This is a genomic window from Gracilibacillus lacisalsi DSM 19029 (assembly GCF_000377765.1).
Taxonomy (GTDB): domain Bacteria; phylum Bacillota; class Bacilli; order Bacillales; family Amphibacillaceae; genus Gracilibacillus; species Gracilibacillus lacisalsi.
This window is the reverse complement of record NZ_KB898681.1, coordinates 1-57,671: the sequence shown is the minus strand read 5'-3', so window position 1 is coordinate 57,671 and position 57,671 is coordinate 1. Positions and strand designations below refer to the sequence as shown.

The following is a 57,671-nucleotide window of genomic DNA, read 5'->3' as shown; positions in this document are numbered from 1 at the left end:
TTGCATCGCTTCTTCTTGCGTGTAATTTCGCCGTTTATTTATGATCGTGTTCATCATACCTTTCCAAATTAATAAGGTCATATCCGAAATCATTTCAATGTCATCTTCTTCGATAAACTTCTCTTCTACTGCTGGTTGAATAAATAAGGCACTACGTTTTGCAAAACTATGTTCCATAATAATATCTTTCACTTCATCTGGGAGTCCAATTAAGTCATTTTGATAAATTTTATAATAATGCTCTAATAACTCCTCAGGAATAGAACCTAAATTATCCATGAAAATGACAGAATAAATTTTGGGTTGGGCAAATGAATGTTTACAGAAACATTCCCAGCTATATAGCCATTTTTCAACCGTATTATTTCCTTTTTCCAAATAGGCTGGAAGCTCCTCTAAATAGTCGGACATAAACCTCATCGCAGCGAAAAATTTCAAATGCGATAAGTCTTTAAAATAATTGTAAGCTGTGGAGCTTGTAAAACCTGCTTTATCTGCAATTTTTCGAATTGTAAAATGATCAATGCCATCTTCTTCGATTACTTCTGTTGCCGCATCAAGGAAATAGCGCCACATTCGGGCACGCTGAATTTCTTTTCTACTTTCCCCCATCGCTTCACTTCCTTTGATTAGAATTCATTTAATGAACAAGTTCTTTTCGTGAACATGTTCATGTTATCATAACAATACTTTATTGTAAAACCCCGCTAATTTATTTATTAGCAGGGTTTTGTTCTGAAAGTGGTAATAAAAGTCGAAAAGTCGTACCAGAATGATTACTTCCCACAAGCGTCAGATCACCGTTTAATACGTTTGCGATCATTTTGCTAAAAGGTAAGCCAAGTCCCAATCCTCCTATTTTATATTTTTTATTTTCCCCTCGGTAAAATCGTTCAAATATATATGGTTGATCGTGATCAGGAATTCCAACTCCAGTGTCATTGACATCGATCATCACTTTATCAGGACCAGTATGGAGTTTCACCGTAATCGTCCCTTCGCCATCCATTGCCTGTGATGCGTTATTTAAGAGATTCGTGATAATTTGTTGAACACGAACTGCATCGACTTCAACAGTAAAATCCTTTTGCAATAGGGTATATTCTACTTTAATGTTATCTGTTCGTTGTGTCTTTTTCCAAAGATCTATGGCATCCTTGATTAATTCATTGATCAAAAACACATCGAGCGTTACAGGTACAGCATTTGCTGCAAATTTATTGAAAGCTAACAAATCTTCTACCATTTTTTTCATTTTTTCAGTTTCTTTGATAGAAAGCTCTAAAAATTCTTTTGCTTCTTGCTCATCTACTACGCCATCAGCAATCGCCCGTAATAAGCCACTAATGGAGGTAACAGGAGTTTTTAATTCATGTGATACACCTGCTAAAAGCTCTGTTCTTAACGCTTCCAGATGTTCTAGTTTTTGTGACATTTCCTGAAAAGATTGAATTAAATCATGTACTTCTTCCTCTTTTGCCTTCGTCGAAAATTGAACATGATAATTACCTTCTTCAATTTGCTTAGCAGCAGTTGCTACTTCTTTTATCGGCTTTGATAATCGGCCAGAAATAAAATAAATCGCTACCCAGCCAAGAAGAAGCAGACTTGTTATCATAATCATAAGTTGGCCATATTCCTGATCCACTCTTGATAGATTAGCTTTAGTTTCTAAATACAAAACCCATCCAATTATTACTTCGTCTGTTTCAATTGGTTTTTTTACAAGATAAAACTCTGTTGACTCATCATCAGCAGTGATGGATTGTACTGTTTCTGTACTTTCCAGAATGGAAGACATAATGTTCTGCCCATGAGTGTTATCAGGTGGCAAATTACTATTAACAATCAGACCTTCATCATTGGTTACATAAATGGTTGGATTACTTTCGATATTCATAAATCGGCCTCTGTCAGATAATAGACGATGCATTTCAAATTCTGACGGTAATGAATCATCACTCATATTACTAATCCGGCCGGCTGTTTCTTCTGCCATAAATTCCATCATATTGAGACGGTTATCCAATGTCGTATGGCGAATCCATAACGCTGATACAATAGTAATAACCGCAAGACCGATGATTAGAGTCATAAGGTAGCGGGTAGTCCAATAGCGTTGCAATGATACTTTTTTATTTTTGGTAAACACGGAACTGATACCCCACCCCTCTTAAAGTTTTTATTTCCCCTTCTTCAACTGGCCAGTCTTTTAATGATTTCCTTAAGCGCTTGATCGATAAATCTACTGCTCGATCGCTCCCATCATAATCCCACCCCCATACTTGGTCAATTAGCTGGTCTCTTGTAAATGTTTTATTCGGGTGTGCTGATAAAAACAACAGTAATGCTAAATCACGAGGGGTTAATTCAATCTCTTGATGATGCAGTAAGACCCGATATGCATCATGATCAATATGTAAATGACCAAACTTACTCCATTTTTCTTGCTCATTTGTCACTCTGCGCAAAACCGCATTGATACGTGCTATCACTTCTTCACCTACAAACGGTTTAGTTATATAATCATCTGCTCCACCATTTAACCCGTCCAAACGATAGTTTACATCTCCTAAAGCGGTCAGCATAATAACAGGACATTTACTCACTTCTCTAATTTCTCGTAATATTTGCCAACCATCTTTACCAGGAAGCATCACATCTAATAAAACTAACTCTGGATCCCATTCCTGGAAAGTTGAGGTTGCGGATAAACCGTCCATGATAACTTTTGTTTCAAAACCCTCTTTTTGTAAATAAGCTTTTAATACTTTATTTATTGCTAGCTCGTCTTCTACAATTAACACTCTACTCATTTACTTCAACTCCTTTAGCTATTGTAGCATATCAAAATGAACACCGTGCAAAGCCTCCGTTTAGAAACCTGAGTCAAAGAATTAATGAGAAAGATGTAATCAACCCGATGGTATAAGAATAATATACGAATTCACCTAGCTTCGGTCACTCTGAATTATAATAAAGAAAACAAAGAGGCTGGGACAAAAGAGTATTTAGATTAGATAGGAAAAATCCGAACAATAAAGTCTGAGTACACATACCGCGCTTCAGCAAAACACTTCGCTTTCCGTGGGCTATCTTTAGCTAACTGTGTGAAGAAAAACACTTCACACAGTGGATCTTCGGCTCGTGCTCGTCATGAGGAGTCTGCGTATTTTGCCTACACTTAGTTCAGATTGTTCGGATTCTCGTTCCACCTATTTAGTTATGTCCCTGCCTCTTTGTTACTATTGTGGTCTTTGTCTTTGCATGCCTCTACCACCTTGTCCTTGTTCTTGTCCACGTTCTCCTCCAAACAAGCCGTTTGTTTGCTCTGTTTCACCTGACTCATTTAAATACATCATTGCACTTGTCAGCGAAAATTCTAGCACTGCTGTTCCGCCATCAACTGTGACATCTTGATAGAATCCATCCGTTCCATCACCAGACAACTCTCCTTCTTTATAAATGGTATAGGATTCATCCTGTTGTAAATCTGGTGAGCTGATTACAATCGATTGAAATGTCTTTTCTGGCGCAACCGCAACTACTGTGTCTCCATTACTATCATTGACAGAAACAGTAGTACCAGCTTCAAGCATTTCAGAAAAAGTCATCATAAATGTAGATTGTGCAGATTCCTCAGAAACACCTTCAGCCATACCACTACTACTTGCTGCAATCAATGTGCCACCTGTTATCTCAAATGATTGATCATAATCTAATGCCCCGTTTCCATTATTCGTTGGACCATATACAAGCACAGTTCCCTCTGTCATTTTGACTGAAGTATTGGAATCTAAACCATCTCCGTTTGCATCAATATAGATGTATCCTCCTTCTATTAGAAGATTTCCACCATCAGTTTCATTATCTGCATCCTCTTCAGCGTCTTCTTGATTACTATTAGGAACCGACATTCCCATTTGATCTGTTCCCCCATTCACATTTAAACCATCATCTTCTGCAGTAACATAAATATTTCCGTCTGAGATAGTTATTGCTTTCGCTTCAATTCCTTCATAACTTTTGTCAACTTGTATGGAACCATCACTTATGGTAATTTCCTCATCTGCGTGTACAGCATCATCGCCAGTAGCCAAGTTTATTTCTCCACCAGCAATATTCATCTCGTTATTACTGTGAAATGCATCGTCATTCGCATCAACTGTAATAGTTCCACCAAAGATTTCTAAATTATTTTCTGTTTTAATCCCTTTTGTACTTGTTACATCTTCTGCTTCCGTTTCCTCAACTTCTTCTGTTTCTGTACTATTTTCCTCCATTTGTTCAGGAGGCTGACTGTTTTCGAATTCGCCCATATCATCTTGTGCAGGGAATTCTCCTCCGTCAGCAAAGTCTGGCCTTTCCGGCATGTCTTCACCTGAAAATTCCTGACCATCTGGCATTGTTCCTTGAGGTTGCCCACCAAATCCACCATCAAATTCAGTTGTAGCCTCTACCGTTTCCGGACTGCCTCCCCCGGCAATAATGTCATACTCTCCATCCATTATTTTAACAGTATTTTCAGATTGGATACCATCACTACCAGCTTTTATGGTTAAAAAACCACTTTCCAATACGATGTTTGCTTTGTCCTCATCTGTATCATTGGAAGCTTTTATTCCATCACCACCGGCATCAACCTTAATTTGAGCATCATTCATCGCAAACAAGTCACGCCCTACAATACCGTCATCTTCTGCTGTGATATCGATTGTTGTTTCAATGATTTTCAAGTCATCTTTACTTGTAATTCCATCATTATAATTTCCATTTATTGATAAATTTCCTGTTCCATTAATTGTTAAATCATCCTTGCTGTAGATGACTGCTTTCGGTTCATCTGTATCGTCCTCATATACATACTCTGAAGGATCTGTTATGGTGTTATTTGTTCCTTCTTCTACTGAAATAACGGTTTTATCAGCCTGTTGGACAAAAATTGGAGCTGTTGACGAAGATTCTAATGAAACTCCATTCAAAATCAAACGAACGGTTCCTTCATCTTCAGCATCAACGATAATCTGACTGTCTGTTGAACTTCCTTCTAAAACATAAGTACCAGAGGTATGAATCCTCACCGTATTGTCATTTACACTTACACCATTATTGTCATCTTCTATGTCAATCGATTGGTTATCGAATGTTATAATCGTAGCATTTTGCTCATCCCAATCGGTATACGTATCCTCTGGATCATAGCTAACTACTGCTTGCTCAGACTCAATTAAGGTAGTATTTTCAGTTGATTTGTTACAACCGACAATTAGTACAGCAACAATAATTAGAAAAGGAAGGATAAACCTTCCTATTGATTTATTCATAAGATCCCTCCTCGATTACGCAGTGAAATTACCGTCATAGCTCAGCATCACTGCTGAACGTACACCATCAATTTGCGGAACGTGTGATGTTATTTGAGCATCATTTTCCTTTACTCGTACTTCATATGTTACTTCTACTTCATCACCCTGCATGATTGATTTTGATTTCAACACATATTTCTTTACTCTGTTACCGATAACTTGCTCTATTTTCTCACCAACGCTATCCTTATCAAACTTGATAACTAATAGGTATGGATTTTCAATTTTTACTTTATTGGAAAATAAGGCAATCACTATGCCTATTAAAATCGAACCGACTAATGCTAATAAAACAAAACCAGCTCCACTTAAAATACCCGCAATAACTGACCAAAATAAGAATACTAAATCGATTGGGTCTTTAATCGGTGTACGGAAACGAACTATCGATAAGGCACCAACCATTCCAAGGGATAATAGAACATTTTGACTGATTCCCATAATCACCAGTGCTGTTGCCATTGTCATAATCACTAACGATATGTTGAAAGAGTGTGAATAGATCACCCCTTTAAAAGTTTTCTTATACACCCCATAAATAAATAAACCGACGATAAACGCTACACCTAATCCTAATAACGAATCAATAATGGAAAATGATGCGGTATTCTCGACAAAGCTAGACTTAAAAATATCAGAAAAATTGGTTGTAGTTGTTGTAAATATCATGTTTTTCTCTCCTCTTCTTTAGCCATACATTCTGCTTAATTGGTATTTGGAATATGCTTCTTGTCTTGTATCTGATAACTGAAGTAAATATTTAATTACATCCGGTAAATATTCATCATACTTAACTTCCAGAATCACAATATCCGGGTCTAATACATCTATCATTGGTAAATCTCTAGCAAACATGTTCGTGTTATGCATGCTTGTCTGTACCTTTAAGTCAAACGTGATCCGAACATTCCCAAACGGATAAACATAAGGTTCACGGATATAATCAACGACTGTCCTTGGTTTTAGTTGATAATATTGCATTTCGAAAAACAAATCTCTTATTAAGGAACGGCCATCTTCTTCCATCCAATCAATCTCTGCTTTTCTGATTTTTTCAAACTCTTGTCTTGTAATTTGACATTTCGATTTAAAAGTAAGATTATTCCTCTTACTTTTCCTTTCTAAATTGATAATGTGATCAGATTTTCCGTATATCCTTACTCGATATTTATCTCGGTTTAAATAGCCTTCCTTTTTTTCTTGCAATACCTTGTTATCAAAATTATCGAAATACGTGGAACGAATCATATATTTGTCATCTATTCCTGCATGAGGATCAATCCTCATAAAATGAGATAATTTCTTTCTTAGCACTTGGTACTCTGCTTTCGAGATGGCGTGTTTTAATTCTTGTCTTCCTAATGACACCTTGCTTCCTCCTTCCTGATACATTTGCTATGTTAAAGCAGAAATATGTCAGCAAGATGTCAAGTAAATTTTTTATTAAGTTTTTGGATATAGTAAGATGTTCCGCTTTCGTGTAAAATGAGAGTAAGTGGAGGTGTTTCAAATGGCAATGTCTCAATTATTGCCTGGATTACAGCTAGCCCATGCAAAGCCTGACAAATAAGGCGATACTTTGTATGGGTGATTCACGTATCGCCTTACTTGCGCAAGCTTTGCCCTTATAGAACGACTAAAATAAGGAGCTGGCAATCATGAAAACAAAAGCGCAAGATATACTCCCGGAAGAATTGCTACTTGCACTGCAGGAATATGTACAAGGAGAAAGCATTTATATTCCAAAGCGAGACGGACGAAGAAAATGGGGAGTTAAATCTGGTAATCGTGCCTATTATGATCACCGAAATCAACGAATTAAACACTTATTCCAAGAAGCTATGACGATAGAAGAATTAGCAGATACCTTTTGTTTATCAATCGAAACTATTAAAAAAATCGTATATACAAGAAACTAAGTAGAAAGATATGGCGAGAATAATGAAGAAACATTCTTGCCATATCTTTTTATCATGGATTTGGTAAACTATTAGTGTAAGGAGTGTGAACAATGGAAGCATTTATTCATCCACATCAGTTTCATCATATCAAACAACAAGCCAAAAGAGTTGTCAGTGCACAATCTCATTCCAATGATCAGCAAGTTATCGCTGCCGTGAAAGAAATTGCTATGGAAGCGTTAGCAAAACAATTGCCAGATCAGCAGGAGACACTATCAGCTATTCGAACAATGAAAGCAAAAGAAGATATGGAACCATTCCTTGAACAGGTAAAACAATATGTTATCCCTTTTCCAATGGTTAGTGATAAACAGATTCAAAAGGCTTTTCCAAAAGCAAAAAAACTGCAAATTCCTGACCTTGAGCAAATAGACAGGAAAGAAACGGTCTATTTAAGGTGGTATGATAAAGGTTCAGGCAAAACATATATGCTCATCCCAAAAGAAAATAAACTGATCGGTATTCAAGGTTATCTCGAGCCCACTCAACATAAAGGAATCTGTACGATTTGCAATGGCCTTGAAGACGTATCACTATTTACAACAGCGAAAAAAGGGCAAATCCGTGGAACCTATTCGAAAAAGGGAAACTATATTTGTAAGGATCCTGTCACCTGTAATCGAAATATTACTAATATAAATCCGCTTCATCAATTTATGAAGCATCTTAAAGCATGAACCTCGAAATGGATTCATGCTTTTTTTTATAAGTAAAGAAAGTATATAATCCGCGGTATCAACGCATTTGTAAGCATAGTAGCCATTTTGAAATAGCTTGTACAGGAAACCATCGCTACTGCTGTCCACTTCCCTTTCCATCATCCCGTAGGAGTGGAAGTGGACGGCCTCCGCTATGAAACTGTTCTACAACGTTTGTGACTGTTAACTTCTCGAGCTTTCTTAACCTGTGTAATAAAATTGGAATGTCAGCGAGTACATTCATTGTAGAGTATTAATTAGCGTAGGCGTCCACTTCGACTCCTGTGGGATCAGCGTGATCTGAAGATCCACTTTTGTAAAGCGATCTTCTTTATAAAAGTTAGCTGAAGACACGCCCCACGGAAAGCGAAGTGGGCAAGCCGCAGCGGTTGTTACGACTATTATTCATGTCAAAATAACTACTTTGGACAGGACCAGGTGGGCTTTCCCGGCTTTTCTTATTTTTCCTCCATCAACCTTACAAAAATGTAAGACAGTTGAAAGGAAAATCGATAGGTAGTTTTCGCACCTTCTTTTATACTATAGATAGCAAAACAAAATTGGAGGTATTAAAACAATGACTAAATCTGTCGTAAACGTAGAAAACGTTCAAAAAATATTTGGTAAAAAATCTGAGAATCAATATAAAGCACTAGATAATGTTTCCTTCACTATTAAAGAAGGCGAATTTGTAGGGATTATGGGGCCATCAGGTGCAGGTAAGACGACATTACTAAACGTAGTATCCACCTTAGATAAAGCAACATCCGGAAAAATTGAGATTGCCGGTCAGGATATTACGGATATGAAACAGAATCAGTTAGCTGATTTTCGTTCCGATCAATTAGGATTTATCTTTCAAGATTTCAACCTGTTAGAGAACTTAACAGTTTACGAAAATATCGCATTGCCCCTTTCTTTACAAGGAGTAAGCTCTAAAAAAATCAAACCTCTAGTAACACAAGTTGCTGAAAAGCTAGGAATTAAATCTATTCTTGCCAAATATCCGGTGACGATTTCTGGAGGACAAAAGCAACGTGCAGCAGCTGCCAGAGCACTAGTTCACGAGCCAGCAATTGTCTTGGCAGATGAGCCAACAGGTGCACTTGATTCAAAAAATGCACACAGTTTAATGAAAACAATGGAGCATTTAAATCAATATCATGATGTTTCTATTATGCTCGTAACACATGATCCATTAAGTGCCAGTTATTGTGAACGCATTTTATTTATTCAAGACGGTACGCTTTACAAAGAAATCACAAAATCCGGTGACCAACAACAATTCCACCAACAAATTCTGAATGTGCTTGCGGAATTGACAAGCATTCAATCGTCATAAGGAAAGGAGTGACTGACATGTTAGTGAAACTACTATCTGGTAGTATGAAAAAGATGTGGAAAGATTATCTTGTATTATTATTTGGTTTAACGATATCGATTGCGATTTTCTATATGTTTGAAACATTGGCACAGAATAAAGCATTCCTGGAAGCGAACGCTCTTATAAGTTCCATTGTGTTTGTCTTCCATGTTGGAACCTTTATTTTAGGTCTTGTTACCATCTTTTACATTTTCTATGCGACATCCTTTGTTTTGTCCTTGCGTCAAAAAGAATTAGGTATGTATATGACCTTGGGAGCGAAAAAGGGAAAAGTTACACAAATGATGTTTCTAGAAACTTTGGTAATTGGGATTATCTCACTTATTATCGGACTTATCGTTGGCGTAGGACTTTCAGAAGGAATTGCCCGACTGTTAATGTCTAGACTTGATTTTTCTGGTGAAGGATTCCAGCCGCTTTATGCATCATCTCTATGGACAACTGTTATTTTCTATATGATATTGTTCCTTTTAACCGCGATTGTGAATGCTATCAGAGTTGCACGCAAATCAGTTCTAGAACTGTTACATGCTGATCAAAAAGCTGATAACAAAGTAATTAAAGGTTGGAAAACTTTCGTAGGAACATTATTTGCCATTGTGCTCATTACATTCGGTTACTTTGCTATGATCAACATGGGTGAACTTGCACATGTAGGTGTTCTGATTGCTGCGGCAACCGTCACACCTGGAACCTACTTTTTCTTTATGGCGATGTTACCGTTTATCATCAAAAGAATCAAAGGAATTCGATCGATTAATGAAAAAGGGCTCAATGCGTTCACCTATGCACAGTTAGATTTCCGTGTCAGCCAGTTATCCAAAGTACTCGGGACAGTTGCAATGCTCATTGCATTAGGTTTAGGAGCAATGACAGCAGGTTTATCTTTTTACCATAATACAGAAATTCAATCCTCGCTGACACACAGCTATGATATCAAGGTACACCAACCGACAGAGGAAGAATTAACTGAAATGGAGAATTGGGAATTCGAAGAGCGGAATCTTTATTCCTACCGTGTTACTGATGATGGAGTTTATTTTTCCAAACATGATTTACAAGCAAATCCACCAATGATCAAGGAATTTACCGGTAACTTGGACGAATTGACTGAAGAAGTACGTGTAGAAAATAATCTATCAGCTTCTATCTACACAAACGACGAGGAAACAGATAATGGTGAAACAATGCCTGAACAATGGCAAACAGCATTAAGAACTGAATTATTGGCAAATTTCTATATGTTTGGTGATCGCTCTTTATACATTCTCGATCAGGAAAAATGGGAAGAAATCAATGCAGAAACTCAGACTGTCTTAATTGGGAAAGTTGATAATTTTACTGATTATACTGATACACTAGAAGAAATAGAAAATCGACATCTCCAATTAGCGCTTGAGTTTACAGGTGAAGAACCCCTAACAACTGGTAGTAAATATGCAAATTACACCTCCTTAAAAAGTCTGGCGAATGGTACCATTTTTATGGGATTGTTTCTAGGTGTTGCTTTCTTAATGATGATGGCTAGCGTATTAATGTTCAAGCTACTCTCCAGCGCAACAGCAGACATTGGTCGCTACCAGATGCTAAGAAAAATTGGGGTACGTCAAGCAAAACTGAAGAAATCAATCTATAAAGAACTATTTCTTGTCTTCCTTTTCCCTGGGTTAATAGGCCTTGTCCATGTGCTTATCGGAATGGAGATGTTCTCGTTTCTTTTAATTGAACCATATACTAAAATATGGATTCCTATTAGTCTATTTCTCGTTATTTATGGACTATACTATTGGTTAACCGTAAAAATGTATCAACGGATTGTATTACCAAAAGGTTAAAGTGAGGCCTGCTTGTAAAGCTGCTTCAATTCATGTAACATGATAACCATAATATTCCTATCAAAGGAAGTGGTTATCATGTTTTTTTCCTTTTTAAGTATTGAAATCTATTTCTTAATCATTGTATTAATTTTAATTGTTGCTTTTAAAGTGCTGATTAAAAAAGAACGTCCGAGTAATTATTACACCCCGTTTGACAATATTACTGGACAAGAGAATAAAGCTTTTCATGAGGAAAAACAAGAACAAATACAACATGAAGAAGAAACTGATGATGTACGAGATTAGTTACCTGAAAAGACAGTCATAATAGTCGAGACTACAAAAATAACTACTAAGACAGTAATAATTCCGTAAAACCCCTTCTTCGTCAGTTCATTCCTGTCATTACGTGCTCTTTTGGATATCAAATAGGTGACAACAGCTCCTATAAGTATCAGAATCATCCAATACCAGTTGTTCATATCTCATCTTCCTCCCTATTAATATCGTTTAGATAACACAACCATGGAGATAAAGACGGTCATAATCGTTAAAGCAGCTAATATAGCTACGGTTTGATATGCTGTTATAGCTAATAAGTTAAATTGTAATAATGTAAGAAAAATAGCCATATAACCAAGATTAATAAAATAACTGTAAAACATACTCCGTTCTTTAATTCTTTTCGTACGTTCATCATTCTGAATAAATTGTGGTGCTAAGTAAGCATTACAAAAACACATGACAGTCATAGCAATCAACATTAGATCATGCCCAGCTGGAAACACGCCAGTACTGATGGTTGCCCAATTAAATAACGCACTCATTAATAGAAACATTACTCCGAAAATAACAAATAACTTTCGATCATATTGTTTTTTCACGCTGTTCACCCTTTCTATTCCATATCTTCATCATCCAAAATAAACACTTCCTCTACGGTACGATTAAATAATCTTGCAATTTGCATAGCTAATGGAAGAGAAGGATTATATCTTCCCTTTTCAATTGAAATGATGGTCTGACGAGAAACGTTCAATTGTCTTGCCATTTTTTCTTGTGAAATGCTTTGTTCTTCTCTTAATTCTTTGATTCTGTTTTTCACAGATAAACCACCCTTCCATATGGACAGTCTAATGTAAAGCACACTTTACTGTCAAGCAAACTTTACATTTGAAATATAAGGTTGATGTAGCAATCGAATATCCAACGACACTTGGTTCACTCTGGATGGATTTGTTATTTATACTCTTTTTTATGATAGATCTTTACTCTTCCCTAGATGGTTAGTGGTTCTTTCCATTTTTACGAGTTTCAAATAAAAAACACCGGACTGAATACAAATCCGGTGTTGCTTTTACTTATGAAAACCATCCCTTTAGGATATCGATAATCTTTTGGAAAAAATTACGCTCGTCATGTTGTTCTTGTTGAGTTGTTACCACTTTATCTTCTAATTGTTGGCTTTCCATTTCAGCATCCATTGTTGTCATTTCTAATGTGGTTGCCTGCTCACCTTCCACGACATCAATTAATTCTTCTCCGTATTTATCCTGAAGAAACTGAATGTTTTCCTCATTTAATGGATCAATTCCAACTTCTACCTTACCGTCAATAATGTCTACGCCCGTATAATAGATCGAAAAATCATCATATTCAAATCCGTCTTGATCAATCTCTCTTTGCTTCTCTATTAATTGTTCTTCGGTATAATCAACTTCCCTTATCTCGATATCTTCCGGTTGCTTAGCAAACCCTTCCAGTGCTTGGCGGTGCTCATCTGCAATAGACTCAGTAAACATTAAGACTACCACACCTGTCTGTCTCTCTTCTCGATCAACATACAACCCTGCGAAAATGTCACTCAAATGCTCCTCAATATATTGCTGTGCATCTTCAATGATTTCGTTATGATTCATCCCTTCTTTCAATTCAATCATCGTTCCTTCTAATTCTTCTGCATTTGCTTCAGCAAAAACAGTTGTCGGTAAAACAAAAGCACTTCCTGCGATTAGGCCAAATAACATTACTTTTTTTAGACAACTCTTCACAGTCATCCCTCCATTTTCTAGCTTTAATTTATTAGTCGTCCATCATGATTAAAAGTTACAATTTCTCCAATTCAATATGGCTATTAATTTCTACATTTTCGAGAGCCTTCGTGGCTAACTGATGTGCTTCACGATTTTCCTTTCGAGTGATATCTTGATATAACGGATCAATTCCAATTGTCTCAAGCTTCTCCTCGATTCGGTCTGCCCACTGATTTAATGTTTCATCCTTACACGGCCATTCACCTAATAGTTGATTGATTACCACTTTAGAATCTCCTTTGAATGTCACAGACTGATGGTGAACACCCAATTCTTCTATTTGTTTAATCCCCTCAAATAATGCGGCATACTCTGCTTCATTATTCGATGTCAACTCTGACACTACGATATTTTTCCGAATGCGGTAGGACTTATGATTTTGTCTATAGTATATTGCACAACCTAGGCCTGCTTGATTTGTTTTTAAATCAAATCCCGCGTCAAAAAATACAGTAACATGATGTGGTTCTGTTACGATTTCCTCGGTATATGCGATCAGTTCTTTCTTGTTCCAGCGATTACCTCGATGATCGAAAAACTCTATTGATTCTGCACGATTCCATTTTTCAAAATCATTAGCAATTTCCAATGCCTTTTCCGCATCCATTTCCTCTGAAAAAAAAGTAGCGCGAATTCCTTTTGTTGATAAATAAGCTATTTCGATTGTGACATACATCAATTACATCTCCTTTTGCTCATATCTCTATTTTCTGTAAATAGAATAGTAATGGTACAAGCATTTTGTTATCGAATGATGGGGGAGTGAAAGCAGTTGACAATTTTTCTTAGTTATATGTTTCTCGGCTTATCTTTAGCCGCACCACTTGGTCCGATTAATGCGGCACAAATTAATCAAGGAATTAAAAATGGCTTCCTGCACTCATGGATGATCGGTCTAGGATCGATTATAGCAGAGTTATTTTTTATTCTTGCTGTTTATTTTGGGGTTGTCCATTTTTTAGAAACTCCTTTTATGAAGACTTTCTTATGGTCGTTTGGTGCATTTGTTCTCTTGTATACAGGTATTGAAAGTATGGTTTCCACACAATCAGTCCAATTAAGAGAGGAACGTGATTCATTACGAAAGACCTTTACTTCTGGATTTCTGATTTCCATCAGTAATCCGCTCTCGATTTTGTTTTGGTTAGGTATTTACGGATCGGTATTAGCTAATACAATCGATAAATATGATACAATCCATTTGATTTGGTACAGTTCGGCAATTATTCTCGGCGTCATGATCTGGGATGTATCAATGGCGCTAATCTCCAGTGGATCACGTCGTTTATTATCAGAGAAAACACTGAAGATGATCTCTGTTGTTACAGGACTTTCCTTAATTGGTTTTGCCATTTATTTTGGTTATCAAGCCATTCTACTCATATTTTAGATCACCTTATCCCATACTAAACATGGTTTAGTTTAAATGGATAAGGAGAATGTTGTGTGAGTGAATCATCAGCTTCATCAGAAAAGAAAATAGCTTGGTGGCAATTGGCACTGACCGGAGTCGGATGTACGATTGGGACAGGCTATTTTCTTGGTTCAAGTATTGGAATCAAACTAACCGGTCCTTCAATCGTTTTTTCTTTTTTGATTGCGGCTATCGGCACCTATATTGTCTTTAATTTATTAGCAAAAATGTCGGCTGCTGATCCTCAAGAAGGCTCTTTTTGCTATTATGCGGAAAAAGCATTTGGCAAATGGGCAGGCTTTAGCTGTGGTTGGAATTATTGGTGTTCGAGCATTTTAATTATGGGCAGTCAATTAATTGCCTTGGCGATCTTGACAAAAGCATGGTTTCCTAATATTCCGCTTTGGGTGTTTGCGGCTATTTATGCGGTACTTTCTATTTTGGTCATCCTACTTGGCACAAGAGGATTTGACCGTATTGAAGATTTTTTAGCAGTCATTAAAACCGCTGCGATTTTTATGTTTATTATTATTGCCGTCATTGCACTAGCTGGCGGAATCCCAGGTGGTTCAGCCTCCCAGCCAGGCATTCCAACTAATATGGATGATATGTTTACCGGTGGATACAAAGGATTTTGGGCATCATTAATATATGCTTTCTATGCTTTTGGCGGTATTGAAGTCATCGGGTTAATGGCAATCCGGTTGAAGAAAAAAGAAGATGCGCCGAAAACCGGAAAAGTGATGTTAGGATTACTCGCTATTATCTACATTATCTCCCTTTGTCTGGCAGTAATCATGGCTCCAGTTGACAAATTCGACCCAAGTGAGTCACCCTTTGTAACAGCTTTAGCCGATTATTCACTACCATTTTTTCCACATGTCTTTAACGCTGCCATCATTGTTGCAGGCTTTTCTACAATGACTGCTGCTTTATTTGGAGTTGTCACTTTATTAGTAACATTGGCAAAAGACGGTGACGCACCAAAAGTTTTTTCGAAAAAAATGAAAAAGTTTAAAGAATTACCTTTCCCTTCATTATTACTTGCCACAATTGGCTTAGCAGCTTCCGTTATTACAGCATTATTATTACCGGAAAAGATCTACGAGTATATAACAACAGCTGCCGGGATCTTATTGCTATTCAATTGGGCATTTATTATCCTTTCATCATGGAGTGTATTAGAAGGAATAAAGCTGTTAAACAAGGTGATCGCATCTATCGGATTACTATTTATTGCAGCAGCGGTATCGGGGACTTTAATGGATCAGAGTATTCGGCCTGGATTTTGGATCAGTTTGTTGCTCGTATTAATCATTACGGTTATTACGCTGTTTATGCGAAGACATTGGAACAACCAGTAATTGTTCCAATGTCACATAAAAATTATCATTAACTTTTTTTAAAAAAACTCTGCTTATCATTTCATCGAATTAACCAAACACCTGACCTCCGTTCACATGAAGTGTTTGTCCCGTTACAAAGCGGGAATCATCTGAGGCAAGATAGACAAACGTTGGGGCGATTTCAAACGGTTGACCTTGGCGATCCATCGGGTTACCTGCAAGTGCAACTTCATCAGCAGAAAAACTGGAAGGTATTAATGGTGTCCAAAAACGCCCTGGGGCAATGGCATTGACTCTTATCCCTTTTTTGACTAGATTTCTGGCAAGTGCACGAGTAAAGCCGATATTAGCTCCTTTAGTTGCAGTATAATCAATTAATTGATCGTATCCGTAAAATGTCACAACTGAGGAAGTATTAATGATTGAACTCCCTGCTTTTAAGTATTTTAGTGCCGCTCTTGTTGTATAAAAATGAGAGTATATATTCACTTTAAACGTGTCATCAAACTGTTCATCTGTAATATCTTCTAAACTTAACTGCTGAAATTGAATGCCGACATGGTTGCATAAAACATCTAGCTTACCAAATTTTTCTACGGTCTTTTCTACAATCGCAATGCATTGCTGCTTTTCTCTTAAATCTCCTGGTAATAGCAAACAACTCTGACCTAAATCTTCAATTCGGTTTTTAGTTCGGTTGGCATCATCATGTTCATCTAAATAAGCAATCGCTACGTTCGCTCCCTCTTTTGCAAAAGCAATCGCAGCTGCTGCACCCATTCCACTATCTCCACCTGTAATAAGTGCTACCTTATCTTTTAACTTCCCACTTCCCTGATATTGAGGATTTTCAACGATCGGTTTAGGCACCATTAAATCTTCTACACCAGGTTGGCGATATTGACGTTGTTCAGGCACTGTCAAGGCTACCTCTTCATATTGGGTTATCTTTCCGTAATTCGGATACATGGGATACTCTTCATGGCTCGGCCTGTTATCAGACATGTAAAAACCTCCTTTTAAAACTCGCTAAAAGTACTCTATGTCATATAGGCGCATGTCGTGTTTGTCTTACAGATGAAAACTTTTGATTCAAAGAATTTAAAATAAACTAGCTCGCTAAGATAAAAGAAAGCATAACCTGCTATCAGGAGGTGAAACAATGCGCTATTATTACAACCCAGAAGTAAAGTACTTATTGATTTCAGAATCTCATAAAACGGAAAATGTTTTATACGACAACAATCCAACACCTTGGCGACTGCCTGCGATTGGATCTAGACCACCTTATTATGCGAATCCTAGCTATCAACCATATTATCCAACCATATAACACAGAGTGAAAAAATCAGGAAAAATTAAAACTTTAAATAAGACGACCAATTCAAGCAGGAAGCATAGCATTTTTTCATAGTAGATATATAGAAGTATATAATCGTTTATCCATGGAAGAGAGCACTTTTTCCTCGGAACAGGACGGCGCTTCCGGGGATATCTCCTTCCCTTCCCTGGATATAGTCGTTTATCCTCGGAAGAGAACTCTTTTTCCTCGGAGCAGAGACAGCGCTTCCGGAGATATCTCCTTCAGTGGGGTTGCAAGACGGCATAGAAAATACTTTTGTCCCTCCTTACATATCACGCAACAAAAAATGAAAATAATCCCAAATACTTCTTCATATCATGTAACAAGAAGGAGGTATGAAAATGGCCGATGAACGTAAAGGACATACAAACAAAAAAGACCATCAGTTAGATCAGTTTCGTGTCGATGATAAAGGGAAAAAGCTGACTACCAATCAAGGGCTAAAAGTATCAGAAGATGAATTTTCACTCAAAGCGGGCGTACGTGGTCCCACTTTAATGGAAGATTTCCATTTCCGTGAAAAAATGACTCATTTTGATCATGAACGAATTCCTGAACGGGTTGTCCATGCACGTGGATTTGCAGCTCATGGTGAATTCCAACTCTATAAAAGTATGAGAAATGTTACGAAAGCAAAATTTTTACAGGACGTAACCATTATAACTCCTGTGTTCGTTCGTTTTTCAACAGTAGTAGGCTCACGAGGATCTGCTGATACTGTTCGGGATGTGCGCGGGTTCGCAACAAAATTCTATACAGATGAGGGTAATTTTGATTTAGTCGGGAATAATATACCAATTTTTTTCATCCAAGACGGTATTAAATTCCCTGATATGGTACATGCAATTAAACCGGAGCCACACAATGAAATACCACAAGCATCATCAGCACATGACACATTTTGGGACTTTGTCGCTAACAATCAAGAAACAGCTCATATGATCATGTGGCTTATGTCTGATCGAGCAATCCCTAGAAGCTTTCGAATGATGGAAGGCTTCGGCGTGCATACATTCCGTTTTGTCAATGAACAAGGTAAAGCCTATTTTGTGAAATTTCACTGGAAACCTACGCTTGGTACCCATTCACTTATCTGGGATGAGGCACATGAACTAGCCGGAAGAGATCCTGACTTTCATCGCCGCGATCTATGGGAAGCGATTGAGAATGGATATTATCCTGAATTTGAATTAGGTGTTCAAATCATTAACGAAGAAGATGAGTTTGCCTTTGATTTTGATATTTTAGATGCCACGAAGATTTGGCCAGAGGAAGACGTACCTGTTCGAATTATCGGCAAAATGACATTAAACCAAAATGTCGATAATGTATTTGCAGAAACAGAACAAGTTGCCTTTCATCCTGGGCATGTAGTACCTGGAATCGATTTTACCAATGACCCTCTTTTGCAAGCACGATTATTCTCTTATACAGATACACAACTTATTCGACTCGGTGGTCCAAACTTTCATGAAATTCCAATTAATAGACCGGTTTGTCCATTCCATAACAATCAACGTGACGGCTATCACCGACAAACGATTAACGTTGGCAAAGTAAGCTACCACAAGAACTCATTAGCTGGGAATACCCCATCAGAAGCAAGTGTTGCAGAAGGAGGTTATCAACACTACCAAGAAAAAGTAGAAGGGCGTAAAGTCCAAGGTAGAAGTAAAAGTTTTGCAGATCACTTCTCTCAGGCGACATTATTTTGGAACAGTATGAGTGAAACGGAAAAAATGCATATTGTTGATGCATTTAGATTTGAATTAGGGAAAGTGAAAAGCAAATCTGTTAGGCAACAAGTTGTCGATATGTTTGCTAACGTGAACTTAGACTTAGCGACAGCAATTGCTGTAGATATCGGTGTAGTTCCGCCTAAATCAGGTGGTTCGAATATAACAAAAGCATCTCCTGCACTTAGTCAGCTGAATACAACATATAGTGCTTTTTCTCGTTCGGTTGCGGTTATTGCCACAGATGGCTTTCATGATGCTGATGTAAAATATGTATTGTCCTCCCTAAAAGCATCCGGTCTCCAGCCCGAAATTGTTAGTGAAAAACTCGGCATCATAACAGGAATGAATGGCACACAGCTTGAAGTTGATCATACGAACTTAACAGCTGATTCAGTGTTATTTGATGCAGTATATATGATTAGAGGAAGTGATAGAAATAAGAAATTTAATAAGGATATAGCGTACTTTATTGACGAAGCATTCTCTCATTATAAGACAATAGGTGCTACACATGAAGGAATACAATGGTTGGAAATCAATGATTTTGACGGTAAACCCGGCGTGGTGGTTGCAAATAACATGAACAACTTTGCCCATGAATTTATAAAGGAGGTTGCCGTTCATCGACATTGGAATCGGCAAGTAATTTAAAGATTGCATACTAAAGGATGTGAGCCAGTGATAATGATCTCTGGCTCATTTTTTGTTCATCTTAACCAACGTGCATTTGAATAGAAACAATTAAAATTGGGAAACCCAAATAAGAAGCTCGAAAAGGTTGAGGTGGTTAAAATACGCATAAACTCTTTTTTTAATCGGAATAGAAAAAAGGAGCCAAAGGATAAGAATATTAGTCAATTAGTGAAAAACATAGATGAAAATTTGCAAAATATTAAGACATTATTAGACGAACCGGCTGATTTAGCAATTCGAAAATTTACCGTTCGTGGTTCAAATCATCAGTGTGCCATTGTTTATATAGATGGATTAGTGGATGGTCTATATGTACGAAATAACATTATAGAAAATATACAATTAGAAACAGAAAAAAAGCAATTACCAGATAATAAACAAAAACTCTTTGATGAATTAAACCAAGAAATTCTTTCTACTACCTCACTTCAAATAGGATATACCTTAGATGATGTGTCCAATGGAATTTTAAACGGGAGTACAGTACTTTATTTAGATGGTATAGATAAAGTGTTTATTATCAAGACACAAGGCTGGGACAAACGTGATATTCAAGAACCAGTAACAGAATCTTTAATACGTGGTCCGAGAGATGGTTTCGTTGAAGATTTACGTACGAATATGGTTTTGATGCGTCGATATATCCACGATCCAAATTTACGATTCAAGACGTATCAAATTGGTAGACGTTCAAAGAAAAGTTTAGTAGTAGCATATATAGATGATGTCATTCATCCAGATATTTTAAAGGAAGTAAAGAGACGGATCGAATCGATTGACACAGATGATGCACCTGAATCAGGTTTTATCGAACAATGGATTGAGGATAACTACCTTTCTCCTTTTCCACAAATTATGAATACCGAGAGACCAGATAAAGCCTCCGCTGCTCTTATGCAAGGGAAGGTTGTCATTATGCTTGATGGCAGTCCGTTTGTTCTAATTGCTCCCTCAACATTAGGAAGTGCCATGCAATCCCCTGAGGATTATTATGAGCGATGGACAATTGGAACCTTACTGAGAGTATTACGTTATTTAGGAGCTTTTATCGCTATATTCTTACCATCATTATATATCGCATTAGTGTCTTTTCATCCAGGAATGATTCCAACCAATTTAGCATTTTCCATTGCAGCTTCCAGGGAAGGAGTTCCTTTCACTCCTTTGATAGAAGCATTTCTTATGGCTGTCACCATGGAGTTATTGCGAGAAGCAGGGGCAAGATTGCCAAAGACGATTGGACAAACCATTGGCATTGTAGGTGGACTAGTCATAGGAGATGCTGCCGTACAAGCTGGAATTGTTAGTCCTATCATGGTCATTGTTGTTGCCCTTAATGCCATTGCCTCGTTCGCCTTACCGGCATACAGTCTTGCAATTGCTTTTAGAATTATTCTGTTTGGTTTTATATTTTTAGCTGGAACATTTGGGCTCTATGGAATTATTATCGGGTACATCATAGTAAACATTCATATTGTTAACCTTAAAAGTATTGGTGTTCCCTATACAACGCCATTTGCACCTACCTTCTTTAAGGATTGGGAAGACCTTATCTTTCGTAAACCCGTTCCACAATTAACGAAACGCCCAGTATATATGGAAACAAAAGATAAGCAGAAAGTAGATAAGGAGACTAGGTAATGAAAAGGTTTGAATACGCTGATGAGAAAATTTCTGATAAGCAAATTTTGGTAGCTGTACCTTCATTTGTGATTGGCATAGGAATCCTTTCACTACCACAGAACATTGCCTCTGTAACCACGGCATCTGATGGCTGGATCCCGCTATTGATAGGAGGAGTGATTACCGTTCTCATCACTTGGTCTGTTGCTAAACTCTCAGCAAGCTTTCCAAATCAGACTTTTATAAATTATGCATCAACTATTGTAACAAGGCCTATTGCGATTGTTTTAACCTTACTATTTTCCATCCTATCAACTAGTATAACTTCTTTACAGGTTCGCCAAATCGCTGACATTGCCAAACATTATTTATTAAAAGAAACACCGGTGGAAATCATTTCATTCACTTTTCTGTTATTGATCATTTATGCTGTAGCAGGTTCAAGGATTGGATTATTCCGCTTAAATACCATGTTCTTACCATTTGTATTATTCGTTGCAGTAATCGTTATTGTCTTTAATATTCAATGGTTTGACCCCGCCTTCTTATTACCAACTTTCGAAACTAGTTTTAGTGGACATATAGAGGGGATAAAAAACAGTGTATTATCTTATGCAGGATTTACTATTTTGTGGTTTTATATCACCATTGTAAAAGAACCAAAAAAGACTCCTAAAATGGCTGCTATCGGAATGTGTATACCAGTCGTTTTATATATATTTCTTTATCTTACCTGTATTCTGGTTTTCGGAAACTCTGTTACCTCCAATTTGCAATATCCGACCATTGAGCTCGCTAAAATCCTGGAGATTCCCGGTGGTATCTTGGAACGGTTTGAATCACTTTTTTTCGTTATTTGGATAATGGCTATTTTCAATACAACTGCCATGACATTTGATATTGCTGTGCTTGCACTTCATTCTATTTTTGCAAATACAGGTAAAATAAAGCTTATATTTATAATCGGCCCGATTGTATATGTTACCGGCATGTATCCCCAAGACTTAGTTCAAGTTTCTATCTTCGGATCGTTTATTGGCTATAGTTCTGTTTTATACACGGTATTTGTTGCGCTTTTATTATTTACCATCGCTAAAATAAGGAGGGTGAAGTAATATGAAACGCTTTTTATCAATTCTGTCTTGCTTCACTTTACTATTACTTACAGGATGTTGGGATGAATTGCCAATCGATGAACGAGGTTTTGTTATTGGTAGTGCGCTGGATATGGCTGATAAAAATACAGAAGGTACTTATGATATAACACTGACAAGTCAGTTTGTTATAGCGGGTAACTTATCCAATCCCACCCAAGATGGAGGAGAAGACCAAGCGGCATTCAAAAATATATCTGCTACTGGTCAGAGTTCCTTTCAACTTTCTAGGGAAATGTTAGGTCTTATAAATTTGATCCCTAACTATGAACATTTGAAGATTTTAATCGTTTCCAGTGACATTGCGCGTGAACCTAATTTATTTTCCAGTGTCGTAGATGGTTTTATTCGTGACCATGAAATGCGTAGAGGAATAAAGGTGATGGTATCAGAAGGAGACGCAAAAGATGTACTTAATATCCAAACGGAAACCGAACCACTCCCTTCTCGATTCATCGACAAGATCATGGAAAACAGTGTAAAATCGCTAGAATTAATCGAACCAGTTCGGATAGGGCAATTACATCGTTATTTGTTAGATGAAGACAGCTATACGCTACCACTTTTAACACTATCAGAGGATAATGTTAAGTATGAAGGGGTAGCCGTGTTTGACGGGAAGTCAGATCATCAAGTTGGAACAATTTCTGGTGATGACTTAAAAGGTTTTCGACTAATTAAAGGGAATATTTCAAATGGGATGTTACTTTTTCATATAGATGGGCAACTTATGATATATGAAATGAATGCCGCAAAAAGTTCCATCAAAATAAATGCTGACAATCCAGACAATGTAAAAATATCGATATCCATTGATACAGAGGGAGCTATTGCTGAAATGTTTGGAAGTAGGTCGCTTTTAGATCAAGCATATATGGATAAAATTGAAAAGCAAATAGCAGAAAAAATCGAGCAAATTGTTACCCATACAGTGGAGATTGCCCAACAGGAATTAGAAATTGACTTTTTCGGTTTTAGTAATATTTTAAGAGAAAAACACTATGATGACTGGAAAAAAATGAAGGACGATTGGGATCATGGAGATAAACTGTTTACACAAAGTACAGTAGATGTATCAGCTAACGCTATTGTCAGAACTATTGGATCCTCAGATAAAGCTAAAGACAAAGGAATGGAGTGAGAAAGATGTGGGATAATATAATAGGTAGATTGCCTGATAAATTAATACTAGTTTGCACCTTATTAACTTTTATCGTGCCCTATATTTTCTATAAAATAAATCAAAAGCTGCACCAAAACGGTGATCCCCCTTGGAAGAAAAAGGTCTAGTTATTTACTTAAATCCTTTTCTTCCGGACTCCACTTTGTCACAGCAGCATTTTCCCAGGATCATTCTAATTATTTTCTATATTATTCCATATAATTAGTTATATTTCATTCCATTATTTGGAATACTAATATCAACGATCAATTTAAGAAGGTGTAAAAATGAACCATAATACTGCTTTCATATTGCTAAACAGAAGATACTCCCCTTTCAAGCAACCTTTTCTTTCCATATCCGTCACTTTGCTTACTAAAAGAAAGGTGCTAGAAATGTGAAGGCATCTGAGGCTATACTATGGAGTATCGCATTACCTGGATTCGCTCAAGTGCTCAATGGAAGAATAGTTAAGGGGATTATCTTAATTGGATTAGAGTTTTTAATTAATGTTCAGTCACATTTAAACCAAATCATTATTTTTAGTTTTTATGGCCAAATTGATATGGCTATTGCAACAGCAAACTTTCAATGGCTCATGTTTTACCCATGTTTATATTTTTTTGCTATGTGGGATGCATATCGCGATGCAGGCGGTGATAAGAAGCCCTATGCTTACTTGCCATTTGTATTTTCTGCGTATTTCGTAACGGTGGGGACGATCTATTCTTCAACGTTCACTTTGTTCGAGGTCCCTTTAGGTCCTTTATGGCTACCAATATTAAGTGTAATACCAGGGATGTTTGTGGGATTTCTGTTGCAAGTATTCATGAGAAAGCGAAACTCCATAAGATATCAATAGAGAGAAGTGCCGAAGATACATCCTTTTGTTAAATAATTCATAACATGAAAAACTGGGAAAGCCCACCTTGTCCTTATCATTGACCAAAATAATATATCGATAGTATAAAGTAGTTATTTTGAGATGGATATTGGGCGTAACAACCGCTACGGCTTGCCCACGTCGCTTTCCGTGGGGCGCGTCTTCAGCTAACTTTTTCCACAGGAGTGAAAGTGGGCGGTCTGCGCTATTATCATGCTCTACAACGCTAGCATGAAGTAACACAGCTGCTTTTATAATCACCATTAGCGATTTTTCAATTTATCCATTGTAAAAAGTCAACCTATTACTTCTAACAAGAATTGTTGCATCTTCTAATAACGAAGACTCCTGTGGGAACTCACGCGACGAAAATCCACTTTACAAAATTAGTTGAGGCTGTGCACGCCAAAGCGAAGTAATTAATCGGAGCGTGCCCAATACAGATAAACCATTTCAAAATAACTACTTCGCTTGTCATTGCACTGATTTTATACTTTCTGAGATTATTCTTCTTTATTTCTTACTAATTTCTCGCGATCTATCGTTCCTGGTGGTTGCTCTAACCAATTGTTCTCGATCATAATATCTGCACCACTTTTGGCTAACTTTGATACTTCTAACGACAGACGTTCATAATCGACCATCAAGTCACTTCGTTGACTGGCAGCTGCAGCAGTAGCATAATTACCAATTCCAGCTGACATGAGTAGTGACATATGAAACATTATTAACTTGTCGGAGAATGTTTTAGTAGTCGAATCACTTATTGAGAGATCTGGAACCTCAGGTGCATCCATATCATTTTCTAAGAGTGTATCAGTGAAAACTTTAACATGCTTTTGGGAGACTTTTTTTGCTCTCAACATAAAATCTTGTACTTCCTTTGTTGGAGAGGTTTGAGCAAATGAAATACATAACTTTGTTCCTATTATGTTTGTCTTAATATTCATATATAAATGGGAAATCTCGATAGCATTTAATGGGCGTTTTTGATTTAAAGGGTTTATTCCACTCATATATTTTTTTCTATTCACATAATCCGTTTTCTTGGGGACTTCTATATATGGATGCCTTGCATTTACTCCTTTAGATTGAGCAATTGCTGTTGACTGATTAAAAAGATTCATTGTCTCGTTGAGAGCTTGCGAAAAGTAATCTCGTATATCCTCCCTATAACTCATGGAGAGAAAGCCACTATATGATACTAACCCTACGTTCGCCATATGATTCACATAGCTTAAACAAAATAAATCTGTATAAAGCCAAGGTGCATTCATGTTCACATCTTGTTCGGTAAAACCATTTGGTTTCGCAAAATCTTCTTGCTCAAAGAAAGCGAGTAATTGCTCAAGATGACTTGAAGAAAGGTCATAAGCATACTGTATAACTGATTTTATATCTGCATCTTCAATATGTTCCAACATAAAGCCTAACACGCAGTTCGCCATACTGTCATTCATATATCCCGTCCATAGTGAGGCAATCTCACTCGATGTTAGATGAATTATTTTGTCACGCATAAGTAACCTCCAATAATAGTATTCATATGTTTATTATGCTCAAAAATCATGCATAATATGAGATATAATCTATATACGGCCTATCTATTAGAGGAGGTTAATTAATGTTATGGTGACGATTTTCGAATCGACAAAAAAACGAGCGCGGAAAAGATTAGGGCTAAACCTATAAGTATTTGTACAGTTATTACTTCTTTTACAACTACCATTCCTAAAATAGATGCGGTAAGTGGTTCTGCAAGTGAAAGTGTCACAGCTGTTGCTGCCGAAGTGCCTAACAAACCACGGGCAAAGAATAAGTAAGCAATCGCAGTTGCTAAAATTCCTAAATGTAATGCTACGATAATGCCGTTCGATTCCAATAACCAAGAAAAATCATATAAGAATAAAATTGGTGATAATAAAATCGCGGCCAACGTGAACACCACTGCAACAACTGTTTCTGAACGATGTTGTTCCAATAACTTTTTGCTAAACAAGGTATATGCTGCAAAGGATAACCCCGCCCCAACAGCCATCAGAATCCCTAAGGGCGATATGGTAACAGTCTCTTGATTCGAAGCTAGCAATGTACAACCTGCTATCGCTAAAATAGTAGCCAACCACCATCTTCGGTCAGGGATATGTCGATAAAATAACCACTCTAGTAATCCAGCTAATATTGGTGCACTCCCAATTGCTACCACCGTACCAACTGCTACCCCTGTCCAAGATACCGCGGAGAAAAAAAGTGGTTGATAAGCTGCCATCGATACTGCTGCTAAACATGTCGTTAGCTTGGGCCACCTTTTGATATAAAATTTTCCTTGTATAACTACAAATACTAATAAAACTATTCCACCTATCGCTAAACGAATCGCACCAATAGCAACAGGATGTGCGGATGATGGTGCAAAACTTTGAGCTGTACCTGTTGTCCCCCATAGTACAGCAGCGATCAATATCAATATAAAAGCTTTCCGCTGGCTCATAAAACGCTCTCCCAACTCTCTTATGACTGCGTGAACAACGCAATTCAAAATCATTTATTTTCCTATAATATACCAGTTTTAGATTTGTTTACACAAATGGAAAAATTAAATAAGTTGGACAAAACGCACCTAACTACTTTGGTGTAGATAAAATATCTGGACAGTATTACCACCATTATGGTTGCTTACTTCTCTTTTGACGTATCTAATACCAGGAAAACCACTGAATGTATTGGTAAGATTTCCTGGTAAAACGGAATTAACCGGGAAATCTGCCTATTAAAATGAGGAGTTTTCCCGGTAAAAATATAGTTACAGGGAAAACGACCAAGTAGCATAAGAGGTTTTCCCGATAATAAAGATACCGAAGTTAGTTGAGGACGTTCCCGCGGAAAGGGATGCGGGCAGCCGGAGCGATGCTTTCCGTCTACATATCATCTCAAAATGACCACCTATGATACAAAAACACTATCATTCCGCTTATTATATGCTTTCCTTATAAAATAAAGGCTCTCCATAAGTCATTAACGATAACTTATAGAGAGCCCTTTTCGCTATGTTGTCCCCTCTATTCTTTTATTAGAAGTAATAACTGCCTTTTCTTCACGTACAAATCTGCTAGACCCAAGCCATGCAGCAAGTGCAAAAATTAAATAAATAGCCTGTGTCGCATGTGCTCCTTGAAGAATGACCTGCAATCCCATACCAAAACCGAGGGAAGGGATTGCGATCAGAAACGTCCGGAAGATCCGCTCGAAGCCTTTTTCAAGCGGCAGTGGCCAAATTCGGGAGAAAAATACTCCTAAAGCAACTCCCATACCTGATACAACAAAAAGCTGTACCAAAGTAATCGGGGTAGGAAATGGCCAGTTCATCAGATAGTGACCAGTTAAATAAAAGATCTCAAGAAACAGGGTTATCCCGATCACCTTTTGAAACGTCTTGATATTTATCCATGGATGGAACAGATATAAGACGATTAAAAGAACAGCTAAAACCAAAGTCCAATTCATCTTTTCTCTCCTTTCTGCCACTTGATCTTTTGATTACTCATCTATCTCGGGAGCACGGACATTTTCGATTAATTCTTGGATGTCTTTAGGCGGTTCTGGAGTCATCCGGGAAACAATAAAGCTGACGATAAAGTTCAGTATCATCCCGACCACCCCGACACCTTGAGCATTAATACCAAAGAAACTATCTAAGATCGGTGCTTCTGTACCAAAAATAGATGGGGAGAGTATCGCACCGATCATAATCAATGTGAAACTCAAACCAGCAATAATACCTGCGACTGCACCTTCTTTATTCATTCGCTTGTCAAAAATACCTAACAATATAACCGGGAACAAACTTGCTGCACCTAAACCAAAGGCAAGTGCTACAACCTCTCCGGCAAATCCTGGAGGGTTTATACCGACATATGCTGCAATAGCCAGTGCAATGAGTAAGGTAATCCGGCCAACTCGCAATCGTTGTGATTCTGAAGCACTTTTATTAAAGATCCGATAATAGATATCATGTGATACAGCACTTGTCATCGTAATTAATAAACCTGATGCCGTTGACAATGCTGCTGCTAAACCACCTGCTGCAACTAATGCAATAATAAAAGGAGCCAGATTTGCCACTTCTGGAGTGGATAACACGATAATATCTCCATCAATGGAGACCTCATTGTCTTCACCACCAGTAAAATTCACGACTCCATCACCATTGACATCATCTAATTGTAAAAGACCAGTTGTTTCCCACTTACTTACCCACTCAATACTCTGAACTTCTTCGATTGGCTTATCTGCGATCGTATCGATGAGATTGTATTTAGCAAATGCACCAACTGCAGGTGCAGTTAAATAAAGCAGGCCAATAAAAATGATTGCCCAAACCGCTGACCAACGAGCTGCACGAACACTTTTAACCGTATAGAAACGGACGATTACGTGAGGAAGTCCAGCCGTCCCTGCCATTAAAGCTAGCGTAACCATAAAGACATTAATCATAGAAAGATCTGTAAATGGCGCCATATACTCCGTCATACCAAGATCTACTTGGATTTGCCCCAAGCGATCAACAATATCACTGCTTGTTATGGCGAGTTGCGGAATGGGATTACCTGTTAACTGAAACGAAATGGCAAACGCCGGTATTAAAAAAGCGATAATAATGACAAAATATTGAATCGCTTGTGTCCAAGTAACCCCTTTCATTCCACCAAGTAATGCAAAGAAGCCAACAATAGCCATGCCAATTAAAACTCCGACAACAATATCAACCTGAAGATAACGACTGAAAACAATTCCAACCCCACGCATTTGACCGGAAATATACGTAAGCGAGATAAAAATGGTTGCAACTGCTGCTACCGCACGAGCACCACTTGAATAAAAACGATCACCAATAAAGTCAGGAACTGTAAACTTCCCGAATTTACGTAAATATGGAGCAAGTAGTAATGCTAACAGGACGTAACCACCAGTCCATCCCATTAAGTAAATGGTTCCGTCATAGCCTAAAAATGCAACCAGTCCTGCCATCGAAATGAAAGAGGCTGCAGACATCCAATCCGCAGCAATGGCAGCCCCATTGGCTACAGTTGGAACTCCCTGTCCTGCGACATAAAAATTGGACGTATCTCGAACCCTTGACCACCAACCAATTCCTGTGTAAACAGCGAATGTAATAAGTACCAGAATAATCGTAATAACTTCAACACTCATGAAAACCCTCCTTATACCTGCTTACCTAAGTCTAATTCCCATCCTTTATCATTTCTTTATATTGCTTATCGAGTTTATCCATCCGAATGGCATACGTAAGTATCAGAATGATAAATACCAATATCGAACCTTGGTGTGCAAACCAGAACGATAACGATACATTTAAAAATTGGACATTGGAGAGAGGTTCAGCAAACAGAACACCAGCACCAAGACCAACTAAAAACCAAACAATAAGCAAACCTATGATTAGTTGGATATTTTTCTTCCAATACCATCTCTGTTTTTCATTGAGTGTTTGATTCATTGACTATTCCCATCCCTTCCTACTTTTATTAATCTTAGAGTATTTAGTAAACGCTTACAAATTGCCGTGAATTAACTCCTGCCTACTATAAATTTGCCACGGCAATAACCATCCGTAAGCCTCCAAAATCAGAAGTGTTACTTTCTGCTTTCAAAGCCCATCCTCTTTGAAAGCAGAAAAAATACTAAATACTCTAACATTTGTATTTAGTATATTAGATATAATTGATTCAATTTCGAGATTTTCTTGAAATGCCGTTCTATCTGTTTAAAATGTTGAATTGATTGTATGAATGGTTAATTTAATCCTTGTAGCACATCAAAAAATTCTTTAGCTATCGTTCTGCTCATTGGAACTTGCGATTTATTTTTATCCTTAATTACAATGTTATAGGCTCCGTTAAACCATGGTGTAATTTCCTCGATCGCATCAAGATTAACGAGATAACTTCTATGCGGTCGGTAAAAAGGAAAGGCAGCCAGCTTCTCTTCTAGCTCTTTTAAATTCATTTTAGTTTCGATAACTTCATTTGTTAATGTGTGTAACAGCAACTGTCTTCCTTCACGGACTGCATAACCGATTTGAAATGGATCCACAACCACCATTTTATTTTCAGTAGAAATAATCAATTTATCAATTTTTCGCTTTTTTTGCTGCTTTTTTTGCAGTTCTTCCCTTACTCGTTTCATAGCGGTGTCAAAACGAGCTTTGTCAAAAGGTTTTAATAGGTAATCTGTCGCTTGAAGGTCAAATGCTTGAACAGCATAGGTGTCGTAAGCCGTAGTAAATACAATTACTGGCTCATCCCCCTCTTCATTACGCAATGTCTCTGCCACTTCCAAACCTGTGAGGCCTGGCATATGTATATCTAGAAACAGGACAGCAGGCTTATATTCATGATACAACTGAATTAATTGCTCGCCATTCTCCGCACTTGGACATAAGCTCACATCTTCTTCCTGCTCAAGCAGATAAGACAGTTCTTCCCGTCCAAGACGCTCATCCTCTGCGATCATCACGTACATTTTCATTTATGCCACTCCTTGTATCAACAAGTATTTTAAATGAAACGGAACTTCCTTGTTCCGGATTGTTGCGAAAGTGTAGCCGACTCCTCTCTCCCATAATTCCTTTCAACCGTTCATTAATATTATATAAGGCTGTACCATTACCATTCTGTTGATCAATAGGTTCTGTTCCGAGTAATGCAAGCATATCATCTGAAAAACCTTTCCCATTATCGCGAACTTCAATATGAACCCATTCTTCTTTCTTTTTAATAGTTAAATCAATTTCACCTTTGATTTGATTATTCTTTAGCCCGTGTTGAATACAATTTTCAATAAGGGGTTGCAATGTTGCTGGCGGTATCAATACATCTTCAAGATCTCGATCAATATGAATGTTAATGATGAGCTGATCCATGAAACGTGCAGTTACAATTTCCACATAGGCATTCACATGCGCGAGTTCATCTTTCAAAGGAATTAGCGTTTTGCTGGCGATGGACAGGTTCGCACGCATATAGTGACTTAGCTGTATGAGGATATGACGTGCTTTTTCCTGATTGACTCGCATCAAAGAATGAAGCAAATTAAAGGTGTTAAATAGAAAATGTGGATTTATCTGTGCCTGAAGATTTCGTATTTCCGCTTCCTTCAGAAGTTCTTTCATCCTCTCCGCTTCAAAACCACTGATTTGATTAGAGATAATGGTGCCTAGACCTTTAGCAAGTTCGATTTCTACAGCCCGAATTTGTTGGGAATGGCGAAAATATAAATTAATCAGACCAATTATCTCGCCAGAACGGTAAATCGGTACCATTATCGCGGTTTTCAGTGGACAGGTTTCAGATCGACATTGGATCCCCTCCCTGTCATAAGCAACCTGTATATCTCCAGTATCAAGTGCTTTGTGTGATAGCCGCATTTTAAGTGGCTCTCCTAATCGATGATGGTCATCCCCCAGACCGACATGGCTGAGCACCTTCTCTTTATCTGTAATCGCAATTGCAGCTACATCCAACTCATCATAGAGAAGTTTCGCCATTTTGTTTGCATTAGAGATTAAGGAAGCATCCTGAAGTATCGGCAAAGCTTTCTCAGCAATCGATAAAGCCCGATTTGTTTCAATCGCTGCTTCTCTTTCCGTTTCATTAAGTGCAGCTCGGATTACCATCGTAAAAATAGCAAGCGCAACAGCATTAGTAATGACAAGAGGGATGCCAATTGTATTGACAAGCTCAACACCTTTTTCTTGATCGGAAATAAAAATCAACAGCAAGCCCATATGCAAGACCGGTGGGAACATCCCAATAAATAATGCCTTGCCCGGTGCAATGACTCGCTCATCCGAAAAAAACTGACCTGTCCACCCCGTAATTAAACCTGCCAATGGGTTAATCAAACTATTTGCAATCCAAGCATCTCCACCAATAAAGGCAAGATAAATCCCCGTAATAATTCCTGTACAAAGACCAACATATGGCCCACCAAGCAGGCCAGCAATCATGACCACTACCGTACTGAAACCGATCAAGACCTCATTAGATGTCACATCGTTTATTCTCGATTCAAGTGCCAATGTATCCATTTCGATTAACACACCGGTGTGCGTCCCCAATATCCCAATAAATCCAAATACAATCGCTAGATAAATCACGGTATCAATGGCAAAATCTCTGTCTAATAACGAACGGAACCCCGGTATTTGGGTTAACATAAATGCCGCTAGCAAAAGCAAACCGATCCTTTCAAATAAAACGATGGTGAGGTCAATCATGCGAAACAGCCTCCTGTTTGTCGCTGTACAGTTTTAAGAAAAGATCTTCATAGCTTTTCTCGTCTTTCTTTCCTGACATCGCACCGATCACACCACCAGCAAAGCCGGCAGGGATTGATAGAATACCAGGATTAGAGAGTGGTAAGATGCCAATCCCCTCTGGACCTAACACCACTAGAATGATGGATATAAGAAAACCAGATAATAGTGTAGTATAGCCACCGATTCTGTTAAATCGCCTCCAGTAAAACGTAAGAATCAGCAAAGGGAATAGTGTGGAAGCTGCAATCGCAAAAGTAATCGATACAAGAAAAGCAACATTACTCTCTTCCATTCCGATCGATAAGAGGATCGACAATATGCCGATCACAACAGCAACCATTCTAGCAACCTGTAGCTGTTTTTTCTCTTCAACTCTTTTTTTCTTCCAAAGATGGTAGTAGATATCGTGCGCAAAAGAAGAAGTTGCGGCAAAAATCAACCCGGTTACTACAGCAATGATAGTGGCAAAGGCAACAGCCATCACAAAGGCAATTAGAAAATCACCGCCGACCGCTTCTGCTAACAATAATGCCGCTAGATTCCCACTGGAGTCTGCCTGTATCAATGTTTCACTTCCTACAAGTGCAATGGTCCCGACACCCAAAATAAGTGTCATAATGTAAAACAAGCCAATAATCCATGAGGCAGACATAGCAGATACTCTTGCCTCCTTAGCATTATTCACCGTTAAAAACCGAATTAGTATATGTGGAAGTCCTGAAGTACCAAGCATTAAGGTTAAAGTAAGTGAAATTTTGTCTATGGAGTTAGTAAACAGATTTCCAGGATAAAAAAATGACTCCCCATGTGGACTTTGCTCTACCGCATCTGCTATTAGACCAAAAAAATCCCAATTCAGCCAGGACAACAAAATAAAAACAACTAATAATGTTCCACACATCAGCAGTACAGTTTTGATAATCTGAACCCAAGATGTTGCCAGCATTCCCCCAAAGGCAACATACACCGTCATTAACACCCCGATAATGCTCACTGCTACTCGAAAATCTACCCCTAGTAAAAGACGAATCAGTAAACCAGAAGCTACGAGCTGTGGGATCATATATAAAACCGAAATACAAATACCACTAATGGCCACGGCAGCACGCATCCGGTTCCCTGGAAATCGAGCAGCAACCACGTCTGCTACAGAATAGGTGCCAAGCCGATGGATCGGTTCCACAATTAATAGCAACAATATCACATAAGAAATAAGAAAACCTGTGGCATACAAGAACCCATCATAACCATAAAGTGCGATTAATCCAGTAATTCCAAGAAATGAAGCCGCACTAATGAAATCACCAGCTATCGCCATCCCATTTTGCATACCGGACAGGCTACCTGCTGCCACATAAAATTGATGCACTGTTCTACTCCGCTCTGCTGCCCAATGGGTAATGACCAGCGTACCTATTACGATAACAACGAAAAAGATAAAATAGGTAAAATTCATTGGTCACCTCCGGCTTTGGCTTGTTCGCCTCTTTCATCAAGCTTTCGATTAAATGATTTCGTGAAAAAGAAATGCCAGACCCCAATTCCCCAAGTCATTAGAAATAATAAGAGGACATACCCCCATGCCAACGGGAGAAAATAAATATTTTGCTCTGACATAAAACCGGTTAAAACAATAGGAAACAATATATAAAAGAGAATAATGATTGCAGCGGTAGAAATGAGAATACGGTGTTTTTTCCTTATCTGATCGCTAATTTGGTAAGCGGTTTCATTACTTTGGCTATTTTTCACGCTAATCCTCCTCTTTGAAGGAATCTTAAAGTGAGATTTATCAGAGTTTTAATGCCCGTGCCCCCTTACTTAGCTTCTTTGCAAGTTAGGAGTTTTACGGACGGATTGAACCATGATTTCATTTTCTTTATCGTAAGCAATTATAAAGGAGCGTGTATAAATATGTCAATTTTGTGAACGAATACGCGAAGAAATGACCACTCACATACGTTAACCTATTATTAATAAGGTTGACAATTCTAGCTTCTTCATTTAATTTATTTTTGGAAAGGAGGAAAATAATGCAGAATAATAAACGCTTAACAGCACTTGATCTTACTATCGGCAGTATATTTATCGCCTTAATGACGGTAGGTGCGAATATTACATCGATTGCACCTTTCATGGTGATTGGTGGAGTTCCCATCACGTTACAAACTTTTTTTGCAATCTTAACGGGGCTTATTCTAGGAAGCCGGTTGGGAGCTATTTCCATGTTGGTCTACATGTTACTAGGTTTAGCGGGTGCCCCGATTTTCGCCCAATTCAAAGGTGGCGCTTCCACTCTTATTTCACCAACTTTTGGTTTCATTGTTTCTTTTATAGTAATCGCATATGTTGCAGGTAAATTAATAGAGAAGAAACAGAGCTTTTCCATGTATATCACAGCTGCACTGATTGCGATGGTCATTAATTACCTGTTAGGGGCTAATTGGATGTATGCAGCTTATATGTTCTGGTTTGACGCACCTGAAGGATTCTCTTATCAACTTGTTTGGTATTGGTTGGCAGTACCTTTACCTAAGGATATTGTGTTATCTATCGGAGCGGGGATATTTGCTCATCGGCTAGAAAAAAGTTTTATCTCCAAAAGTATGTTTCGAAACCAACATAATCAAAACGCAGCTTAAAAAGGCGGGATTCTATGAGTATTTGGCAATCATTAGCAAGAAAAGCTCTACATAACGAAAAGCTATCAAACCAGGAGGCACTTTCCGTTTTAAACTGTCCAAACGAGCAATTATTAAATTTACTAGATAGTGCCTACCAGGTTCGCAAACAGTACTATGGAAATAAAGTAAAGCTCAATATGATTATCAACACGAAATCGGGCCTATGTCCTGAAAATTGTGGGTATTGTGCTCAATCAAGAGACGCTACCGCCCCGATTGAAAAATATCGAATGCTGGATAAAGAGTCGATTGTCCAAGGTGCTAAAAGAGCACATGAATCGAAATCAGGTACTTATTGTATTGTCGCCAGTGGTCGTGGTCCTTCCAAACGAGAACTTGATACGGTCACTTCAGCAGTTGCGGAAATTAAACAACATTACGATATCAAAATTTGTGCATGCTTAGGACTGTTAGAACCAGAACAAGCCGATCAATTAAAAGCGGCAGGGGTAGATCGCTACAATCACAATATTAATACATCCGCAAATCATCACGATCAAATTACAACGAGTCATAGCTATTATGACCGAGTTTCCACAGTAAAGGCCGTCAAATCAGCGGGAATCTCGCCGTGTTCTGGTGTGATTGTCGGTATGAAAGAGAGCAAAGAAGATGTAATTGAAATGGCGCATGCCTTAAAGGAACTGAATGCCGACTCCATCCCCGTTAACTTCCTGCATGCCATTGATGGAACATTACTAGAAGGTACAGACGAATTGACGCCTACGTATTGTTTAAAGGTCCTTTGTTTATTTCGTTTTATGAATCCAACAAAAGAAATTCGGATATCCGGCGGCAGAGAAGTGAACTTGAGAAGCCTTCAACCATTTGGACTTTATCCTGCTAATTCTATCTTTATTGGAGATTACTTAACAACAGAAGGACAAGCTCGCTTACAAGATTATCAAATGATAGAAGATCTCGGCTTTGAAATCGATTATGTTACCTCAGAAGAATGTGTATAACTTATCAACTAATTGATAAAGTCTGAAATGATTGCGGATAAACGAGGAATATAGAATAAAAAGAATTTGACCCTACCTGTTGCCCCCTTGGTATGTGGACGGCCTTCGCTTTAGGAATGCGCTACAACATTCTTCAGAGCTGGCAACGTGGGTCGACAAACAAGTTTTGAATCGACCTTTTCCTACCTTACTTGTTTATAAAAGTTGTGTTCACAATGCTAATATACGTTCTGTCTTATTTAAAAAGCAAATGTTCCCTTCTTGAATCGATAAAATATCATTAAAAAGAACCCATATTTCCATTGTGATAATGACTTTCCGCAGCCATTGCATCTCCCTTAGTAACATGCACTGTATTAAACGGATGGTTAGGTGGGGCATATATTGAATACAGCTTAAGTGGAATTGTACCAGTATTAATTACATTATGCCAGGTACCAGCAGGAATGACGATAGCAGAGTCATCATAAACATATCTTTCAAAATTCAAATGATTCTTGTTCGTCCCCATCTGAGCAATCCCTTGACCTTGTTCAATACGTAAAAATTGATCTACTGCAGGATGCATTTCTATTCCAATATCTTCCCCAACAACAATACTCATTAACGTAATTTGGAATTGCGATCCCGTCCAAATAGCGGTACGAAACGTATTGTTTTGTTTTGTTGCTTCATTAATATTAAACACCAATGGTCTTGATCCATAATCTATCAGCCCAATTTCATTTCCTTTTTGAAAGTGTTGGATACTAGAATTAGGTGTGTAATGAGCTTGATCGGAATACATGCCATTATTATACATTGGTTGATTAAGATAAGGTGAATATCGATGCAAATTAGAATTGTTATACATGCTTCTTCATCCTTTCAGCATTTCTACAAATATATTATGCTTTGATGTAGATAATGTAGCTTATCCAAATCCAATGCTATTTGAGGGACTTGTAACAACTCTGTTTTCATTCTATTAAAAAGACCCATGGTCTGCGTCTATCAAGGGAACAACGGCAATTTTCGGTTGTACATTCAACTTATCGCTTATCCTTGAAACGACGTTTTTATCGATTTTCCAAGATCTGATTGAACATTGATTTATCTTTAAGATAAGAAAAAAATTCAATACTTGGTCCTATCATATTAACCTCAAATACCCATACTTTCCCTAACTGGTCAATGCCGATATCAATTCCACATTCTACGATTCGCCTTTTTTCATCACCAAAAACTTTGCCTACTTCAATACAAATTCTCTCTATTTCCTTTTCTAATTTTTCGGCCTGCTGTTGATCCATTTGTAAATGCTGTAATAAAAGTTGTCTGATTGGTAACGCCCATGCTCCGCGATTTCGATTGACAATGCCACTATCTATATCGACAAGCTTCCCTAGCATCCCTCCTAAAACCCATTTACCTTGTACGTATTGGATATGTGCCCGAACACCTAATGCTAGTTTATCTGGCGTAACACTGGAAATACCTTGCTGAATAATATAACGCTTGGAATTTAACTTTCTTCTATAAATAGAGTGAATAACCTTTATTACTGCCTCTAAACTATTAAATTCTCTATCTACTTTAGATCCAGCAATTGTATACCCCTTGATGGTATATTGTCCGTTTGAGTTTGTGCCAATCTGTACCACTCCCCTACCTTTACTATTGGAGATCGGTTTAACATAAATAAAAGCATAACGGTTTAAAAAATCGTTTAAATTATCGCTACTGTATAATACAGTTTCTGGATAATGTTGTGATAGAAGTGAGTTTTGCTTTATTTTTAGCGTCTGACTCCATTTATTTATACTTTCCATCACTTCACTCCTGTTTATTTATATTTTATTTATCGTATTCGAAAAATTTCCTATTAGTGTTAAGGTAAATGTATTAAAAATTTGAAACTTTTTATCGAGTAATGCTTGTTATGGTTAGTTTGCTTTTTTTCACTGTACACTTCCATCTTCCAGTTATCATAATGGTACTTTTTTACTAAATATATATCTAAAATTAACATTAACTTAACATTCATTTGTTACAATTTGTCGATGTAAGGATAATTACCTAGGAACTGGAGGATTACAAATTGAAGTTTTATCTCGACAAAGCAGGTAAAAAGCCTCAAAAGGGAAAGAAATATAGACAAAGCTTCCTATCTAAGATAAATTTACAAACTAGATTACTAGTTTTATTTTTTGTTTTATTAATTATCTCCATAAGTGTTGTCGGCTTAAGTACATACCTAAATGCAAAAGAGACAACAATGGAAACAATGGAAAACCGGTTGACACGTGAAGGGGAATTACTTGCATACATAGCTGACAACCTGAAATTTCTATATGTTAGTGATGATGAATATTTTATGCAACAACTCGAAACAGAAATACGCTCACAAAAAGAGAGACTTGAAGAAGAAGGAATCATGTCTGATATTTACTATATTGTTGATAGCGATGTCACCCCTTTCAAAGTGAGTAATGACAGTAATTTCACCTTTTCCGATTCCTTAATAGACCAAATGATTGAACTAAAAAAAGGAGTCATGCACAAAGAAATCAATGGGATGGACTATACCATGATTGTTGAAGATTTAAGTGAGCAAATTGATGGGCTATACGTTTTAGTTGTCCCTACCCAGTCTTATATGGGGGCTGTTCATGATATGGCTCAAACGATTATTATTGTCATCATCGTTAGTTTGATTATCTCCGTCTTCATTGTATTATTTTTTGTTCGAAGTTTAACCAAGCCTTTAACGAAATTACGAAACACCATGAGAGAGGCACGAAACGGCAACTTACAAGATACAGTTGAAATAAATACGACCATACCGGAGATCGTATCATTGCATAAAAGTTATGACGCTATGATCAGCCAAATGCGGACAATGTTGAAAGAACTCGATGATACTACTTCCCAGCTAGAAACAACGGGAGATCTGTTAAAAGATTCTTCAGGCAGTTCTTTAGCGTCAAGTCATCAGTTAATTGCATCCATCAATGTTGTAAAAGAAGGTGCTGAACAAACTGCTAACAGTTCAGAGCAGAGTACCAATAGTTTCAACGAAATGAAAGAAAAGATCTTTTCTTTATTAGAAAATATGAAAATGGTTGATAACAGCTCGGAGAATATGAATAACTCTGCAGCATATGGTGAGAAAAACATGACAAAGCTGATCGAAATGATTACTTCCTTTGGTCAAGGTTTTGAGCATCTGAATCAAACGATACAGCAAGTGAATGCTCACTCATCGTCCATTACCAGCTTAGTCGATTTAATTAAAGGAATAGCCGAACAAACCAAACTTTTAGCGTTAAATGCTGCCATTGAAGCAGCTAGAGCAGGTGAATCTGGTAAAGGATTCGCTGTCGTTGCAAATGAAGTCAGAAAGCTAGCAGAACAAGCTACCAATGCGACAGAAGAAATTACTAACTCCATCTCGGAAATGGAGAGTGTAACAACACAAGCAGCAGACGAATTCGATCAAATGCATACAAGCATCACGTCTAACTTAACTATCGCTAACGATACGAAATTATCCATTGATGAATTAATGGAACAAATCGATACGGTTAGCAATCGCATTAACAGTATGGAAAATGAACTGCAAAACGTGCATCAAGTTCTACCTGATCTTGAACAAGCTACTGTTAGCTTTGCATCTGTCTCTCAGGAAACATTAGCAAGCGCTGAAGAAATGTATGCAACAAGTGATGAGCAAATCCATCAAATGGAGAGAACACACGATATTGGCTTAAAACTAACAGAATTATCGCAATCACTAGCTAAATTGACAAAACGGTTTCGTATACAATAGAAGCTGGGACATAGCTAGCCAAAACAACAAAAAAGTTGAGATCATTATCTTTGATGGTCTCAACTTTATTTGTTCGAATATTCTCCTTCTCTCTGATTCCTGTTACTTTTTAGCATTGCAAATTCTAGTCTTATACTTCACTAATCTACAATTCAAAAATAGAGATACTTCTGTCCCAAGTGTTCTATATTCTTTTCACCGTAATAGCTTCGCGCATTTTATTAAGTGCTTCTTGTCCTGCTTCTCCCCTGTTCATCAAAACGTTGACAAATAATAAATCTAGTAAGGTCAACTGCGCAATTCGAGACGAAAATGCTTCTGTTCTAAAATCGGTTTCTCCAGAGCTCGTATATAGTGGAATATGTACCGCTTCACTTAACGTTGATTTCGCAAAGTTGGTAATCGCGATCGTTCTTACTTGATTCTTTCTCAATACGTTTAAAATATGTAAAATATCCTTGGACGACCCTGAATGTGAAATAAGCACAGCACAATCCCTCTCATCCAGCTGGGAAGCAGCCATCAACTGAAAATGAGTATCCACTACAGTTTGTACCGGCAAACCGGTACGAATAAACTTATGGTATGCATCCAATGCTACCGTATTCGATCCACCACTACCAAAAAAGTGAATTTGACGGGCAGACAATAGACTATTTACAGCCTTTTGCAGTTGTTCTTCATCGATAATCTTCAATGTTTCTTCCAAAGATTGCATATTGGTTCGAAATACCTTGGCGGCTACCGTATTTAACTCGTCATCACTTTCCACTTCTTCATGAATATGTTGAATAGAAGACACTACTTCAGAGGCTAATGCAATTTTCATCGCCTGGTAACCTTTGTAACCTATCCGCTTACAAAATCGAAAAACAGTTGAATCTGCAACATCTAAATCCTCTGCCAACTGGTTAATCGAAGAATGAATAATCTGATTAGGATTTTCTAAGATATAATCAGCAATTTTTCGTTCTGTGACACTGAACTTCGGATAATTTCTTCGTACCTTTTCTAGGCATGTTTGCTCTCTTTTTCTCATTAGCATTCTCCTGAACAATCTTTAGTTCTCATTATACAAGATTAGTCTACGAAAAAAAATATTTTTTGTAAACGGTTGAAAAAAGAATTTTTTTTCGTATAATGTATGAAGAACGAAAATTTTTTCGAAAGAGGATTGGTCATGATGCAAATAGGAATGATAGGTTTAGGGAAAATGGGATACCAACTATCACTAAATCTACTAGATAAGAATTATACTGTTATTGCTCACGATACGAGTGAAGAAACACTACAGCATATTATTTCAGATGGCGGTGAGGCTGCCCCAACGATAAAAGAACTAGTAAGTCGTTTACAAGCACCGCGCACTGTTTGGATGATGGTTCCAGCGGGTGATGCTACAGAATCTGTATTTCAAGCTTTACTGGAGCAACTTGAAAGCGGTGACCGGATTATTGATGGCGGAAACGCTCATTACAAAGATTCCATCAAGCGTGGGGATGCGTGTAAAGAAAAGGGGATCTACTTCTTTGATTGTGGGACAAGCGGTGGTGTTGATGGTGCACGAAAAGGCGCCTGTACAATGATAGGTGGAGACCAGCAGGAGTTCGAAAAGCTAGAAACACTTTTTCAAGACTTAACCGTTGAGAATGGCTACTTATATACTGGTCCTGTTGGAAGCGGTCACTTTCTTAAAATGGTCCATAACGGAATCGAATATGGTATGATGCAAGCGATAGCAGAAGGTTTTGACATACTTGAGAAAAGTCCTTTTGCTTACGATTATGAAAAGGTTGCCAAAGTATGGAATAATGGCTCCGTTATTCGCTCCTGGTTAATGGAGTTAACAGAAGACGCTTTCGGAAAAGATCCTAATCTCGAACAAATAAAAGGGATCATGCACTCATCAGGAGAAGGAAAATGGACAGTAGAAACAGCACTCGACTATGAAATGGCTGCGCCTGTTATCACACTCGCTCTAATGATGCGCTATCGCTCACAAGAGCAAGACACATTTACCGGAAAAGTTGTCGCAGCACTCCGTAATGAATTCGGTGGCCATGCTGTAACTAAGGTCTAAAAAATTTTTCAGCAAAGGATGGAAACAACATGTCAGATCAAATGTTAATACTTATTGCGTTAGCAGGAATATTCTTATTATTATTTCTCGTTATTCGAACGAAATTACACGCGTTCGTTGCTTTATTAGTCGTCAGTTTAATTGTCGGTATTTTAGCAGGAATGCCTCTTGGCGATGTAATCGACACGATGGAACAGGGTATGGGTGGAACATTAGGTTTTGTCGCTGTCGTTGTCGGTCTAGGAGCGATGTTTGGTCAAATGCTCGAAGTATCTGGTGGTGCTGACCGTTTAGCACGTACCATGATCAATAAGCTTGGCGAAGATAAAGCTCAATGGTCATTAGGGATTACAGGTTTTCTTGTAGCTATTCCCGTCTTTTTTGATGTTGGATTTATCATACTTGTACCACTTGTATACGGTTTAGCAAAGAAAACAGGAAAGTCATTATTGTATTACGGTATTCCTTTACTTGCTGGTTTAGCGGTTACACACAGTTTTATTCCCCCGACTCCTGGACCAATTGCGGTTGCAGATTTAGTCGGAGCTGACTTAGGTTGGGTTATCTTATTCGGCGCACTGGCTGGTATACCTTCCATGATTATTGCTGGTCCACTGTTTGCACGTTATATTTCCAAACGTCTACATGTAGTTGTACCAGAATACATGAATATGGAAGAAATAGAATATGATGAGCGAGAATTGCCTAGCTTTGCTTTAATTGCTTCCATTATTTTAATACCATTAGTACTAATTCTATGTAATACATTTTCAGACTTCTTTTTAGAGGAAGGAAATATGGCTCGTGAAATATTCACTTTCTTAGGACACCCTTTTGTTGCCTTAACGATTGCAACGATCTTAACCTTTATTTTCTTAGGAACAAAACGAGGTCTTTCTCGTCAGGAAGTACAAGATATTGCAACGAAAGGATTAGAACCTGCAGGGATTATTATCTTAGTAACTGGTGCAGGTGGAGTATTTAAAGAAGTCTTAATTCAATCTGGTGTAGGTGATGTGATTGGTAACATGATGGCTGGCTCAAATCTACCACCGATTTTACTAGCATTCTTAATCGCGGCTGCTGTACGTGTTGCTCAAGGATCTGCAACTGTATCAATGGTAACAGCAGCAGGACTTGTAGCTCCCTTAATAGATATCTTAAGCCTTGAAGGTCCTGTTTTAGGGTTAATCGTTATCGCAGTTGCATCAGGTGCAACAGTGTTATCACATGTTAATGACTCTGGTTTCTGGTTAGTGGGTCGATACTTTGGCTTAGATGTAAAGGATACATTGAAATCGTGGACAGTAATGGAAACATTAATAGGTCTTGTCGGTTTATCCGTTGCACTTATTCTAGGCATTTTCATTTCATAATTGATACGATGGGCGCTGCTTTATTGAAATAAGCAGCAGCCCATTTTACATAGGAGGAATCTATCAGCATGAGCAAAGTTATGATTGGTGTCGATATTGGCACGACAAGTACGAAAGCAGTAGTTTTTAATAATAATGGAGAGGCTTTAAGCAGAGCGGGCGTGGAGTATCCATTACATACTCCCCAACCAGAAGTTGCAGAGCAAAATCCTGAAGAAATCTTTCAAGCTGTTTTAACTACTATTAAAGAAAGTATAAAAGAAGCAAAAATAACTGGAAATGAGGTCCAATTTATTTCCTTTAGTTCTGCCATGCATAGTTTAATGGTCGTTAATCACAATGGTGAGCCATTAACTAACTCCATTACATGGGCAGACAATCGCAGTTCTCATTACATGGAGAAAGTAAAGCAAACGTATAATGGACATCAAATTTATTTACGTACTGGCACACCTATTCACCCAATGTCACCCTTACTGAAATTGGTATGGTTAAAAGAAGAGCACCCTGAGTTATTCAAACCTGATCATAAGTTTATTTCTATTAAAGAGTATGTTTTCTACTGTCTGTTTGGTCAATATATGATTGATTACTCGATTGCTTCTGCAACAGGCATGTTTCATTTAGAGCAATTGGATTGGGATCAAGAAGTACTGGAATTACTGCAAATTAATAAGGAACAATTAAGTACGCCGGTAGCAACGACACACTCCATCACAGGTCTACATCCACCATATGCGGAAGAACTAGGATTACCTTCCGATCTACCTTTTATTCTTGGTGCAAGTGATGGCGTACTGTCTAATTTAGGAGTAAATGCGATTGAACCCGGAGTCGTAGCTCTAACAATTGGAACAAGCGGGGCTATTCGCACTGTTACAGATAAACCTGTCACCGATCCAAAAGGAAGGATTTTCTGTTATGCTTTAACCGATAAGCATTGGGTTATTGGCGGTCCTGTCAATAATGGCGGCATGATTTTCCGCTGGCTGAAGGAGGAATTAGGACAAGCAGAAGTTGAAAAAGCCAAGCAGACTGGTGAAAGCCCATATGATTTACTCACAGCACTTGCCGAAACCGTTCCAGCTGGATCAGAAGGATTGCTTTTCCACCCCTATTTAACAGGAGAACGGGCTCCATTATGGAATTCGAATGCAAGAGGCTCCTTTTTTGGGCTAGCCATGCATCATAAGAAAGAACATATGATACGCGCTGTACTAGAAGGAATTATGATGAATCTATATAGTGTATTACTAGCTCTAGAAGAATTAATCGGGGAACCGAAACGAATCCAAGCTACTGGTGGCTTTGCCCGCTCTCCATTCTGGCGACAAATGCTTGCTGACATATTCGACCAGAAAGTCATGGTACCTGAAAGCTTTGAGAGTTCTTGCTTAGGAGCTGTTGTATTAGGCATGTATGCGAAAGGGGATATCGATTCTTTGGAGGAAGTGAAAAACATGGTTGGTTCGGTTCATAGCCACCTCCCTAATCCAGATGCCGCAAAAACTTACCAAGAATTAATGCCCATCTTTATTCGCATACCTCGCCTACTGGAACAAGAATACGAAGTGATTGCTAATATTCAAAAACAATACACTCAAGCTTGAATTATTAGGCAGTAAAGTAAATGCTTTGCTGCCTCTTGCGTTTAAAATATATTTACTATGCACGACTGATCTTAATAGCTCCATCAGGGGGGATGTCATCTTGCAATTTTGCAAATAAAAGAATAGGCATACTGGTTCCACCCAAGTAAAAGAGTTGCCAGAACCAAATAAATCATAGTATATATCCAAAATGGAATTTCAATCACAAGTATACCTACGTAATACAGAGGCAAATCAATTCCAAAAACTAAAATAGGTGCAAGTAATCGCCAGCGGAACTTTTTGAAAAGTATAATTGCTATAACAAATATTAAACTTTTCAAAATACCCATTATTGCTGATACTAAAATGTCATCACGATAAACATTTTCAAAAAAACCAAATTCATAATGACGAATGGTAGCGACAGACATGATGAACATCACGGTAGCAACACCACTCCATCCTTGCATCCACAATGATAGAAATCGTGACCATTTAGTACCTAACTGTAGAGCTCGTATCCAGAATTTAGCTAATAAAAAGAAAAACAATGTGCAGATAAAGGTATATTCTTTCCTCCACCAGTTTGTCTGATAAATATCAAACCATTCAAATAACCATTCTATAACTACCAGCATTACTGCGAAGAGTACGAGCCAACGAAAGCGAAGCTTATACATCGCTGCTACAACACCCAAGATAGGGATAACAAATAAGTTCGAAACAATTGCGCCTAGTACGTTATCGTAGTATGGAACGGAGAGTACTTTAGGAAAATAATTGTAGCTATTTCCGATAATCATAACAAAGAGTTCTGCTATATATACCATTCCCGAAAAGCATAGAAATAGCACAGTAACACCAAATTGACGCTTATGAACAATTATTAAAACCAATATTAAAATACTAATGATAGTAAGAATCATATAAGGGACATAGTTAGGCATTTGTCAGACTCCCTTCTCCCTTATCATATCCAATAGACCTCCTATACTATACTCACGATCCTAATAACTTCATTATTTTGCATTTTATAATAATCGATAATGATGAGCAGAAAAACAACAAAGAAGACTACCTCCTTTATCTTAGGAAGTAGTCTTCTACTTATAAACTATTTATCGTTAACTTCGCTTCTGGAAGAATGCATTACATCATTCCTGGCATTCCGCCACCCATTCCACTCATGTCTGGTGCACCGCCACCATTTTCTTCTGGAATGTCAGCTACTACTGCCTCAGTAGTTAAGAACATCGCAGATACACTTGCTGCGTTTTGAAGTGCAGAACGCGTAACTTTGGTTGGGTCAACGATACCAGCGTCGATCATGTCTACCCATTCACCAGTTGCTGCGTTGAAACCAATTCCAACTTTTTCACCTTTTAGACGTTCTACGATAATTGAACCTTCTAATCCAGCATTTTCTGCAATTTGACGAACTGGAGATTCTAGTGCGCGAAGTACGATGTTTACACCAGTAGCTTCGTCACCTTCAAGATTAAGTTCTGCAACTTTGTTATATACGTTAAGTAGTGCCGTACCACCACCAGAAACGATACCTTCTTGAACCGCTGCACGAGTTGAGTTCAATGCATCCTCAATACGTAGCTTACGTTCTTTAAGTTCTGTTTCTGTTGCAGCACCAACTTTTACTACAGCTACACCGCCAGCAAGCTTAGCTAGGCGCTCTTGTAATTTTTCTTTATCGAATTCAGAAGTAGTTTCTTCTACCTGTGCACGGATTTGTGCAACACGAGCAGAGATTTGTTCTGGGTCACCTGAACCTTCTACGATAGTTGTGTTCTCTTTAGTAACAACTACTTTAGAAGCGCGACCTAATTGCTCAATGCTAGTGTTTTTTAGATCTAATCCAAGATCTTCTGTAATTACTTCAGCACCAGTTAAAACAGCGATATCTTCTAGCATTGCTTTACGACGATCACCGAATCCAGGAGCTTTTACAGCAACTGCATTAAATGTTCCACGTAGTTTGTTCACTACTAATGTAGCAAGCGCTTCGCCTTCTACATCTTCAGCGATTAATAGAAGTGGTTTACCTTGTTGTACAACTTGTTCTAGTACTGGTAATACTTCTTGGATATTGTTGATTTTCTTGTCAGTAATTAAAATGTAAGGATCTTCAAGAGATGCTTCCATTTTATCTTGGTCAGTAACCATATATGGAGAAGCATATCCGCGATCGAATTGCATACCTTCAACAACTTCTAATTCTGTGTTGAATCCTTTAGACTCTTCGATTGTGATAACACCATCGTTACCCACACGCTCCATTGCTTCTGCGATTAATTGACCTACTTCATCATCAGCAGAAGAAATAGCTGCTACTTGTGCAATTGAATCTTTTCCTTCGATAGGTTTGGAAACTTTACGAAGTTCTTCCGTTGCGATTTCAACCGCTTTTTCGATACCGCGGCGTACACCTACTGGGTTTGCACCAGATGCAACGTTTTTAAGACCTTCTTGGATCATTGCTTGTGCTAATACTGTTGCAGTTGTTGTACCGTCACCAGCTACATCATTTGTTTGAGAAGCAACTTCAGAAACAAGCTGTGCACCCATATTTTCGAAACTATCTTCTAATTCAATTTCTTTAGCAATCGTTACACCGTCATTTGTAATTAGTGGTGAACCATATTTTTTATCTAAAACAACGTTACGACCTTTTGGTCCTAATGTTACTTTTACTGCATTAGCAAGTGTGTCTACCCCACGTAGCATTGCGCGACGTGCTTCTTCACTAAATTTTAATTCTTTAGCCATTGTGAGAAAACCTCCTTAAAATTTTAAAAAATGTTATGTTATTTATCTTTAAAGCTCTTCGTTATCTTACTTAGCTTACAACTGCTAAAATGTCACTTTCACGAAGAATTAAGTATTCTTTACCTTCATATTTTACTTCTGTACCAGCAAATTTAGAGAAAATGATAGTATTTCCTTCTTCAACTTCAAGTGCCACTTTCTCTCCATTGTCTGTTACACGACCAGAACCAACAGCTACAACCTTACCTTCTTGTGGTTTTTCCTTCGCAGAATCTGGAAGAACAATTCCACTCGCTGTTTTTTCTTCTTGCTCTACAAGCTCAATAATGACACGATCACCTAATGGTTTTAGCATCTTTTCGTTACCTCCTTGAATTTCTCATTCATTATTTTGTTGATTATTAGCACTCGTTCAAGAGGAGTGCTAACACAATTATTATAATAATGAAAACTGATTTTTTTTGCAAGTATTTTAATATCGTTTTTTAAAAAAATTTATCCCGGTCGCTAACTATATAAGTGGAGGGTCTCCCCTCCACTTATGAACAGCAAAATACTCACATACTTCTATGTGTAGACGAAGTATTTCAATTTTATTCTAAATTTATGTTAAAATACGTATCATGACATTAAAAAGAGTTTAAGGGAGTCGTTATACTTTGCCAAGAAAATATATTTATTTGATCATAACGTATATTGCTATGCAGTTTTCCATCTTTTTGGCTCTACCGTTTGCTTCCTTCATTGAAGATTTGGATACTTTCCAAGCTAACTGGAATATTGCATCATTTGCGATAGCTTTGATGATATCTATCTATTTCATAAGGGATGAAGTGCAAGATTTCTTCCAAGCACAACAAAAGAAAATTGGAACCATTATACTGTGGTCTGTACTAGGTTTTTTCCTTGTAATGATAACACAAGGCGTTGCTGTTGTTATTGAAATGGTAGTTTTCAAAATCCCACCTGGTTCAGAAAATACAATGGACTTAATGAATATAGCACGACAAACTCCTTTGTTCATTGTAATTATTTCTATATTGGGACCAATTCTAGAAGAGTTAGTGTTTCGTAAAGCTATTTTTGGTTCACTCTATAAGAGAATGAACTTCTTTTTCGCTGCGTTGTTATCTGGGGTCATTTTCGCAGCTGTTCATAATGATTTTGAACACTTACTTATATACACTTCAGTTGGAATGGTGTTTGCCTTTCTTTACGTTGAAACGAAACGAATCCTTGTACCAATTATTGTGCATATGTCCATGAATACATTTGCCGTAATCGGTCAACTGTCTGTCGATCCAGAAGAAATGGAACAGCAAATGGATCAAATAAAAGAGTTAATGACGATTCTTATTGGAGGACATTAGTATTATGCGTATTTCACCTTTACGGTCTGCCATTTTTTACATTGCATTAGGCGCTTTGTTCACCTACATCGCAATCCAATCGGCAGATGAAACTGTTTTTAACTTTATTACCATTTTATTAGCAACCTTTGCAACAATTGATTTTGTGGTTGCGTTGAGATTAATCAATCTACATTTTCGCATAAAAAAGGCGAATGACAATAAGAAAAAATAGACTTAGCTGTTAGCTGAGTCTATTTTTTAGTAATGATATCTTTACTCTTCTCCTTCGTTCTCTAACGGATAATGCTTCATAAAATAGGCAAGTGATTGTAGTTCCACGGCTAAATCAATATGGTGTACACGGACATTCTCGGGAACTGTAATTCTTGCCGGTGTGAAGTTCAAAATACCGCTGATTCCGGCTTTCACTAGGCGATCAGTAATATTTTGTGCTTCCGATACAGGTACTGTCAAAATCGCCACAGAGATATTTTCTAAGTTCCCCTCTAAATCGTCAATGTGGTGCACTTGAATATCCCCTATCGTTTTGCCGACCTTTCGTTTATCAGCATCAAAAGCGACTTCAATTTTTGTATTATTATTTTTGGTGAAATTATAATTTAAAAAAGCGGTTCCTAAATTCCCTACACCAATTAGCGCAACGGGAGTATTTTCATCCTGATCTAATGTTTTACGGAAAAATCCCAGCAAATATTCGACATTATAGCCATAACCTTTTTTCCCTAAAGCACCAAAATAGGAGAAATCTCGTCTTATTGTAGCAGAATCGACTTTCATCGCTTCACTTAGTTCTTTTGAAGATACTCGCGATTTCCCCTGGATATGAAGATTATTTAAAAATCGATAATATAATGGCAAACGTTTTGCCGTCGCTTGTGGTATTTTATTTTGATTGATCATCATTCATTCCCCTTACTATAGTTCGGTTTGGATTTGTGAATGTTTTTACTTACTTTTTATTCTAACAGAAAAGCGGTTAAATGTCGTGAAATAATTCACTTACAGCCAAATAACCGTGCTTGCAGTGGTTTCTGCTTTCCGATACACTGAACATATTAGAGGTGAAATCAAATGATTTATTTACAAGTAAACAATTTAACCAAAAGATTCGGTGCTGAACTGATCTTATCTAATATAAAATTAGAGATAAAAAGCGATGACCGGATTGCTATAGTGGGTCGAAATGGTGCCGGAAAATCCACTCTTTTAAATATTATTTCCAATCAACTTAGTTATGATGAAGGGGAAATTCATAAACCGAAAGATGTATCGTTAGGCTATCTTGCACAACATTCAGGTTTAAATTCTAATGAAACGATTTGGGACGAGATGCTTAAGATTTTTGAACACTTTCAAAAGGAAGAAAAAGCGCTACGTCAGATGGAACAGCAAATGGGCGATCCTGACCTGCTTGCGGATAGTGAACGTTATGAGCAGTTGCTTGCTAGTTATGATCAAAAACAAGAAGCTTTCAAACTTGCAGGTGGTTATCAATATGAAGCGGACATAAAAGCGGTGCTGAACGGCCTTGATTTCCCAGAAAGCATGTGGACGACCTCGATTGCTACACTAAGTGGTGGTCAAAAAACAAGATTAGCTTTAGGGAAACTTTTATTAACGAAACCTGACATTCTCATATTAGATGAGCCTACCAACCATTTGGATATTCAAACGTTAACGTGGTTGGAAGGCTATTTAAACAATTATCAAGGTGCTGTTGTCATCGTCTCTCACGACCGCTACTTTTTAGATAAAACCGTAAATATTGTCTATGAAATATCTCGACATCATTCAACTAAATATCATGGCAATTATAGTGATTATTTGCAACAAAAAGCGGCGAATTATGAACGTGATCTAAAGCTCTATGAGAAACAACAGAGTGAAATTAAAAGAATGGAAGAGTTTATTCAGAAGAATATTGTACGTGCTTCTACTACGAAACGTGCCCAAAGTAGACGTAAGCAGTTAGAAAAAATGGAAGTGATGGACAAACCAGCTGGTGAAGAAAGCTCTGCCAAGTTTACTTTTACCATTAACCGCAGAAGTGGTAACGATGTGTTAAAAATTAACGATTTAGCATTTCACTATCAAGAATCAGATCCATTCATTTTTTCAAATCTTAACTTGCATATCGAACGTGGGGATAGTGTAGCACTAGTCGGACCAAATGGTGTTGGAAAATCTACCTTATTAAAGACGATTATCGGACAGCTAGATCCTGCTTCAGGTGACATTCAGCTCGGAACAAATGTACAGATTGGTTACTATGATCAAGAACAAACACAATTAAATCCTAAGAAAACGGTATTGAATGAACTGTGGGATGATTATCCAGTTATGAATGAAAAGGACATTCGCACCATTCTCGGTAACTTCCTTTTCAGCGGTGATGATGTGTTACGTAACGTTTCGGCTTTAAGTGGTGGGGAAAAAGCGCGTCTAGCACTAGCAAAATTAATGATGGAGAAGGCTAACTTCTTGTTACTTGATGAACCGACCAACCATTTAGATTTGGATAGCAAAGAAGTGTTAGAAGCTGCATTAATTGACTATCCTGGATCGATTTTATTTGTCTCTCATGACCGTTATTTTATTAATAAGATTGCAACACATGTATTAGAAATGCAAGCTAACAAAACAACGCTCTACTTAGGTGATTATGATTACTATGTGGAGAAAAAGCAAGAAGAACAAGAACTTGCCGAACTAAAGAAGGCAGAAAAGAAAACAGTCGACAAGTCTGATGATACAAAATCTAATTATGAAAAAGAAAAGCAATTAAAGAAAGAGCAACGGAAAAAAGAGCGTAGAATTAAGGAAATTGAAGATGAGATTGAACAGCTTGAGTTAGAAATGGAAGAAATTGACCAAATGTTATGTGATCCTGACGTTTTTCAAGATCATGAAAAAGCATTGGAACTAACTAACCAAAATGACTCTTTAAAGGCAAGATTGGAATCATTAATGGAAGAATGGGAAACATTACACGAATAGACAAAAAGGGCATTTTGCGAAATAGGCATTATGTCCTTTTCCATTTTACTTATCCTCAATTATGCACATCCTTATCCACTTATTCAGTCCTAGCAAATCAGTTATTAAGATGTTTGTCCACATTATCCACAATTTTAATTCGTTTTATCCACATTCTATTACTGTTATTCAAGCTTGATATCACAAGGGATATGTAATAATCCACATTCACAGAAAATCTTTGTGGATAATAAAGATTTTACGATTTCTATATCAACTGCTTGACCATCACTCCGGCTACACACTGCGTAAAAAAATGCTAGAACGTTTATCGTTCTAGCATTGATCTCTTTGCATATCTTTCGAGACTTAAACTTGGATTAGCATTTAAATCCCATTTTGCTCGGTCACCTTGCTTGAAAGCAATCGCTCCTGCTGCTGCAATCATTGCTGCATTATCCGTACATAGCGATAATGATGGAAAAAGCAATTCTACAGACTCTTCCGGTTCAAACTTAGCTTGCATCGCTGCACGCAACCCTTTGTTAGCCGCAACACCGCCTGCAACAATCACTTGTTTCACACCATATTGTTTGGCAGCTTGAAATGTTTTTTCTGTTAGCACTTCGACAACACTTGCTTGAAAACTTGCTGCTAAATCTTCTTGTTTTAATGTTTCACCTTTTTGTTTAGCATTGTGCAATGTATTAATAACAGCTGATTTTAATCCACTAAAACTAAAATCAAAGCAATCCTCTTCTAACCATGCACGCGGAAAGTCAATGTTAGCTTCTCCTTGATGTGCTAACTGATCGATTTTGGGACCACCTGGATAAGGTAATTCCAATGTTCTCGCCACTTTATCATACGCTTCACCAGCAGCATCATCTCTAGTTTCCCCAATAATTTCAAAATCACCATGTTCCTTCATCAGTATCAGTTCAGTATGTCCACCAGAAACAACTAATGCTAACAGCGGAAACTCAAATTCCTTTTCCAATCGGTTAGCATAAATATGACCAGCAATATGATGAACACCGACTAATGGTTTTTGATGAGCATATGCCAATCCTTTCGCTGCATTAACACCAACCAAAAGTGCACCGACTAACCCCGGTCCTTCTGTTACGGCAACAGCATCCATATCATCGATCGTTAAACCTGCTTTTGCAAAGGTTTCCTCTAACACGATGGTGATCTGTTCGACATGGTGCCTCGAAGCTATCTCTGGAACTACCCCACCAAATCGTTTATGGCTCTCAATTTGGGAAGCTACTACGTTTGACACAATTTCTCGACCATCTTTTATTATTGCTGCAGCTGTTTCGTCACAGCTCGTCTCAATCCCTAAAATATATTCACTCATAAATTCACCCACAATACTAAAGCATCTTCCTGATTATCACTATAATAATTCTTCCTGATTCCACCGGGTTTCATCCCAAACTTCTTGTACATTCGTTGTGCAGTTTGGTTGGAAACACGTACTTCCAATGACAAATGACGAATGCCACGGGCAACTGCATAATTGATTACGTACTGGAATAATCCTTGACCATATCCTTTCCCTCGATGATCCGGATCAATCGCAATATTCGTAATTTGTGCTTCATCTAACACCATCCATGATCCACAAAAACCGATCACTTTCTCATCTAAAGTAGCAACAAAATATTGAGCATAATGATTCTTCTTTAATTCTTCTTCATAAATATCGTCTGGCCATGGTATTGAAAAAGAGCGTTTGTCTATCTCTTTCACTTCCTCTATATCCGATTCTTTCATTTTTCGAAATTGAACTCTAGCCATTTTGCTCTTGTTCCTTTAACCATTTTGCTTCTGCCTCAACTAAACGTATATAGTTAGGTGTTAACTCATGAAGGTTATCCTCATTACGTTCTGCGCCCAAAAGAGCTAATTGGCCAGGACGAGGAAGATGGTCAATGACAGGTGGGATGATGGCGGCCTTAGCTAATTTTTCTTTTATTAAGCTTTGGTGCTGTTTGATGTCCTGACTAAGAAAGATAACAGGTTTTTGATAGCTTTGGACTTCATCGAGCCATTGCTCCATTAAAATATTCTGGTCTTCTTTTTTTACATGAATTCGATCATAATTGTTTTCATATAATCCTGTGTAAACTAAGCCTCTACGTGCATCAAAAAAAGGAGAGATCAGCACATTCTGTTGTCTTACATTATGCGCCAATAATTCTAGACTAGATATAGCCACAATCGGGATCTTTAGCGTCCATGCGATTGTCTTTGCTGTTGCGAGTCCAATCCGAACACCAGTGTATGAGCCTGGACCTTTGGCAATGGCAATTCTATCTAACTGAGCTGGCGTAGTTTCTGTTTCTTGCATAACATGATCGATTGCCGGCATTAAGCCGACCGAGTGATTGCGTTTGATATTTGCCGTATACTCTGCTTTCACTTCCCCATCTTTACTTACCGCGACTCCTAATAATTGATTAGAAGTATCAATTGCTAACACATTCATGAATATAGCTCCTTACATACCGAATCAAAGTGATCTCCAATTGGATGAAAAATAATTTTTCTTGTATGTTCATCGATTCTTTTTATTTGAACCTCTAATCGTTCTGCTGGAAGAAATTCTTCGATAAATTGTGCCCATTCTACAACGGTAATACCATCTCCAGTGAAATATTCATCAAAACCGATGTCCTCTTCACTATCCTCCAGACGATAAACGTCCATATGGTATAACGGAATTTCTCCCACATATTCTTTTACAATCGTAAATGTCGGACTGTTAATCGTTCTTGTTACACCAAGGCCAGCACCTAAACCTTTGGTAAAAGTTGTTTTCCCTGCACCTAAATCGCCCTCTAATGTTAGTACATCTCCAGGCGAAAGCAGTATTGCTAATTTATTTGCTAATCTTCTTGTTTCTTCCTCTGTATTTGATTCGAAGATATATGTACTCATTATTTCACCTACTTAGATGTGTATAACCCGATTTTTCCAATTTTTTTAGTTGATGATTATGTTGTAACCATACTGTACCATTCTTGCTCCAATCATTTCGCACCATTCCTATTGCTGAAATTTTAGTATTTGCTTTTTCGGCTATCGTTTTTAATAGTTCCCAATCTTTTTCAGAAACAGTTCCTATCAATTCAAAGTCTTCTCCACCAGTTAAAGACCATTTGAATTGCTGTTCGGGGGAAAAATCAGCTAGTTGTGAATGGCTTGGTATTTTATCATATTCAATGATCAATGTTTTATCCGAAGTCTCTGCTATTTCATTTGCTTCATTTGCAATACCATCACTTATATCATTTAAAGACATCCGCGTTATATTTTGACAATGATTAATAAATGATACCCTTGGCATTGGCATCTGATGTCGCTTTACAAAATATTGATACTTGTCTTGCTCTTGGTGAGTAGCATTTAATAATAGATGTAAACCACAAGCAGCATCACCAAGTGTTCCAGTTACAAAGATTATATCATGTTCCTGTGCATCACTGCGATATCTAGCATTTCCTTTTAAAACAGTTCCTAAAACGGTAATAGAAAGGACTAATTGTTCACCTGACACAGTGTCTCCACCGATAAGATCCATGTTAAATACTTTAGCCAACTCTTCCATGCCGTGATAAATCTCTTGTAAATCGTCTGCAGCCCAGCTGTCTGGTATAACAATAGATACTACATATGACGTTGGTTTGCCCCCCATAGCTGCAATATCACTTATATTCGCAGCCAATGCTCGATAACCAATATGAAAAGGTTCAGTTGTCTTAGCAGAAAAATGAACATTTTCCACCATCGTATCTATCGTCGTAATAATATCCTCATTAGTATGTCTTACAATAGCCGCATCATCACCAATACCTTTTACAACAGAGGATTGTCGATAAAAATCCGGCTGAATGGACCGAATAAAATCAAATTCTTTCAACAACCACACCTCCAAAGCACAACAATATACACACATCATACCAAAACTTTAGATAAGAGGACAGGAGAAGCACCTCTCATAATCCTTGACTTTAACATAGATAAAAAAAGCTTTACTCCTTGGCTTACTTGGTTTCAATATCCATTGGTAAATGTTACATTTTTCCAAGACCAGAGCAAAAACTGAAACTACTCGAAATATCAAATAGGAAATTAATGAGAGTTTTATGATTTAGTGCCAATTTAGTGTTCAGCATGTTTCATTTTGGTACTAAAAGCTATTATAAGTACCATTTTAATCTAATAATTTCTTTTTTTGATACTTAATTGACTGTTTAGTACTATTTTGACTTCATTCGTGTAATTTTTGGTACTTAAATTAACTATCTTTACTTTTTTAATCAACCTTTTCCTACTTATTTATTTTTAAAGTTGAGATAACAATGATTATATACAGAGGTGGCTCATCATGCTCAAATTTTTTAATTTTCCTAGAACACAAAAAAACCTTAAGTATCGAAACTTAAGGTTTTGCTATTTGTTAGTCATAAAATGGCGGTCCGGACGGGACTCGAACCCGCGACCTCCTGCGTGACAGGCAGGCATTCTAACCAACTGAACTACCGGACCAAATTTGGTTGCGGGGGCAAGATTTGAACTTGCGACCTTCGGGTTATGAGCCCGACGAGCTACCAGACTGCTCCACCCCGCGATAATAATAAGGAAAACATAAAAATAAACAGTGTATGCATTTTTGTAATACAAGCCTGGCAACGTCCTACTCTTGCAGGGGCGTGAGCCCCAACTACCATGGGCGCTGGAGAGCTTAACTACTGTGTTCGGCATGGGAACAGGTGTGACCTCTCCGCTATCGCCACCAGACTTTGTATAATATTTAAGGGATGTACCCTAAAAACTAGATAAGAGTTATATTACAAGTTCAAACAAATCGTATAGTTAAGTCCTCGATCGATTAGTATTCGTCAGCTGCACATGTCACCATGCTTCCACCTCGAACCTATCTACCTCATCGTCTCTGAGGGATCTTACTCTATCGAATAGA

Annotated in this window: 55 protein-coding genes, 2 tRNA genes and 2 rRNA genes (1 of these 59 running past the window's edge); 22 read left to right on the top strand and 37 right to left on the bottom strand. The window is 37.7% G+C overall.

Annotated features, from left to right (window positions below; genetic code table 11):
• The 6 genes from D569_RS0119715 to D569_RS0119690 form a co-directional block, all read right to left on the bottom strand.
• Positions 1–612, bottom strand: partial view of a TetR/AcrR family transcriptional regulator gene (locus D569_RS0119715; RefSeq protein WP_018934159.1) — the 5' portion only. 96 nt of this gene lie to the left of the window's left edge; the window shows 612 of its 708 coding nt (coding positions 1–612); its start codon is at positions 610–612; its stop codon lies off the left edge, out of view.
• Positions 613–712: 100 nt separating this feature from the next.
• Positions 713–2,152, bottom strand: a complete 1,440-nt coding sequence (locus D569_RS0119710) for a HAMP domain-containing sensor histidine kinase (RefSeq protein ID WP_018934158.1) — start codon at positions 2,150–2,152, stop codon at positions 713–715.
• On the bottom strand, positions 2,136–2,816 hold the full coding sequence (locus tag D569_RS0119705) for a response regulator transcription factor (RefSeq protein WP_018934157.1): 681 nt from the start codon (positions 2,814–2,816) through the stop codon (positions 2,136–2,138). Before D569_RS0119705 ends, D569_RS0119710 begins: the two co-directional genes overlap by 17 nt.
• Before the next feature lie 429 nt (positions 2,817–3,245).
• Positions 3,246–5,324 (bottom strand): carbohydrate-binding domain-containing protein, encoded by a 2,079-nt coding sequence (locus D569_RS23195; protein WP_018934156.1) that lies wholly within the window; start codon positions 5,322–5,324, stop codon positions 3,246–3,248.
• Between the two features lie 15 nt (positions 5,325–5,339).
• Entirely contained in the window at positions 5,340–6,035 is a 696-nt protein-coding gene (locus D569_RS0119695; RefSeq protein WP_018934155.1) for a DUF4956 domain-containing protein, read from the bottom strand.
• Positions 6,036–6,053: 18 nt separating this feature from the next.
• A complete protein-coding gene (locus D569_RS0119690) occupies positions 6,054–6,734 on the bottom strand; it encodes a polyphosphate polymerase domain-containing protein (RefSeq protein ID WP_018934154.1) in 681 nt (226 codons plus the stop codon).
• Positions 6,735–7,024: 290 nt separating this feature from the next.
• On the opposite strand from D569_RS0119690, the gene D569_RS0119685 reads away from it, so the two are divergent.
• From D569_RS0119685 to D569_RS0119660, 5 genes are all read left to right on the top strand, one after another.
• Positions 7,025–7,285: a CD3324 family protein gene (locus D569_RS0119685; protein WP_018934153.1), complete on the top strand. Its 261-nt coding sequence runs from the start codon at positions 7,025–7,027 to the stop codon at positions 7,283–7,285.
• Between the two features lie 92 nt (positions 7,286–7,377).
• Positions 7,378–8,004 (top strand): FusB/FusC family EF-G-binding protein, encoded by a 627-nt coding sequence (locus tag D569_RS0119680; RefSeq protein WP_018934152.1) that lies wholly within the window; start codon positions 7,378–7,380, stop codon positions 8,002–8,004.
• A 598-nt stretch (positions 8,005–8,602) separates the two neighbouring features.
• Positions 8,603–9,367: an ABC transporter ATP-binding protein gene (locus tag D569_RS0119670; RefSeq protein ID WP_018934150.1), complete on the top strand. Its 765-nt coding sequence runs from the start codon at positions 8,603–8,605 to the stop codon at positions 9,365–9,367.
• Between the two features lie 17 nt (positions 9,368–9,384).
• Positions 9,385–11,244 carry an FtsX-like permease family protein gene (locus tag D569_RS0119665; RefSeq protein ID WP_018934149.1) on the top strand — a complete coding sequence of 620 codons (1,860 nt, stop codon included), beginning with the start codon at positions 9,385–9,387 and terminating at the stop codon, positions 11,242–11,244.
• Between the two features lie 78 nt (positions 11,245–11,322).
• On the top strand, positions 11,323–11,532 hold the full coding sequence (locus D569_RS0119660; RefSeq protein ID WP_018934148.1) for a DUF3951 domain-containing protein: 210 nt from the start codon (positions 11,323–11,325) through the stop codon (positions 11,530–11,532).
• Here D569_RS0119660 and D569_RS0119655 read toward each other — a convergent pair.
• The 5 genes from D569_RS0119655 to D569_RS0119635 form a co-directional block, all read right to left on the bottom strand.
• Positions 11,529–11,708, bottom strand: coding sequence for a hypothetical protein (locus tag D569_RS0119655; RefSeq protein ID WP_018934147.1), 180 nt, complete (start codon positions 11,706–11,708; stop codon positions 11,529–11,531). The two genes, D569_RS0119660 and D569_RS0119655, sit on opposite strands and share 4 nt — an antisense overlap.
• A gap of 18 nt (positions 11,709–11,726) precedes the next feature.
• Entirely contained in the window at positions 11,727–12,110 is a 384-nt protein-coding gene (locus tag D569_RS0119650; protein WP_018934146.1) for a hypothetical protein, read from the bottom strand.
• Positions 12,111–12,124: 14 nt separating this feature from the next.
• The gene (locus D569_RS0119645) at positions 12,125–12,331 is read right to left on the bottom strand and encodes a helix-turn-helix transcriptional regulator (protein WP_018934145.1); all 207 of its coding nucleotides are present in this window, start codon (positions 12,329–12,331) and stop codon (positions 12,125–12,127) included.
• 256 nt (positions 12,332–12,587) lie between these two features.
• On the bottom strand, positions 12,588–13,277 hold the full coding sequence (locus tag D569_RS0119640) for a hypothetical protein (RefSeq protein WP_018934144.1): 690 nt from the start codon (positions 13,275–13,277) through the stop codon (positions 12,588–12,590).
• Positions 13,278–13,332: 55 nt separating this feature from the next.
• A complete protein-coding gene (locus tag D569_RS0119635; RefSeq protein ID WP_018934143.1) occupies positions 13,333–13,995 on the bottom strand; it encodes a reverse transcriptase-like protein in 663 nt (220 codons plus the stop codon).
• A 96-nt stretch (positions 13,996–14,091) separates the two neighbouring features.
• Here D569_RS0119635 and D569_RS0119630 point away from each other — a divergent pair, with 96 nt between their 5' ends.
• The gene (locus D569_RS0119630) at positions 14,092–14,709 is read left to right on the top strand and encodes a LysE family transporter (RefSeq protein ID WP_018934142.1); all 618 of its coding nucleotides are present in this window, start codon (positions 14,092–14,094) and stop codon (positions 14,707–14,709) included.
• Positions 14,710–14,765: 56 nt separating this feature from the next.
• Positions 14,766–16,097: an amino acid permease gene (locus D569_RS0119625; protein WP_018934141.1), complete on the top strand. Its 1,332-nt coding sequence runs from the start codon at positions 14,766–14,768 to the stop codon at positions 16,095–16,097.
• 69 nt (positions 16,098–16,166) lie between these two features.
• Here the strand turns inward: D569_RS0119625 and D569_RS0119620 are convergent, their stop codons facing one another.
• Entirely contained in the window at positions 16,167–17,084 is a 918-nt protein-coding gene (locus tag D569_RS0119620; protein WP_018934140.1) for an SDR family oxidoreductase, read from the bottom strand.
• Positions 17,085–17,241: 157 nt separating this feature from the next.
• Here D569_RS0119620 and D569_RS24670 point away from each other — a divergent pair, with 157 nt between their 5' ends.
• The 6 genes from D569_RS24670 to D569_RS0119580 all read left to right on the top strand — a co-directional run bounded on the left by D569_RS24670 (position 17,242) and on the right by D569_RS0119580 (position 24,675).
• A complete protein-coding gene (locus tag D569_RS24670) occupies positions 17,242–17,412 on the top strand; it encodes a hypothetical protein (RefSeq protein WP_018934139.1) in 171 nt (56 codons plus the stop codon).
• Positions 17,413–17,783: 371 nt separating this feature from the next.
• The gene (locus D569_RS0119605) at positions 17,784–19,832 is read left to right on the top strand and encodes a catalase (protein ID WP_018934137.1); all 2,049 of its coding nucleotides are present in this window, start codon (positions 17,784–17,786) and stop codon (positions 19,830–19,832) included.
• A gap of 210 nt (positions 19,833–20,042) precedes the next feature.
• On the top strand, positions 20,043–21,515 hold the full coding sequence (locus tag D569_RS0119600) for a spore germination protein (protein WP_018934136.1): 1,473 nt from the start codon (positions 20,043–20,045) through the stop codon (positions 21,513–21,515).
• Entirely contained in the window at positions 21,515–22,612 is a 1,098-nt protein-coding gene (locus tag D569_RS0119595; protein WP_018934135.1) for a GerAB/ArcD/ProY family transporter, read from the top strand. The genes D569_RS0119600 and D569_RS0119595 overlap by 1 nt, the downstream gene beginning before the upstream one ends.
• A gap of 1 nt (position 22,613) precedes the next feature.
• Positions 22,614–23,792 carry a Ger(x)C family spore germination protein gene (locus D569_RS0119590; RefSeq protein WP_018934134.1) on the top strand — a complete coding sequence of 393 codons (1,179 nt, stop codon included), beginning with the start codon at positions 22,614–22,616 and terminating at the stop codon, positions 23,790–23,792.
• 418 nt (positions 23,793–24,210) lie between these two features.
• Positions 24,211–24,675: a hypothetical protein gene (locus D569_RS0119580; protein WP_018934132.1), complete on the top strand. Its 465-nt coding sequence runs from the start codon at positions 24,211–24,213 to the stop codon at positions 24,673–24,675.
• Positions 24,676–25,199: 524 nt separating this feature from the next.
• Here D569_RS0119580 and D569_RS0119575 read toward each other — a convergent pair.
• The 9 genes from D569_RS0119575 to D569_RS0119535 all read right to left on the bottom strand — a co-directional run bounded on the left by D569_RS0119575 (position 25,200) and on the right by D569_RS0119535 (position 34,789).
• A complete protein-coding gene (locus tag D569_RS0119575; protein WP_018934131.1) occupies positions 25,200–26,216 on the bottom strand; it encodes a DUF3231 family protein in 1,017 nt (338 codons plus the stop codon).
• A gap of 107 nt (positions 26,217–26,323) precedes the next feature.
• Positions 26,324–27,187, bottom strand: a complete 864-nt coding sequence (locus D569_RS0119570) for a DMT family transporter (RefSeq protein WP_018934130.1) — start codon at positions 27,185–27,187, stop codon at positions 26,324–26,326.
• 554 nt (positions 27,188–27,741) lie between these two features.
• Entirely contained in the window at positions 27,742–28,200 is a 459-nt protein-coding gene (locus D569_RS23190; protein ID WP_018934129.1) for a hypothetical protein, read from the bottom strand.
• 33 nt (positions 28,201–28,233) lie between these two features.
• The gene (locus tag D569_RS0119560; protein ID WP_018934128.1) at positions 28,234–29,907 is read right to left on the bottom strand and encodes a sodium:solute symporter family protein; all 1,674 of its coding nucleotides are present in this window, start codon (positions 29,905–29,907) and stop codon (positions 28,234–28,236) included.
• 31 nt (positions 29,908–29,938) lie between these two features.
• The gene (locus D569_RS0119555) at positions 29,939–30,214 is read right to left on the bottom strand and encodes a DUF4212 domain-containing protein (RefSeq protein ID WP_018934127.1); all 276 of its coding nucleotides are present in this window, start codon (positions 30,212–30,214) and stop codon (positions 29,939–29,941) included.
• Positions 30,215–30,510: 296 nt separating this feature from the next.
• The gene (locus D569_RS0119550; protein ID WP_018934126.1) at positions 30,511–31,245 is read right to left on the bottom strand and encodes a LytR/AlgR family response regulator transcription factor; all 735 of its coding nucleotides are present in this window, start codon (positions 31,243–31,245) and stop codon (positions 30,511–30,513) included.
• The gene (locus tag D569_RS0119545; RefSeq protein ID WP_018934125.1) at positions 31,214–32,995 is read right to left on the bottom strand and encodes a LytS/YhcK type 5TM receptor domain-containing protein; all 1,782 of its coding nucleotides are present in this window, start codon (positions 32,993–32,995) and stop codon (positions 31,214–31,216) included. The genes D569_RS0119550 and D569_RS0119545 overlap by 32 nt, the downstream gene beginning before the upstream one ends.
• A complete protein-coding gene (locus tag D569_RS0119540) occupies positions 32,988–34,493 on the bottom strand; it encodes a solute symporter family protein (RefSeq protein ID WP_018934124.1) in 1,506 nt (501 codons plus the stop codon). The genes D569_RS0119545 and D569_RS0119540 overlap by 8 nt, the downstream gene beginning before the upstream one ends.
• Positions 34,490–34,789, bottom strand: a complete 300-nt coding sequence (locus D569_RS0119535; RefSeq protein ID WP_018934123.1) for a DUF485 domain-containing protein — start codon at positions 34,787–34,789, stop codon at positions 34,490–34,492. Before D569_RS0119535 ends, D569_RS0119540 begins: the two co-directional genes overlap by 4 nt.
• A gap of 281 nt (positions 34,790–35,070) precedes the next feature.
• Between D569_RS0119535 and D569_RS0119530 the strand changes: the two genes are divergently transcribed.
• Both D569_RS0119530 and bioB read left to right on the top strand, forming a co-directional pair.
• Positions 35,071–35,679 carry a biotin transporter BioY gene (locus D569_RS0119530; protein WP_018934122.1) on the top strand — a complete coding sequence of 203 codons (609 nt, stop codon included), beginning with the start codon at positions 35,071–35,073 and terminating at the stop codon, positions 35,677–35,679.
• A 14-nt stretch (positions 35,680–35,693) separates the two neighbouring features.
• Positions 35,694–36,686 (top strand): biotin synthase BioB, encoded by a 993-nt coding sequence (bioB, locus tag D569_RS0119525; RefSeq protein WP_018934121.1) that lies wholly within the window; start codon positions 35,694–35,696, stop codon positions 36,684–36,686.
• Positions 36,687–36,966: 280 nt separating this feature from the next.
• Here the strand turns inward: bioB and D569_RS0119520 are convergent, their stop codons facing one another.
• Both D569_RS0119520 and D569_RS0119515 read right to left on the bottom strand, forming a co-directional pair.
• Positions 36,967–37,539 (bottom strand): cupin domain-containing protein, encoded by a 573-nt coding sequence (locus tag D569_RS0119520; RefSeq protein ID WP_018934120.1) that lies wholly within the window; start codon positions 37,537–37,539, stop codon positions 36,967–36,969.
• A gap of 205 nt (positions 37,540–37,744) precedes the next feature.
• The gene (locus tag D569_RS0119515) at positions 37,745–38,497 is read right to left on the bottom strand and encodes a YheC/YheD family protein (RefSeq protein ID WP_018934119.1); all 753 of its coding nucleotides are present in this window, start codon (positions 38,495–38,497) and stop codon (positions 37,745–37,747) included.
• Between the two features lie 269 nt (positions 38,498–38,766).
• Between D569_RS0119515 and D569_RS0119510 the strand changes: the two genes are divergently transcribed.
• Complete coding sequence (locus D569_RS0119510) at positions 38,767–40,497, top strand: methyl-accepting chemotaxis protein (RefSeq protein ID WP_018934118.1); 1,731 nt, start codon at positions 38,767–38,769, stop codon at positions 40,495–40,497.
• A gap of 184 nt (positions 40,498–40,681) precedes the next feature.
• Here D569_RS0119510 and D569_RS0119505 read toward each other — a convergent pair whose 3' ends face one another.
• Positions 40,682–41,536, bottom strand: coding sequence for a MurR/RpiR family transcriptional regulator (locus D569_RS0119505; protein ID WP_018934117.1), 855 nt, complete (start codon positions 41,534–41,536; stop codon positions 40,682–40,684).
• 144 nt (positions 41,537–41,680) lie between these two features.
• Between D569_RS0119505 and gnd the strand changes: the two genes are divergently transcribed.
• The 3 genes from gnd to gntK all read left to right on the top strand — a co-directional run bounded on the left by gnd (position 41,681) and on the right by gntK (position 45,563).
• On the top strand, positions 41,681–42,577 hold the full coding sequence (gene gnd, locus D569_RS0119500) for a phosphogluconate dehydrogenase (NAD(+)-dependent, decarboxylating) (protein ID WP_026287397.1): 897 nt from the start codon (positions 41,681–41,683) through the stop codon (positions 42,575–42,577).
• A 29-nt stretch (positions 42,578–42,606) separates the two neighbouring features.
• Positions 42,607–43,953 carry a GntP family permease gene (locus D569_RS0119495; RefSeq protein ID WP_018934115.1) on the top strand — a complete coding sequence of 449 codons (1,347 nt, stop codon included), beginning with the start codon at positions 42,607–42,609 and terminating at the stop codon, positions 43,951–43,953.
• 62 nt (positions 43,954–44,015) lie between these two features.
• Positions 44,016–45,563 (top strand): gluconokinase, encoded by a 1,548-nt coding sequence (gene gntK, locus D569_RS0119490; RefSeq protein ID WP_211216081.1) that lies wholly within the window; start codon positions 44,016–44,018, stop codon positions 45,561–45,563.
• Positions 45,564–45,658: 95 nt separating this feature from the next.
• Here the strand turns inward: gntK and D569_RS0119485 are convergent, their stop codons facing one another.
• From D569_RS0119485 to groES, 3 genes are all read right to left on the bottom strand, one after another.
• On the bottom strand, positions 45,659–46,492 hold the full coding sequence (locus D569_RS0119485; protein ID WP_018934113.1) for a hypothetical protein: 834 nt from the start codon (positions 46,490–46,492) through the stop codon (positions 45,659–45,661).
• 202 nt (positions 46,493–46,694) lie between these two features.
• On the bottom strand, positions 46,695–48,326 hold the full coding sequence (groL, locus tag D569_RS0119480; RefSeq protein ID WP_018934112.1) for a chaperonin GroEL: 1,632 nt from the start codon (positions 48,324–48,326) through the stop codon (positions 46,695–46,697).
• 70 nt (positions 48,327–48,396) lie between these two features.
• Entirely contained in the window at positions 48,397–48,681 is a 285-nt protein-coding gene (groES, locus tag D569_RS0119475; RefSeq protein WP_018934111.1) for a co-chaperone GroES, read from the bottom strand.
• A 304-nt stretch (positions 48,682–48,985) separates the two neighbouring features.
• On the opposite strand from groES, the gene D569_RS0119470 reads away from it, so the two are divergent.
• Together D569_RS0119470 and D569_RS0119465 are read left to right on the top strand one after the other, a co-directional pair.
• Positions 48,986–49,696 (top strand): CPBP family intramembrane glutamic endopeptidase, encoded by a 711-nt coding sequence (locus tag D569_RS0119470; RefSeq protein WP_018934110.1) that lies wholly within the window; start codon positions 48,986–48,988, stop codon positions 49,694–49,696.
• 4 nt (positions 49,697–49,700) lie between these two features.
• A complete protein-coding gene (locus tag D569_RS0119465; RefSeq protein ID WP_018934109.1) occupies positions 49,701–49,910 on the top strand; it encodes a YdiK family protein in 210 nt (69 codons plus the stop codon).
• Positions 49,911–49,951: 41 nt separating this feature from the next.
• On the opposite strand, the gene D569_RS0119460 is transcribed toward D569_RS0119465, so the two are convergent.
• The gene (locus tag D569_RS0119460) at positions 49,952–50,599 is read right to left on the bottom strand and encodes a redox-sensing transcriptional repressor Rex (protein ID WP_018934108.1); all 648 of its coding nucleotides are present in this window, start codon (positions 50,597–50,599) and stop codon (positions 49,952–49,954) included.
• 171 nt (positions 50,600–50,770) lie between these two features.
• On the opposite strand from D569_RS0119460, the gene D569_RS0119455 reads away from it, so the two are divergent.
• On the top strand, positions 50,771–52,696 hold the full coding sequence (locus D569_RS0119455) for an ABC-F family ATP-binding cassette domain-containing protein (RefSeq protein WP_018934107.1): 1,926 nt from the start codon (positions 50,771–50,773) through the stop codon (positions 52,694–52,696).
• Between the two features lie 307 nt (positions 52,697–53,003).
• Here D569_RS0119455 and tsaD read toward each other — a convergent pair whose 3' ends face one another.
• The 9 genes from tsaD to D569_RS0119410 all read right to left on the bottom strand — a co-directional run.
• Positions 53,004–54,041 carry a tRNA (adenosine(37)-N6)-threonylcarbamoyltransferase complex transferase subunit TsaD gene (gene tsaD / locus D569_RS0119450; protein ID WP_211216080.1) on the bottom strand — a complete coding sequence of 346 codons (1,038 nt, stop codon included), beginning with the start codon at positions 54,039–54,041 and terminating at the stop codon, positions 53,004–53,006.
• Entirely contained in the window at positions 54,038–54,484 is a 447-nt protein-coding gene (rimI, locus tag D569_RS0119445; protein ID WP_018934105.1) for a ribosomal protein S18-alanine N-acetyltransferase, read from the bottom strand. Before rimI ends, tsaD begins: the two co-directional genes overlap by 4 nt.
• Complete coding sequence (tsaB, locus tag D569_RS0119440; protein WP_018934104.1) at positions 54,477–55,175, bottom strand: tRNA (adenosine(37)-N6)-threonylcarbamoyltransferase complex dimerization subunit type 1 TsaB; 699 nt, start codon at positions 55,173–55,175, stop codon at positions 54,477–54,479. Before tsaB ends, rimI begins: the two co-directional genes overlap by 8 nt.
• Positions 55,172–55,627 carry a tRNA (adenosine(37)-N6)-threonylcarbamoyltransferase complex ATPase subunit type 1 TsaE gene (tsaE, locus tag D569_RS0119435; RefSeq protein ID WP_018934103.1) on the bottom strand — a complete coding sequence of 152 codons (456 nt, stop codon included), beginning with the start codon at positions 55,625–55,627 and terminating at the stop codon, positions 55,172–55,174. Before tsaE ends, tsaB begins: the two co-directional genes overlap by 4 nt.
• Positions 55,628–55,631: 4 nt before the next feature.
• Complete coding sequence (gene thiL / locus D569_RS0119430; RefSeq protein ID WP_342662703.1) at positions 55,632–56,618, bottom strand: thiamine-phosphate kinase; 987 nt, start codon at positions 56,616–56,618, stop codon at positions 55,632–55,634.
• A 543-nt stretch (positions 56,619–57,161) separates the two neighbouring features.
• Positions 57,162–57,238, bottom strand: a tRNA-Asp gene (locus D569_RS0119425).
• Positions 57,239–57,243: 5 nt separating this feature from the next.
• Positions 57,244–57,320: transfer RNA gene (locus D569_RS0119420), tRNA-Met, on the bottom strand.
• Positions 57,321–57,373: 53 nt separating this feature from the next.
• Positions 57,374–57,490, bottom strand: a 5S ribosomal RNA gene (gene rrf / locus D569_RS0119415).
• A 71-nt stretch (positions 57,491–57,561) separates the two neighbouring features.
• Positions 57,562–57,671: ribosomal RNA gene (locus D569_RS0119410) — 23S ribosomal RNA — on the bottom strand; the annotation flags it as partial.

Coding starts and splice junctions, on each gene's coding strand:
- D569_RS0119705 (WP_018934157.1), bottom strand. CDS start 2,816: ATGAGTAGAGTGTTAATTGTAGAAGACGAGCTAGCAATAAATAAAGTA.
- D569_RS23195 (WP_018934156.1), bottom strand. CDS start 5,324: ATGAATAAATCAATAGGAAGGTTTATCCTTCCTTTTCTAATTATTGTT.
- D569_RS0119695 (WP_018934155.1), bottom strand. CDS start 6,035: ATGATATTTACAACAACTACAACCAATTTTTCTGATATTTTTAAGTCT.
- D569_RS0119685 (WP_018934153.1), top strand. CDS start 7,025: ATGAAAACAAAAGCGCAAGATATACTCCCGGAAGAATTGCTACTTGCA.
- D569_RS0119680 (WP_018934152.1), top strand. CDS start 7,378: ATGGAAGCATTTATTCATCCACATCAGTTTCATCATATCAAACAACAA.
- D569_RS0119670 (WP_018934150.1), top strand. CDS start 8,603: ATGACTAAATCTGTCGTAAACGTAGAAAACGTTCAAAAAATATTTGGT.
- D569_RS0119665 (WP_018934149.1), top strand. CDS start 9,385: ATGTTAGTGAAACTACTATCTGGTAGTATGAAAAAGATGTGGAAAGAT.
- D569_RS0119660 (WP_018934148.1), top strand. CDS start 11,323: ATGTTTTTTTCCTTTTTAAGTATTGAAATCTATTTCTTAATCATTGTA.
- D569_RS0119655 (WP_018934147.1), bottom strand. CDS start 11,708: ATGAACAACTGGTATTGGATGATTCTGATACTTATAGGAGCTGTTGTC.
- D569_RS0119635 (WP_018934143.1), bottom strand. CDS start 13,995: ATGTATGTCACAATCGAAATAGCTTATTTATCAACAAAAGGAATTCGC.
- D569_RS0119620 (WP_018934140.1), bottom strand. CDS start 17,084: ATGTCTGATAACAGGCCGAGCCATGAAGAGTATCCCATGTATCCGAAT.
- D569_RS24670 (WP_018934139.1), top strand. CDS start 17,242: ATGCGCTATTATTACAACCCAGAAGTAAAGTACTTATTGATTTCAGAA.
- D569_RS0119605 (WP_018934137.1), top strand. CDS start 17,784: ATGGCCGATGAACGTAAAGGACATACAAACAAAAAAGACCATCAGTTA.
- D569_RS0119595 (WP_018934135.1), top strand. CDS start 21,515: ATGAAAAGGTTTGAATACGCTGATGAGAAAATTTCTGATAAGCAAATT.
- D569_RS0119590 (WP_018934134.1), top strand. CDS start 22,614: ATGAAACGCTTTTTATCAATTCTGTCTTGCTTCACTTTACTATTACTT.
- D569_RS0119575 (WP_018934131.1), bottom strand. CDS start 26,216: ATGCGTGACAAAATAATTCATCTAACATCGAGTGAGATTGCCTCACTA.
- D569_RS0119570 (WP_018934130.1), bottom strand. CDS start 27,187: ATGAGCCAGCGGAAAGCTTTTATATTGATATTGATCGCTGCTGTACTA.
- D569_RS23190 (WP_018934129.1), bottom strand. CDS start 28,200: ATGAATTGGACTTTGGTTTTAGCTGTTCTTTTAATCGTCTTATATCTG.
- D569_RS0119560 (WP_018934128.1), bottom strand. CDS start 29,907: ATGAGTGTTGAAGTTATTACGATTATTCTGGTACTTATTACATTCGCT.
- D569_RS0119555 (WP_018934127.1), bottom strand. CDS start 30,214: ATGAATCAAACACTCAATGAAAAACAGAGATGGTATTGGAAGAAAAAT.
- D569_RS0119550 (WP_018934126.1), bottom strand. CDS start 31,245: ATGAAAATGTACGTGATGATCGCAGAGGATGAGCGTCTTGGACGGGAA.
- D569_RS0119545 (WP_018934125.1), bottom strand. CDS start 32,995: ATGATTGACCTCACCATCGTTTTATTTGAAAGGATCGGTTTGCTTTTG.
- D569_RS0119540 (WP_018934124.1), bottom strand. CDS start 34,493: ATGAATTTTACCTATTTTATCTTTTTCGTTGTTATCGTAATAGGTACG.
- D569_RS0119530 (WP_018934122.1), top strand. CDS start 35,071: ATGCAGAATAATAAACGCTTAACAGCACTTGATCTTACTATCGGCAGT.
- bioB (WP_018934121.1), top strand. CDS start 35,694: ATGAGTATTTGGCAATCATTAGCAAGAAAAGCTCTACATAACGAAAAG.
- D569_RS0119520 (WP_018934120.1), bottom strand. CDS start 37,539: ATGTATAACAATTCTAATTTGCATCGATATTCACCTTATCTTAATCAA.
- D569_RS0119515 (WP_018934119.1), bottom strand. CDS start 38,497: ATGGAAAGTATAAATAAATGGAGTCAGACGCTAAAAATAAAGCAAAAC.
- D569_RS0119505 (WP_018934117.1), bottom strand. CDS start 41,536: ATGAGAAAAAGAGAGCAAACATGCCTAGAAAAGGTACGAAGAAATTAT.
- gnd (WP_026287397.1), top strand. CDS start 41,681: ATGCAAATAGGAATGATAGGTTTAGGGAAAATGGGATACCAACTATCA.
- D569_RS0119495 (WP_018934115.1), top strand. CDS start 42,607: ATGTCAGATCAAATGTTAATACTTATTGCGTTAGCAGGAATATTCTTA.
- D569_RS0119485 (WP_018934113.1), bottom strand. CDS start 46,492: ATGCCTAACTATGTCCCTTATATGATTCTTACTATCATTAGTATTTTA.
- groL (WP_018934112.1), bottom strand. CDS start 48,326: ATGGCTAAAGAATTAAAATTTAGTGAAGAAGCACGTCGCGCAATGCTA.
- groES (WP_018934111.1), bottom strand. CDS start 48,681: ATGCTAAAACCATTAGGTGATCGTGTCATTATTGAGCTTGTAGAGCAA.
- D569_RS0119465 (WP_018934109.1), top strand. CDS start 49,701: ATGCGTATTTCACCTTTACGGTCTGCCATTTTTTACATTGCATTAGGC.
- D569_RS0119460 (WP_018934108.1), bottom strand. CDS start 50,599: ATGATCAATCAAAATAAAATACCACAAGCGACGGCAAAACGTTTGCCA.
- D569_RS0119455 (WP_018934107.1), top strand. CDS start 50,771: ATGATTTATTTACAAGTAAACAATTTAACCAAAAGATTCGGTGCTGAA.
- tsaD (WP_211216080.1), bottom strand. CDS start 54,041: ATGAGTGAATATATTTTAGGGATTGAGACGAGCTGTGACGAAACAGCT.
- rimI (WP_018934105.1), bottom strand. CDS start 54,484: ATGGCTAGAGTTCAATTTCGAAAAATGAAAGAATCGGATATAGAGGAA.
- tsaB (WP_018934104.1), bottom strand. CDS start 55,175: ATGAATGTGTTAGCAATTGATACTTCTAATCAATTATTAGGAGTCGCG.
- tsaE (WP_018934103.1), bottom strand. CDS start 55,627: ATGAGTACATATATCTTCGAATCAAATACAGAGGAAGAAACAAGAAGA.